Origin of the sequence: Streptomyces sp. NPDC050161 (genome assembly GCF_044460025.1) — a bacterium.
Taxonomy (GTDB): Bacteria; Actinomycetota; Actinomycetes; order Streptomycetales; family Streptomycetaceae; genus Streptomyces.
Genome location: NZ_JBITJM010000012.1, coordinates 1 through 56,382 on the forward strand (window position 1 = coordinate 1; position 56,382 = coordinate 56,382).

Annotated in this window: 52 protein-coding genes and 2 pseudogenes (1 of these 54 only partly in view); 26 read left to right on the top strand and 28 right to left on the bottom strand. The window is 71.1% G+C overall.

The genetic code is table 11. The features are described 5' to 3' along the window. Window positions 1-668 precede the first annotated feature (668 nt). Window positions 669-1,673, top strand: a complete 1,005-nt coding sequence (trpS, locus tag ACIBK8_RS20230) for a tryptophan--tRNA ligase (RefSeq protein WP_399043194.1) — start codon at window positions 669-671, stop codon at window positions 1,671-1,673. Between the two features lie 73 nt (window positions 1,674-1,746). On the opposite strand, the gene proC is transcribed toward trpS, so the two are convergent. Then, a complete protein-coding gene (proC, locus tag ACIBK8_RS20235; RefSeq protein WP_399043195.1) occupies window positions 1,747-2,556 on the bottom strand; it encodes a pyrroline-5-carboxylate reductase in 810 nt (269 codons plus the stop codon). A 324-nt stretch (window positions 2,557-2,880) separates the two neighbouring features. On the opposite strand from proC, the gene ACIBK8_RS20240 reads away from it, so the two are divergent. From ACIBK8_RS20240 to ACIBK8_RS20250, 3 genes are all read left to right on the top strand, one after another. Further along, a complete protein-coding gene (locus tag ACIBK8_RS20240; protein WP_399043196.1) occupies window positions 2,881-3,333 on the top strand; it encodes a hypothetical protein in 453 nt (150 codons plus the stop codon). Window positions 3,334-3,693: 360 nt separating this feature from the next. Continuing rightward, a complete protein-coding gene (locus ACIBK8_RS20245; protein WP_399043197.1) occupies window positions 3,694-5,259 on the top strand; it encodes a SulP family inorganic anion transporter in 1,566 nt (521 codons plus the stop codon). Between the two features lie 187 nt (window positions 5,260-5,446). Beyond that, window positions 5,447-6,856, top strand: a complete 1,410-nt coding sequence (locus ACIBK8_RS20250) for a M1 family metallopeptidase (RefSeq protein ID WP_399043198.1) — start codon at window positions 5,447-5,449, stop codon at window positions 6,854-6,856. Between the two features lie 98 nt (window positions 6,857-6,954). Here the strand turns inward: ACIBK8_RS20250 and ACIBK8_RS20255 are convergent, their stop codons facing one another. The 3 genes from ACIBK8_RS20255 to ACIBK8_RS20265 form a co-directional block, all read right to left on the bottom strand. Continuing rightward, window positions 6,955-7,749, bottom strand: coding sequence for a class I SAM-dependent methyltransferase (locus tag ACIBK8_RS20255; RefSeq protein ID WP_399043199.1), 795 nt, complete (start codon window positions 7,747-7,749; stop codon window positions 6,955-6,957). A gap of 81 nt (window positions 7,750-7,830) precedes the next feature. Then, window positions 7,831-8,391 (bottom strand): hypothetical protein, encoded by a 561-nt coding sequence (locus ACIBK8_RS20260; protein ID WP_399043200.1) that lies wholly within the window; start codon window positions 8,389-8,391, stop codon window positions 7,831-7,833. A 39-nt stretch (window positions 8,392-8,430) separates the two neighbouring features. Beyond that, window positions 8,431-8,763 (bottom strand): SH3 domain-containing protein, encoded by a 333-nt coding sequence (locus tag ACIBK8_RS20265; RefSeq protein ID WP_399043201.1) that lies wholly within the window; start codon window positions 8,761-8,763, stop codon window positions 8,431-8,433. Between the two features lie 171 nt (window positions 8,764-8,934). Between ACIBK8_RS20265 and ACIBK8_RS20270 the strand changes: the two genes are divergently transcribed. Continuing rightward, window positions 8,935-11,412 carry a PQQ-binding-like beta-propeller repeat protein gene (locus ACIBK8_RS20270; RefSeq protein ID WP_399043202.1) on the top strand — a complete coding sequence of 826 codons (2,478 nt, stop codon included), beginning with the start codon at window positions 8,935-8,937 and terminating at the stop codon, window positions 11,410-11,412. A 172-nt stretch (window positions 11,413-11,584) separates the two neighbouring features. Here the strand turns inward: ACIBK8_RS20270 and ACIBK8_RS20275 are convergent, their stop codons facing one another. After that, window positions 11,585-11,794 carry a hypothetical protein gene (locus ACIBK8_RS20275; RefSeq protein WP_399043203.1) on the bottom strand — a complete coding sequence of 70 codons (210 nt, stop codon included), beginning with the start codon at window positions 11,792-11,794 and terminating at the stop codon, window positions 11,585-11,587. Between the two features lie 167 nt (window positions 11,795-11,961). Here ACIBK8_RS20275 and ACIBK8_RS20280 point away from each other — a divergent pair, with 167 nt between their 5' ends. The 6 genes from ACIBK8_RS20280 (at window position 11,962) to ACIBK8_RS20305 (ending at window position 17,052) form a co-directional block, all read left to right on the top strand. Next, window positions 11,962-12,813, top strand: a complete 852-nt coding sequence (locus tag ACIBK8_RS20280; protein ID WP_399043204.1) for a helix-turn-helix domain-containing protein — start codon at window positions 11,962-11,964, stop codon at window positions 12,811-12,813. Beyond that, window positions 12,789-13,007, top strand: coding sequence for a DUF397 domain-containing protein (locus tag ACIBK8_RS20285; protein WP_399043205.1), 219 nt, complete (start codon window positions 12,789-12,791; stop codon window positions 13,005-13,007). Before ACIBK8_RS20280 ends, ACIBK8_RS20285 begins: the two co-directional genes overlap by 25 nt. 70 nt (window positions 13,008-13,077) lie before the next feature. After that, window positions 13,078-13,647: a hypothetical protein gene (locus tag ACIBK8_RS20290; protein ID WP_399043206.1), complete on the top strand. Its 570-nt coding sequence runs from the start codon at window positions 13,078-13,080 to the stop codon at window positions 13,645-13,647. A gap of 367 nt (window positions 13,648-14,014) precedes the next feature. Next, entirely contained in the window at window positions 14,015-15,022 is a 1,008-nt protein-coding gene (locus ACIBK8_RS20295; protein ID WP_399043207.1) for a class I SAM-dependent methyltransferase, read from the top strand. Between the two features lie 63 nt (window positions 15,023-15,085). Then, on the top strand, window positions 15,086-16,075 hold the full coding sequence (locus ACIBK8_RS20300; protein WP_399043208.1) for a 2OG-Fe(II) oxygenase: 990 nt from the start codon (window positions 15,086-15,088) through the stop codon (window positions 16,073-16,075). Further along, entirely contained in the window at window positions 16,072-17,052 is a 981-nt protein-coding gene (locus tag ACIBK8_RS20305) for a DMT family transporter (protein ID WP_399043209.1), read from the top strand. Before ACIBK8_RS20300 ends, ACIBK8_RS20305 begins: the two co-directional genes overlap by 4 nt. Window positions 17,053-17,166: 114 nt before the next feature. On the opposite strand, the gene ACIBK8_RS20310 is transcribed toward ACIBK8_RS20305, so the two are convergent. The 4 genes from ACIBK8_RS20310 to ACIBK8_RS20325 form a co-directional block, all read right to left on the bottom strand. Then, window positions 17,167-18,069 (bottom strand): hypothetical protein, encoded by a 903-nt coding sequence (locus ACIBK8_RS20310; RefSeq protein ID WP_399043210.1) that lies wholly within the window; start codon window positions 18,067-18,069, stop codon window positions 17,167-17,169. A gap of 374 nt (window positions 18,070-18,443) precedes the next feature. After that, window positions 18,444-20,294, bottom strand: a complete 1,851-nt coding sequence (gene ilvD / locus ACIBK8_RS20315) for a dihydroxy-acid dehydratase (RefSeq protein ID WP_393686513.1) — start codon at window positions 20,292-20,294, stop codon at window positions 18,444-18,446. 206 nt (window positions 20,295-20,500) lie between these two features. After that, the gene (locus ACIBK8_RS20320; RefSeq protein WP_393686709.1) at window positions 20,501-21,313 is read right to left on the bottom strand and encodes a sugar phosphate isomerase/epimerase family protein; all 813 of its coding nucleotides are present in this window, start codon (window positions 21,311-21,313) and stop codon (window positions 20,501-20,503) included. Between the two features lie 38 nt (window positions 21,314-21,351). Continuing rightward, window positions 21,352-22,284, bottom strand: a complete 933-nt coding sequence (locus ACIBK8_RS20325) for a Ppx/GppA family phosphatase (protein ID WP_399043211.1) — start codon at window positions 22,282-22,284, stop codon at window positions 21,352-21,354. 57 nt (window positions 22,285-22,341) lie between these two features. Here ACIBK8_RS20325 and ACIBK8_RS20330 point away from each other — a divergent pair, with 57 nt between their 5' ends. Then, window positions 22,342-23,199: a hypothetical protein gene (locus tag ACIBK8_RS20330; RefSeq protein ID WP_399043212.1), complete on the top strand. Its 858-nt coding sequence runs from the start codon at window positions 22,342-22,344 to the stop codon at window positions 23,197-23,199. A 30-nt stretch (window positions 23,200-23,229) separates the two neighbouring features. Here the strand turns inward: ACIBK8_RS20330 and ACIBK8_RS20335 are convergent, their stop codons facing one another. Beyond that, complete coding sequence (locus ACIBK8_RS20335) at window positions 23,230-24,894, bottom strand: sigma-70 family RNA polymerase sigma factor (protein WP_399043213.1); 1,665 nt, start codon at window positions 24,892-24,894, stop codon at window positions 23,230-23,232. Window positions 24,895-25,102: 208 nt separating this feature from the next. On the opposite strand from ACIBK8_RS20335, the gene radA reads away from it, so the two are divergent. Both radA and disA read left to right on the top strand, forming a co-directional pair. Further along, window positions 25,103-26,530: a DNA repair protein RadA gene (gene radA, locus ACIBK8_RS20340; RefSeq protein ID WP_393686517.1), complete on the top strand. Its 1,428-nt coding sequence runs from the start codon at window positions 25,103-25,105 to the stop codon at window positions 26,528-26,530. Between the two features lie 124 nt (window positions 26,531-26,654). Beyond that, window positions 26,655-27,779, top strand: coding sequence for a DNA integrity scanning diadenylate cyclase DisA (disA, locus tag ACIBK8_RS20345; RefSeq protein ID WP_227049993.1), 1,125 nt, complete (start codon window positions 26,655-26,657; stop codon window positions 27,777-27,779). A 107-nt stretch (window positions 27,780-27,886) separates the two neighbouring features. Here disA and ACIBK8_RS20350 read toward each other — a convergent pair whose 3' ends face one another. Both ACIBK8_RS20350 and ACIBK8_RS20355 read right to left on the bottom strand, forming a co-directional pair. Beyond that, complete coding sequence (locus ACIBK8_RS20350) at window positions 27,887-28,879, bottom strand: NAD-dependent epimerase/dehydratase family protein (RefSeq protein WP_399043214.1); 993 nt, start codon at window positions 28,877-28,879, stop codon at window positions 27,887-27,889. 104 nt (window positions 28,880-28,983) lie between these two features. Next, window positions 28,984-29,802 carry a hypothetical protein gene (locus ACIBK8_RS20355; RefSeq protein WP_399043215.1) on the bottom strand — a complete coding sequence of 273 codons (819 nt, stop codon included), beginning with the start codon at window positions 29,800-29,802 and terminating at the stop codon, window positions 28,984-28,986. A gap of 286 nt (window positions 29,803-30,088) precedes the next feature. On the opposite strand from ACIBK8_RS20355, the gene ACIBK8_RS20360 reads away from it, so the two are divergent. Then, window positions 30,089-30,697, top strand: a complete 609-nt coding sequence (locus ACIBK8_RS20360) for a phosphatase PAP2 family protein (protein WP_399043216.1) — start codon at window positions 30,089-30,091, stop codon at window positions 30,695-30,697. A gap of 60 nt (window positions 30,698-30,757) precedes the next feature. On the opposite strand, the gene ACIBK8_RS20365 is transcribed toward ACIBK8_RS20360, so the two are convergent. Then, complete coding sequence (locus ACIBK8_RS20365; protein ID WP_399043217.1) at window positions 30,758-31,315, bottom strand: pyridoxamine 5'-phosphate oxidase family protein; 558 nt, start codon at window positions 31,313-31,315, stop codon at window positions 30,758-30,760. Between the two features lie 219 nt (window positions 31,316-31,534). Here ACIBK8_RS20365 and ACIBK8_RS20370 point away from each other — a divergent pair, with 219 nt between their 5' ends. The 5 genes from ACIBK8_RS20370 (at window position 31,535) to cseC (ending at window position 36,264) form a co-directional block, all read left to right on the top strand. Next, a complete protein-coding gene (locus ACIBK8_RS20370) occupies window positions 31,535-32,494 on the top strand; it encodes an A/G-specific adenine glycosylase (protein ID WP_399043218.1) in 960 nt (319 codons plus the stop codon). A gap of 296 nt (window positions 32,495-32,790) precedes the next feature. Then, window positions 32,791-33,405, top strand: a complete 615-nt coding sequence (locus ACIBK8_RS20375; RefSeq protein ID WP_393686523.1) for a SigE family RNA polymerase sigma factor — start codon at window positions 32,791-32,793, stop codon at window positions 33,403-33,405. Between the two features lie 160 nt (window positions 33,406-33,565). Beyond that, on the top strand, window positions 33,566-34,234 hold the full coding sequence (locus ACIBK8_RS20380) for a hypothetical protein (protein WP_399043219.1): 669 nt from the start codon (window positions 33,566-33,568) through the stop codon (window positions 34,232-34,234). Window positions 34,235-34,243: 9 nt separating this feature from the next. Next, a complete protein-coding gene (gene cseB, locus ACIBK8_RS20385) occupies window positions 34,244-34,954 on the top strand; it encodes a two-component system response regulator CseB (RefSeq protein WP_399043220.1) in 711 nt (236 codons plus the stop codon). Between the two features lie 8 nt (window positions 34,955-34,962). Next, on the top strand, window positions 34,963-36,264 hold the full coding sequence (gene cseC, locus ACIBK8_RS20390) for a two-component system sensor histidine kinase CseC (RefSeq protein WP_399043221.1): 1,302 nt from the start codon (window positions 34,963-34,965) through the stop codon (window positions 36,262-36,264). Here cseC and ACIBK8_RS20395 read toward each other — a convergent pair. After that, on the bottom strand, window positions 36,242-37,264 hold the full coding sequence (locus ACIBK8_RS20395) for a DUF4190 domain-containing protein (RefSeq protein ID WP_399043222.1): 1,023 nt from the start codon (window positions 37,262-37,264) through the stop codon (window positions 36,242-36,244). The two genes, cseC and ACIBK8_RS20395, sit on opposite strands and share 23 nt — an antisense overlap. A 135-nt stretch (window positions 37,265-37,399) precedes the next feature. Next, window positions 37,400-37,867, bottom strand: a complete 468-nt coding sequence (locus tag ACIBK8_RS20400) for a VOC family protein (protein ID WP_399043223.1) — start codon at window positions 37,865-37,867, stop codon at window positions 37,400-37,402. A 219-nt stretch (window positions 37,868-38,086) separates the two neighbouring features. Here ACIBK8_RS20400 and ACIBK8_RS20405 point away from each other — a divergent pair, with 219 nt between their 5' ends. Together ACIBK8_RS20405 and ACIBK8_RS20410 are read left to right on the top strand one after the other, a co-directional pair. Continuing rightward, entirely contained in the window at window positions 38,087-38,947 is an 861-nt protein-coding gene (locus tag ACIBK8_RS20405) for a helix-turn-helix transcriptional regulator (protein WP_227050004.1), read from the top strand. Beyond that, a complete protein-coding gene (locus ACIBK8_RS20410) occupies window positions 38,919-39,137 on the top strand; it encodes a DUF397 domain-containing protein (protein WP_227050005.1) in 219 nt (72 codons plus the stop codon). Before ACIBK8_RS20405 ends, ACIBK8_RS20410 begins: the two co-directional genes overlap by 29 nt. 75 nt (window positions 39,138-39,212) lie before the next feature. Here ACIBK8_RS20410 and ACIBK8_RS20415 read toward each other — a convergent pair whose 3' ends face one another. Further along, the gene (locus tag ACIBK8_RS20415; RefSeq protein ID WP_399043224.1) at window positions 39,213-40,817 is read right to left on the bottom strand and encodes an MDR family MFS transporter; all 1,605 of its coding nucleotides are present in this window, start codon (window positions 40,815-40,817) and stop codon (window positions 39,213-39,215) included. A 135-nt stretch (window positions 40,818-40,952) separates the two neighbouring features. Here ACIBK8_RS20415 and ACIBK8_RS20420 point away from each other — a divergent pair, with 135 nt between their 5' ends. Next, a complete protein-coding gene (locus ACIBK8_RS20420; protein ID WP_399043225.1) occupies window positions 40,953-41,567 on the top strand; it encodes a TetR/AcrR family transcriptional regulator in 615 nt (204 codons plus the stop codon). On the opposite strand, the gene ACIBK8_RS20425 is transcribed toward ACIBK8_RS20420, so the two are convergent. Together ACIBK8_RS20425 and ACIBK8_RS20430 are read right to left on the bottom strand one after the other, a co-directional pair. After that, entirely contained in the window at window positions 41,549-42,241 is a 693-nt protein-coding gene (locus tag ACIBK8_RS20425) for a M23 family metallopeptidase (protein ID WP_399043226.1), read from the bottom strand. The two genes, ACIBK8_RS20420 and ACIBK8_RS20425, sit on opposite strands and share 19 nt — an antisense overlap. An 838-nt stretch (window positions 42,242-43,079) precedes the next feature. Then, window positions 43,080-45,608, bottom strand: coding sequence for an ATP-dependent Clp protease ATP-binding subunit (locus ACIBK8_RS20430; protein ID WP_393686533.1), 2,529 nt, complete (start codon window positions 45,606-45,608; stop codon window positions 43,080-43,082). Between the two features lie 514 nt (window positions 45,609-46,122). Here ACIBK8_RS20430 and ACIBK8_RS20435 point away from each other — a divergent pair. Then, window positions 46,123-46,326: pseudogene (locus ACIBK8_RS20435) on the top strand (hypothetical protein); the annotation flags it as partial. Window positions 46,327-46,428: 102 nt separating this feature from the next. Beyond that, window positions 46,429-46,872, top strand: a pseudogene (locus tag ACIBK8_RS20440) (SCO3374 family protein); the annotation flags it as partial. On the opposite strand, the gene ACIBK8_RS20445 reads toward ACIBK8_RS20440, so the two are convergent. From ACIBK8_RS20445 to ACIBK8_RS20490, 10 genes are all read right to left on the bottom strand, one after another. Beyond that, window positions 46,803-47,138: an Lsr2 family protein gene (locus tag ACIBK8_RS20445; protein WP_393686534.1), complete on the bottom strand. Its 336-nt coding sequence runs from the start codon at window positions 47,136-47,138 to the stop codon at window positions 46,803-46,805. The pseudogene ACIBK8_RS20440 and the gene ACIBK8_RS20445 sit on opposite strands and share 70 nt — an antisense overlap. Before the next feature lie 156 nt (window positions 47,139-47,294). Further along, window positions 47,295-47,813 (bottom strand): amino-acid N-acetyltransferase, encoded by a 519-nt coding sequence (locus tag ACIBK8_RS20450; protein ID WP_393686535.1) that lies wholly within the window; start codon window positions 47,811-47,813, stop codon window positions 47,295-47,297. Window positions 47,814-47,822: 9 nt separating this feature from the next. After that, on the bottom strand, window positions 47,823-48,359 hold the full coding sequence (locus tag ACIBK8_RS20455; RefSeq protein ID WP_399043389.1) for a BlaI/MecI/CopY family transcriptional regulator: 537 nt from the start codon (window positions 48,357-48,359) through the stop codon (window positions 47,823-47,825). 177 nt (window positions 48,360-48,536) lie between these two features. Continuing rightward, window positions 48,537-48,713, bottom strand: a complete 177-nt coding sequence (locus ACIBK8_RS20460; RefSeq protein ID WP_399043227.1) for a hypothetical protein — start codon at window positions 48,711-48,713, stop codon at window positions 48,537-48,539. A 45-nt stretch (window positions 48,714-48,758) separates the two neighbouring features. Continuing rightward, window positions 48,759-49,376 carry a hypothetical protein gene (locus ACIBK8_RS20465; protein WP_399043228.1) on the bottom strand — a complete coding sequence of 206 codons (618 nt, stop codon included), beginning with the start codon at window positions 49,374-49,376 and terminating at the stop codon, window positions 48,759-48,761. Between the two features lie 204 nt (window positions 49,377-49,580). Next, the gene (locus ACIBK8_RS20470; RefSeq protein WP_393686538.1) at window positions 49,581-50,378 is read right to left on the bottom strand and encodes a type III pantothenate kinase; all 798 of its coding nucleotides are present in this window, start codon (window positions 50,376-50,378) and stop codon (window positions 49,581-49,583) included. 5 nt (window positions 50,379-50,383) lie between these two features. Continuing rightward, window positions 50,384-51,481: a carboxylating nicotinate-nucleotide diphosphorylase gene (nadC, locus tag ACIBK8_RS20475; protein WP_399043229.1), complete on the bottom strand. Its 1,098-nt coding sequence runs from the start codon at window positions 51,479-51,481 to the stop codon at window positions 50,384-50,386. Further along, window positions 51,478-53,316, bottom strand: a complete 1,839-nt coding sequence (locus ACIBK8_RS20480; RefSeq protein WP_399043230.1) for an L-aspartate oxidase — start codon at window positions 53,314-53,316, stop codon at window positions 51,478-51,480. The genes nadC and ACIBK8_RS20480 overlap by 4 nt, the downstream gene beginning before the upstream one ends. Further along, window positions 53,313-54,428, bottom strand: a complete 1,116-nt coding sequence (panC, locus tag ACIBK8_RS20485; protein ID WP_399043231.1) for a pantoate--beta-alanine ligase — start codon at window positions 54,426-54,428, stop codon at window positions 53,313-53,315. The genes ACIBK8_RS20480 and panC overlap by 4 nt, the downstream gene beginning before the upstream one ends. Continuing rightward, window positions 54,425-55,510, bottom strand: a complete 1,086-nt coding sequence (locus ACIBK8_RS20490) for a Rossmann-like and DUF2520 domain-containing protein (RefSeq protein WP_399043232.1) — start codon at window positions 55,508-55,510, stop codon at window positions 54,425-54,427. Before ACIBK8_RS20490 ends, panC begins: the two co-directional genes overlap by 4 nt. 258 nt (window positions 55,511-55,768) lie before the next feature. On the opposite strand from ACIBK8_RS20490, the gene ACIBK8_RS20495 reads away from it, so the two are divergent. Continuing rightward, window positions 55,769-56,382: the 5' portion of a threonine aldolase family protein gene (locus tag ACIBK8_RS20495; protein WP_399043233.1), read on the top strand. 607 nt of this gene lie beyond the right edge of the window; only the first 614 of its 1,221 coding nucleotides appear in the window; it begins with the start codon at window positions 55,769-55,771; the stop codon falls past the right edge of the window.

Sequence of the window (56,382 nt, forward strand, 5' to 3'; positions counted from 1 at the left end):
TCCGACTCTATCAGATCCTCGCGGTCCTGATTTTCGCCGGTGCGATCCGGCCTTTCGGCCTTTTCGCGTTTCCAACCTTACCAGATCCGTTTCCACATCCGGCCCCCTGTTGGATCGGGGTTGGCCTTCCGGCTTTCGCTTTCCGGCCTTTCCGACTCTATCAGATCCGATTCTCGCCGTTGCCGGTCCGAATTCGTTTCCGATTCCCCGTCGGATGGGGTCTTGCTGCGCCTTTCGGCGTGGTCACTACTTTAGCGGAATTCCTCGGTGACTCATAATCGAGCCACGGTCCGAATTTCGGCATGCCGAAATTGTTCCCGGTGAGGAGTCGTGCAGTAGTGGTGTGCCGCGAAGCGGCGGATGGCTGCCGTGGGGCCGGTTGGCTCCGTGGCAACTTGGAGAACACTACACGAGCCCCTGAGGTGCTTCAAACCCGTGCCGGGCAAGGGATTCGCCGGTACGTTGGCCCCATGAATCCGCATGCGCACGGACAGCAGTGGTGGCCCGCCTGACGGCGGCCGACCACCAGCGCATGCACGACCACGGCCGCCGCTTCGGCGGCCGTTCGCGTATCTCCATCCCGCAGCCGGCCGGCGAGGTCCGGCGGTCCCTGAGCACGGCTCCCGCAGTGACGGGCGCGCGGTGCGTAGGCACCGGAAAGGGACGAGATGGCGAGGAAGCGGTTTTTCAGCGGTGTGCAGCCGTCGGGGCATCTGACGCTGGGGAACTATCTGGGGGCGGTGCGCCACTGGGCCGATGAGGACCAGCACCGTGCGGACGCCCTGTTCTGTGTGGTGGACCTGCACGCGCTGACCGTCGAGCACGATCCGGCGCGGGTGCGGCGGCTGAGCCGGCAGGCGGCGACGCTGTTGCTGGCGTCGGGGCTGGATCCGCAGCGGTGCACGGTGTTCGTACAGAGCCATGTCGACGAGCACGTGCGGCTGTCGTACCTGATGGAGTGCACGGCGTCGGACGGTGAGCTGCGGCGGATGCGGCGGTACGAGGAGAGGACCGCGGGCGCGCGGGCGCGCGAGGGAGGGGTGCGGCTGTCCTTGCTGACGTGTCCGGCGTTGAGGGCGGCCGACGTGCTGGCGTACGGGACGGATGAGGTGCCGGTCGGGGAGGGCCAGGCGCAGCAGCTGGAGCTGACGCGGGAGCTGGCGGTGCGGTTCAACCGGCGTTACGGGCCGACGTTCGTGGTGCCGAAGGGCACCCGTTCCACGGTGGCCTCGCGGGTGAGGGACCTGCGGGAGCCGGCGTGGGAGATGGGGGCGTCGCAGGCCGGGGCCGCGGGGAGCGTTTTTCTGCTGGACGAGGCGGAGACGGTCCGCAGGAAGGTACTGCGGGCGGTGACCGATGGCCGTCCGGATGTCGCGTACGACCGGGTGGAGCGGCCCGGGGTGGCGAATCTGCTGGATGTGCTGGCGGCCTGTTCGGGAGGTGAGCCGGAGGCGCTGGCGGGTGCGTACGACGCGTGCGGGGCGTTGAAGGAGGACGCGGCCGATGCGGTGGTGGAGCTGTTGCGTCCGGTGCGGGAGCGGCATGCGGAGCTGGCGGCCGATCCCGGGTATGTCGATGCGGTGCTGCGGGCGGGTGCGGCGCGGGCCAGGGAGCTGGCGCGGCCACGGGTGGATGCGGCGTATCGGGCGGTGGGGTTGCTGCCTGCGGTGTGAAAGCAGTGGGGAGAGGGGGAGGTGGGAGGGGGCGCGTCCGCTCCCACCCCCTTCTTTCTTTATTGGCTGTGGGTCAGCCGTTGCCGTTGGCCAGTTCGCGGCTGCGGTCGCGGGCGGCTTCCAGGGCGGCGAGCATGGCGGCGCGGACGCCGTGGTTCTCCAGTTCGCGGATGGCGTTGATGGTGGTGCCGGCCGGGGACGTGACGTTCTCCCGGAGCTTGACCGGGTGTTCGCCGCTGTCGCGGAGCATCACGGCGGCGCCGACCGCGGCCTGCACGATGAGGTCGTGGGCCTTGTCGCGGGGCAGTCCGAGCAGGATGCCGGCGTCGGTCATCGCTTCGACGAGGAAGTAGAAGTAGGCAGGTCCCGAGCCGGAGAGCGCGGTGGCCGCGTCCTGCTGGGTCTCCGGTACCCGCAGGGTCTTGCCGACGCCGGAGAAGATCTCCTCGGCGCGGGTGAGGTGGTCGCCGGTGGCGTGGGTGCCGGCCGAGATGACGGACATCGCCTCGTCCACGAGGGCGGGGGTGTTGGTCATGACCCGGACGACCGGGGTGCCGGCGGCCAGCCGTTCCTCGAAGAAGGCGGTGGGGATGCCTGCCGCGCCGCTGATGACCAGGCGGTCGGCGGGGACGTGCGGCGCCAGCTCGTCGAGGAGGGCGCCCATGTCCTGCGGCTTGACGGTGAGGATCAGGGTGTCGGCGGCCTTGGCGGCCTCCGCGTTGCTGACCGCTTCGACGCCGTAACGGGAGTGCAGTTGTGCGGCGCGCTCGGGGCGGCGCGCGGTGACCAGCAGGTCGCCGGGTGCCCAGCCGCCTCGGATCATGCCGCTGAGCAGGGCTTCGCCGATTTTGCCGGTGCCGAGTACTGCGACCTTCTGGGCCATCGTTCGGGTCCGCCTTTCCGCTGCGCTGGGCTTTCCCGGCCATCCTCGCATCGTGCGGGCGGCGGGTGCGGGGGTGTCCGGTGGGCGGAGGGGCGGCGGAGGGGCGGCGCGTCCGCCCGTGGCGTTCGTCAGGCCGTACGGCGTCGGGGTGGGGGCGTGCGGAGGTGTGCGTTGCGCTCCGGGTGAGCGCCGGAGTGATCGGAGCTGATCATTCTCGCCCGATAACTCCGCGTTCACAGGACGGTTACACAACGGATTGCTTTCCAAGGCGATCGCTTGGACACAATGGAACAAGCTGTCCAACCACGCCGGAGGGGGGCGACGATGGTGACGTTCACAGCCGGCGCCCGCACGCCCGCCGAGAAGCGCCGCGACCGCACGGCGGCGCTGGTCCGGCTGCTGCTGGTGGCCATCGCCTTCCTCCTGTCCGTGCCCGCGGCGCCACCCGGTACGTACGGCGCATCCGCCGCGCGTCCCGTGGCGCCCGTCGCCGCGAACCTGCCCGGCCCGTCCGGCATTTCGGCTCCGCGCACCTCAGCGGTCGCCCACGACGCCGAGGAGGAGGAGTCGGTGGGCGAGCGCATCCAGCCGCGCCGCAGCGGCCGGTCCGTGGCCGCGCCGTCCGCACCGACGCCGCACTCCGTTCCGCTGCCGTCGTCCGCCCCGGTCCGTACGGCGGGCGGCCTCGCGCTGACGGCTCCGCTGACCGCGCGGCATGCCGTGCCCTTGACCAGGTCCGGCGAACTCCCGGTCCAGCACGGCGTGTTCCGCTGCTGAGCGGGCCCCGGGCCCGCGTCGTCACCTCCTTGCGTCACCTCCTTGCGTCAGCCCCTTGCCGTGACCCTCGTGCCGTAGGCGCGACGTCATAGGCACAGGTCCCTGACGTCGTAGACGCAGGTGTCACGCCGTCCCGTCGTGGGCGTCACGCCGTCCCTTCCGCGGGCCATCCCCGTCCCAACGGCGTCCCGGGCATTCCAGCTGTCCCGTCCCACGGGCCGTTCCAGGCGCTCGTGCCAGGGAGTTCGTCCCGGTCCGTTCCAGGTGGCCGTTCCCGCACCGTTCCAGGCGTTCGAGGCGCGCCGATGGCGCCGTGTCCGCGACGTCCTGTCCTCACCCGTTCTCTCAGGAGGCATCCGCATGCAACGCATTCCTGTCATCCGCTCCCTACCAACGCTGCGCGCCGACTTCACCGCGTCGCTCGTCGTCTTTCTCGTCGCCGTCCCGCTGTGCGTCGGTGTGGCCGTCGCCTCCGGCGTCCCGGCCGAACTGGGTCTGGTCACCGGCATCGTCGGCGGCCTGCTGACCGGCCTTCTTCCCGGCAGCAGCCTTCAGGTCAGCGGGCCGGCGGCCGGGCTGACCGTGCTCGTGTACGAGGCCGTGCAGGAGTACGGCCTGAGGGCGCTGGGCGCGCTGGTGCTGGCGGCCGGTGTGCTCCAACTGGCCATGGGCGCCCTGCGTCTCGGCCGGTGGTTCCGGGCCATTTCCGTCGCCGTGGTCCAGGGCATGCTGGCGGGCATCGGCCTGGTGCTGATCGCGGGCCAGTTGTACGCGCTGACCGACGCCAAGGCGCCAGGCAGCGGACTCGCCAACCTGGCCGGGCTGCCCCGGCTGGCCGTCGCGACCGCCGGTTCCGATGCGGCGCTCACCGCGTGCGCCGTGGGGGCGGGCACCATCGCCGTCCTGGTGCTCTGGCCGCGCTGGCGGCCGGCCGCCCGGCTGCTGCCCGCCCCGCTGGCCGCGGTGGCGCTGGCGACGACGGCGGTCTTCGTCCTCGATCTGCCGGTGGCCAGGGTCGAGGTACGCGGCCTGTTCGACGCCGTGCAGCCGCCGGGCGGCGCAGACTTCGCGCGGCTCGTGGAACCGGGTGTCGCCCTGGGCGTCCTGGGGACCGTGCTCGCCTTCACGCTGATCGCTTCGGCCGAGTCGCTGTTCAGCGCGGCGGCGGTGGACCGGCTGCACGACGGGCCGGGCACCGACTACGACAAGGAGCTGATGGCGCAGGGCGCGGGCAACGCGGTGTGCGGGGTACTGGGCGCGCTGCCGATGACCGCGGTGATCGTGCGCAGCGCGGCGAATGTGCAGGCCGGGGCGCGGACGAAGCTGTCGCGTGTGCTGCACGGCGGGTGGATTCTGGTGTTCGCCGCGGCGTTCCCCGCGGCGCTGGGCGTCGTCCCGCTCGCGGCGCTGGCCGGCGTACTGGTGCACGCGGGCTGGAAGCTGATCCCGGTCAGGTCGTTCGGTCCGTTGTGGCGTGCGCACCGGGGCGAGGCCGTGGTGCTGGCCGCGACCGCGGTGGCGATCGTGGTCACCAACATGTTCGAGGGGGTGCTGCTGGGGCTCCTGATGGCCGTCGCCAAGTCGGCGTGGGAGACCTCGCACGTCCAGCTGGAGATCACCGACCCGGAGCGTTCCCGGCCCAGGGCGTACCGGGACGGGGCCACCGGGCTGCGGCCGATCCGGGTACGGGCCGTCGGCCATGCGACGTTCCTGCGGCTGCCCAAGGTGCTGGACGAACTGGAGGCGCTGCCCCGGGACAGGGAGATCACGCTCGACCTGTCCGGGCTGCGCCACCTCGACCACGCCTGCGCGGCGGCGCTCGGCGCCTGGGCCGAGGAACGCCGCCCGGCCGGGGCCGATACCGCGCCCCCGGCGTCGGCCCCCGCTCCCGCCCCGGCCCCGGCCGACGAAGGACCGCCCGCCTGACGCGCCCTCTCTCCCTGTTGTCCCCCAAAGGAAGGAAGTGATGTTGCGGCGGCATTGACCGTAGGGTCGTGAGGCTCGTGACCACCGACGGCACGAGCGGTGGGTGCGACCGCCAACAACGCCACCGCCCGCCCGCGCCGTCCCGGCCCACCGGCCGACCGGCCGTCCGCCCGACCCTAGGAGTCCTGTGAACCGCCGGCCCCTCCGCTACTGCGGTGCGACCGCAGTCCTGTCCGTCGCCCTGCTGCTGTCCTCCTGTACGAGCGGGACGGTGGCCGTCAAGGGAACGGCGGGCGCGGGCGGGGTCGGCGACCCGCTGTTCCCCGCGCTCGGCAACGGCGGCTACCAGGTCAGCCATTACGGACTCGACCTCGACTACGACGTGCCGAAGCAGCACCTCGACGCGACCGCGAAGATCACCGCCCATGCGTCCAAGGACCTCAGCTCCTTCAAGCTCGACCTCCAGGGCCTGAAGGTCTCCGGCGTCCGCGTGGACGGCGAGGACGCCGACTTCAGCCGCAAGGGACACAAGCTGACGGTCCGGCCCGCGCAGGCGCTCAAGAAGGGCGCCGAGTTCCGTACGACCGTCGAATACAGCGGCGTACCGCGCGAGTTGGAGGATCCGGACGGCGACACCGACGGCTGGGTGAAGACCTCGGACGGCGCGTTCGTGTCCGGCCAGCCCGCCGGGGCCATGACGTGGTTCCCCGGCAACAACCACCCGTCGGACAAGGCCGCCTACGACTTCCGGATCACCGTGCCCGAGCGCTACACCGCGATCGCCAACGGGGAGCTGCGGTCGAAGAAGACCGCCAAGGGGCGCGCGACGTACAGCTGGCACTCGGCCGAGCCGATGGCGACGTACCTCGCCACCGCCACCATCGGCACGTTCGACGTCCACCAGTCCCGCACATCCGACGGGCTGCCGCTGTACGTCGCGGTGGACCCGAAGGAGGCGAAGGCCAGCGAGAAGGCGCTGGAGCAGCTGCCCGCCATCCTGGAATGGACCGGCAAGCTGTTCGGCGACTACCCCTTCTCATCGGCCGGCGCGATCGTCGACCACACGCCGCCGCGGATCGACTGGATAGCGCTGGAGTCGCAGACCAAGCCGGTCTACGCGGGCACGCCGGACGCCGAGACGGTGGTGCACGAGACGGCGCACCAATGGTTCGGCGACTCGGTGACGCCGAAGACCTGGGAGGACACCTGGCTCAACGAGTCGTTCGCGACCTACGCCGAGTGGCTGTGGGAGGAGCACGAGGGCGGTCGCACGCCCCAGGAGCGCTTCGACGAGCTGGCCGAAACGGACGAGGACGACGATCTCTGGGAGTTCCCGCCCGGCGACCCCCAATACGCGGAGAACGTGACGGCGACGCCGATATACGACCGCGGCGCGATGGTCCTCCAGCAGCTGCGCAACGCCGTCGGCGACAAGACGTTCTTCGGCATCCTCAAGTCCTGGCCCGCCAAGTACCGGCATTCCAACGCCGACACGGATGACTTCATCGACTTCTGCCAGGAGCGCACGGACGAGGACCTGACCGACCTCTTCGACGACTGGCTGTACGGGGAGGGCCAGCCGGACTGGGAGTACTGAGCCGGGGCGGGCCGGGCCGCTTCCCGGCGGGGCCGGCCCCGGCGGCCGGATCGGTCCCCCGGCAAAGGCCGCACGCCGCGCCGCTCCGCGCGTCCCGGTCAGTCCGCCGACGGCCGCAGGGCGACCGTGAGGTACACCGCGTACGCCTCCTCCACGACGCCGTCGGGGAAGACCTCAAGCAGCGCGGCGCGTTCGTCCGCCAGCACGGGGGCGCTCGCGGCGGGGCCGATCGTGGCGAAGTAGGAGCGGCTGCCGAGCATGGCGAGGTGGGTCTCGACGGGGATCCGGCGGGTCCAGTGCACGGTCCGCAGGACGGGCCGCAGGCCGAGGCCGAGGCGGCGGATCAGGTCGGGGGCGCGGCGTACCACGTCGTGGCGGTGGTAGCCGGGCAGCCGGCGGGCGAGCCGGTCCTCCTGTTCGGCGGCCCAGGGGACGTCCGGGTCGGGGACGTTCCACCACAGGGCCAGGGCGCCGCCGGGCCGCAGCACCCGCAGGGCCTCGGGGACGGAGCGCGCCGGGTCGGTCCAGTGCCAGGACTGCGCGTAGCAGACGAAGTCGAGGCCGGCGCCGTCGGCGAGGGGCAGCGCGTCGCCGAGCCCGCGGATCAGCGGGACGCCGGGGTGCGCGGACCGCAGCTCGGCGGCCATCGCCGCCCCCGGCTCCACCGCCGTCACTTGGGCGCCGCGCGCGGCCAGCAGGCCCGTCGAAATGCCGGTCCCGGCGCCGACGTCCAGCACCCGCGCCCCGGAGAGCGGCCGTCCCGCCAGCTCGTCGACCGCGTCGAAGAGCTGCGGCGGATACCCGGGCCTGGCCGCCGCGTACTGGGCGGCGACGGCGTCGAACGACCTGGCGAACGCCGCCGTATCGGGCGCCCGGCGGTTCCCGGACGGCATCGGGCTTCGGCGCGGTGAGGAAGAGGGCACCGGCCAAGCCTGCCCCGCCGGCCGCCCCGCGTACAGAGGGCCGGGCCCCCGCTACCGCCGCTTCTTCCCCTTCGGCTTGGGCTTCTTGGCGGCCGGATTGCCGGTGCGGGAGGTGCGGCGGCGTTCGTAGCGCTCGCGGGCCGCGGCGTATTCGGCGCGGCGGAGTTTTTCGCCGGGTGCCTCGATCAGGCTGCGGCAGAAGTAGGCGAGCAGCGAGCCGATGAAGCCGATGAGCAGCAGGCTCTGGGCGGATTTGTCGGCGGCGCTGTCCGACGCGGGCGCGGGGCGGCGGACGTACCCCTCCCAGGTGCGGCGGAACGCCAGCGCGCTGCAGACCGCGAAGCCGACGACGACCAGGAGGCTGACGAACGGGCCGACGTCCCCGAACTCAAGCCCCTGGAAGGCGAAGCGGAGGATGAGCGCGCCGACCGCCGCGAGGAGCAGCGAGCCGACCGCGACTCCGGCCCTGCGCAGGGCGTAGCCGCGGTCGTGGCGGACCCAGCTGGTGCCGAAGAAGCGGATCTCCTCCGGTTCGGGCCCGCCACGTTCCTGGCCGCCGCGCTCGGTGGCGTCCCGCTCGGGGCCGCCCGGTGGCGTCTGCTCGTCGCTCATGCCACCGATTATCCCCGGCGGCAACGGCTCGGGCCGGGCTCAGGCCATGCAGCGCTGCGCGACGAACCCGTCACTGCCCGTCCTGACGTAGCTGTCGGAGATGTACTGCCCCGGCCCGATGTTGTCCCAGATGTTCGAGGTGCCGTACGGGCCGACGACCCACTGCCCGTACCGCTGGCAGAGGATCCGGACGTGCGCGCCGTCCGGCAGGTGTCCGACGACCGGCGTGTTGGTGCCCGCGCCCTCGCGGATGTTCACGCGGTAGCCGGGTGCGAGAGGGTACGTGGCCCGCTCGGCGGCCAGGGTGCCGACGGTGGCCTCGCCGTCGGCCGGCTCCGCGGCGCGGTTGAGCTGGTCCTGTGTGCTGCTCATGTGTTCTCCCCCGTGGAAAACGCGCACCCCATCGGTGCGCTGTTGCGCGCCGCCCGAGCCGGGCCGCGCGTCCTGCAACGCGCACGCTAGCAAGCCTCGTTCGTCTCGCACGTGTCATCGACTAGGCTCCGCGCGTCGCACCTGCGACCGAATCTCACGGGGGTGGAATCGATGGGGCCGCTGCGTGATCTCGGTCTCGACCCGGAAGCGGAACGTCCGGAATACGCCGGGCAGTACCGCCTGGAGGCGCGTCTCGGGGCCGGCGGCATGGGCGTGGTCCATCTCGCGCGCTCCTCGTCCGGGCTGCTGCTCGCAGTCAAGGTCATCCATGCCGAATTCGCCCAAGACCCGGAATTCCGGGGGCGGTTCCGGCAGGAGGTGGCCGCCGCGCGACGCGTCAGCGGCGCCTTCACCGCGCCCGTCGTGGACGCCGACCCGGACGCGGGGCGCCCCTGGATGGCGACCCTCCACATCCCCGGACCCACCCTCTCCGACCACGTGAAGCGGAACGGCCCGCTGGCCCTCGGCGAGGTCCGCAGGCTGGCGTCGGGACTGGCCGAGGCACTGCGCGACATCCACCGCGCCGGGGTCGTGCACCGCGATCTGAAGCCGGGGAACGTCCTGCTGGCCGCCGACGGCCCGAAGGTCATCGACTTCGGCATCTCGCGCCCGTCCGACAGCGAGATGCGCACCGAGACGGGCAAGCTGATCGGCACCCCGCCGTTCATGGCGCCCGAGCAGTTCCAGCGCCCGCGCGAGGTGGGCCCGCAAGCGGACGTCTTCGCGCTCGGCTCGGTCCTGGTGCACGCCGCCACCGGCAGCGGCCCCTTCGACTCGGAGAGCCCGTACCTGGTGGCGTACCAGGTGGTGCACGACGAGGCCGATCTGGCCGGTGTGCCCGACGAGTTGGCGCCGCTGATCGCCGCCTGCCTGGCCAAGGACCCGGCCCACCGGCCGACACCGGACGCCCTGATGGACCTGCTGCGGACGGACCTGCCCACACCGGCGCACACCGACCTGCCGGACGAACCGCGGGACACCCCCGGGGAGAACCCACGAAACGCCTGGGCCCCGTACGCCGCGCTCCCGGAGGCCGCCCCAGGGCCTGCCCCAGGGACCGTCCCGGAGGCCACCCCCGACGGCTTCCCTGACCGCTTCCCCGACGGCTTCCCTGACGCCGTCCCCCACGCCATCCCCGAAGCCGCCCCGGAGCCGCGGATTCCGGGCCAACGCCGCCCGGTACGCGTCGAATCCGCCCCGCCTCCCATCCCCGCCGACGCCACCCACGTACGCGCCCGCAGCCCACTCACCACCCCACCACCGGCCGCCCCCGCGAACCGCGCCGACGACGACAGTCCCCCCTCCACCACCGACCACCCCCGCTCCGTCTCCCCCTCCCCCACCACCAAACGCCGCCGTCGCCGCCGCGCCTGGCCGGTCTGGGCCGCCGCCGCCCTGATCGTGGCCGGCGCCGGCACCTTCGCCGGAGTACGCGCCCTGTCCGGCGGCGACCCGACGCAGCCGACCCGCCCGCCACGCGCCGCGGACGAGTTCAGGCCCTGGCGGACCACCCTGGTCCACCGCCCGGCCGGCTACCGCGCCGAAATGCCCGCCTGCGCCCCCGGAGCCGCCCACGGCGACGGCCCCGACGCCCTCTTCTGCGTCCAGCCAGGACTGCTCGCCGCCCGCGTCGACGCCGACACCGGCACGGTCCGCTGGCGCCGCACCGGACCCCGACGCGGCCCCCAGGACGCACCGCCCACCCCGCCGGTCCTCTCCGGCGGCCTGCTCTACGTGACCTCCCCCGACGGCACCCGCATCGACGCCATCGACCCGTCACCCGACGGCCACGGCGCCACCCGCTGGAGCAAGGACCTGACCGGATACAAAGGCGGCTCGGCCGTCGTCGGGAACGTCCTGCTGCTGACCGCCGACGACGGCACCGTCACCGCCCTGGACAGCGCCAGCCACCGCCGGCTCTGGCGCAAGCCCTTCCCCGGCCACACCCTGCCGTCCTTCAAGACGTACGGCGCCCCCACCCTCGCGTATGCCGCCGAGCCCTCCACCGACGGCTCCACCACCCGCGTCACCGCCATCGACCCGCGACACGGCACGGTCCGCTGGCACACCCGCCTCACCGGCTCCCTCACCCCCGTAGGCACCGGCACGTCCGGCACCCTCTATCTCACCGCCGCCGACCCGAAGTTCACCTTCCGCACCACGGCCGTCGTCCGCTACGACCCGAAACGCGGACGCAGCGAACGGCTGCCGCTGGCCGCACCGCTCGACGGCGTGACGGCCACCGTGCACGGCGAGACCGCGTACCTGCTCGCGGAGGGCGGCGCGCTCCAGGCCGTCGGGGAACGGCGCTGGGACGTCGAGACGTCGGTCGCCCGCGGCTCGTCCCCGGTCGCAACGGCGGACAACCGTCTCTACCTGACCTCAGCCGACGGCCGCCTCCTCGCCGTCGACACCCGCACCGGCGGCCTCACCGGACAGACCCGGGCCCGCCTGACGGCCGCCCGCCACAACGGCTTCCTGGAGTCACTCCCCGCCCCGGTCCCCGACCCACTCCGAGGCCGCGTCTACGCCGCCGCCCCCGACGGCACGGTCTTCGGCACCTCCACCAAGGACCCCTCCACCTGGTGACAACCGGGCCTTCGCACCCGCACGCCCCCCACATGACACGGACACACGCACACCTCCCGCCGCACCCCGGGCACCACCCGGACAGGCCCCAACTCCCCCTTCTCACACGCCCCATGAGTACCGATGTGACACGCGGGCGAGACGTACGGCGCGAGCGCGTACGGCCGCGCGGTCACCGCGCCGTCGCCCGCTTGATCACAGCGATCAGCCGCGACGCCGTGTCCAGATTGCACCGCCCCAACTCCACCAGGACACCGGCCCGTTCGTAACCGTACGAAGCCGCCTCCACCCCCAACGACGGCAACACGATTCCCGCCTCTTTGAGCGCCCCCGCCAACTCTTCGCAGGCCACCTCGGCCTCCGCGATCTTGTCCGTCGCCATGGCATCGCTCCCTGTCCGCCGTTCCGCTGACTTGGCCGCCACGCTTCAACTACCGTGCGTGTTGCGGGCATTACGAGAATGCACCTGGAAATGGGCGCGAATGCGGCTTGCGAGACGTTCTTCGTGGCCTACCCCGCTACTTCCATACCTTCTACGAGGAGGTCGCCATGCCACCGAGGCGAGCGGTCACCGGCCGAAGCCAGGAGCCACGCAAACGGTTCGCGGAGGAGCTGCGCTTACTGCGCGTACAGAAGGGGGACAGCCTGCGCCAGCTCGGTGAGGCACTGGGCTGGGACGCGTCACTGTTCGGAAAGATGGAGGGCGGCCAGACGATCGGCAGCCCGGAGGTCGTCGAGGCACTGGACCAGTACTACGGGACGCCGGGGTTGCTGCTGGCTCTTTGGGAGTTGGCGGCGGGAGATCCTACGCAGTTCCGGGAACAGTACCGGCGGTACATGACCTTGGAATCCGAGGCTACGGGGATCCAGCAGTACTCACCCAGCGTGTTGCCGGGCCTGCTCCAAACACGTGCGTACGCACGGCGGTTGCTGCTCCTGGGAAGCCTGACTCCAGGCCCTCAGCTCGATCAGCAGGTGGATGCCCGGATGAACCGCCGCGAGGCGCTGTCCGGAGCTACGGCACCGCAGTTTCGAGCGATCATCGACGAGGCGGCTATCCGCCGCCCGTTGCTCGACCACGAGGAATGGCGCGAGCAGCTGAAACACCTCAACGAGATGGCCGAGCATTCCAACGCGACGCTTCAGGTACTGCCGCTGGCCGCTGGGCCCTGCGAGTTGATCAACACGGATACAGCGCTGTTGCGTCTGCCCGAGGGCCGGACCGTCGCATGGGTGGAGACCGGATACGACGGGCAGTTGGTCGAGGAGAACGCCGGGGTCGAGCGACTTCAGTTCGGATACGATCGGCTGCGCGACCACGCCATGTCCCCGCGCGAGTCCGCCGCGTTCATCCTGCGCCTCCTGGAGGAAGTCCCATGTCCGTCCGCCGACTTGACCTGAGCGCCGTCCAGTGGCGTAAGTCCAGCTACAGCAACCAAGAGGGCGGCAACTGCATCGAGGTCTCCGACGACTTCCCCGCCACGGTCCCCGTCCGCGACTCCAAGAACCCTCACGGCCCCGCCCTCCTCTTCCCCGCGGCGGCCTGGAACTCGTTCGTCGACACCGTCAAGGACAACGGCCTGCCCGGCAACTGACGCGCGCCGCGTAACGCCCGACTGGACACTCCCGGCCGGGCGTTGCCCATGGGCACTGGAAGGTGACGAAATGACCTCGTGGCCCAAAGGCGTGCGCAGCGTCGTGAAAACGGGTGCGAGCCGGGAGATCGTCGCCGCGTACCCCTACCGCAACGCCTGCCCGACGAGCGTGTGGGGCCGCCTCATTGACGTCGCCGAACGCGACCTCACGTTCGCCGGCTACACCAACTACTTCATCTGGCAGGAACACCAGAAGATCGCCGACCGCCTGCGGGCGAAAGCGGCGTCCGGTGCCGCCGTGCGCTTCCTCGTCGGCGACCCGGAATCGCGGGTCACCAAGGACCGCGAAGAGGTGGAGGGTGTCCCGCTGACGGTCGGAACCCGTATCCGGATCACCCTGGACGCCCTGTCGCGGCTCCAGGACGAGCCCGGCGTATCCGCGCGCCACTCCGACGCGCACATCGCCCTGAGCGTCTTCACCTTCGACGACGACATGCTGGTGACGCCCCACCTGTCCAGCCTGCTGGGGCACGAGTCCCCCATGCTGCACCTGCGACGCCTCGGCCCGGACGGGCTGTTCGACCGGTTCGCCGGGCATGTGGACGCCCTGTGGAAGGGCGGGCGGCCGGTCGAGTTCTGAGGTTCCGGGCGCCGGGAGCGGACGAAATGATCTCGTGGCCCACGGGCATCACCGTCGGGGCCCGGGATTGCGGTCGGCCCCGGTGCCGCGGTCGAGCCCCTCCACTTCAGCTGACTTCAATTCCATTCGTGAGCTTCAGGCCCGCGCTCCCCTGCCCTGGTCAGAGCCGATCAGGGAGTAGCCGAAGCGGCCCCTGGCCCGCTTATCGCGGTGGCTGGAACCGGACGGTCGGCGTTTCGAACAACGGTTCAATGGTAAACCGAACGCGTACCCGGTCCGCCCATTCTTCGGTGAGGGAATTGTGACGCGCTCAGAAATCACCCACACAACGGAGTCCGATCCGCACGGTGAGGCGTACAAGGCTGCGGTGGATCACTACACATCGAAGTCCAGAAGGGATCCGGTCAAGCGATTATGGGAAGAACCCGTCACCCGCTCCATACTCGCCGAGGCGCTTGATCATATCGGGCCGCGCGAGCCGGTCAGGATCATGGACGTGGGATGCGGAACGGGTGAGGGCCTGCGTCTGCTGTCCTCCTTGGATGAGACCAAGGGCCGGGCTTTGTCCTATTGTGGCCTGGACATGGACCGACGGCTGCTGGAAATAGCACGGACGGAATTCGCTGACCACGACGCAGCGGACTTCATTTATGGTGACATGCGCGGCGGAATCCCGGACTCGCCCTACGAGTTGTACCTGTCCTGCGGAGTCCCGTACTCGCACCTCGCGCCGGAGGAGCTTCCTCCCGTACTCGCGGGAGTATTCCGCAGCATCAAGCGCAACCGGACCAGGTCCACCGTGGTCGTCGACGTACTCGGGCGCTACTCCCTGGAATGGATGCCCCGGTGGGGCGAGGCACGCTGGGACTACCGTATGAGTTTCTTCAGGAGCGACCAGAGTGCCGGCGCCTCCCCCATGACGTTCTGGAGCCCGGCGGACCTCCTTGAATGCATCGGCCAGGCGTGCCGGGAGGCCGAATTCCCCTTCGGGGAAGTGAATTTCCGGGACCGTTCCATCATGGTCGGCCGGCACACCGAGACCGGGGAGTTCAATCCCGCACTCGCTCCCTACCGTGCCCTGGTCAACCGGCTGGAAGCAGGAACGGGCGACGTCATCGCTGATGACCTGCGGTTCCCCGACACGATCTCCGCGGCGGCGCCGGAGCCCGTCGCCATGTTCTACCGGCAACTGCGGGAGCGCTGGAACGCCGTCATCGAAAAACGGCATCACCGTCATTCCCCTCCCACTGTCTCCGCTGCTGCCGGGCGTTACCTGGCCAGGGAGCTTCGCGAGCTGGAGCACCAGCTGTCTCCGGGACTGGGGGTCGGCCATTCGCTGACGGCAATCATTCACTTCGACCCGTACGACGACTGAAGAGGCCGAGGCGGCCAGCAGAAAGGCATATTCATGACTGCCACCCGACGGGGCCATGAGGCAGTGGACACCATCAACATGGGATTCAACCGCGTACGCCGATCCATGCGGAAATGGGAGTGGAAAACCGCACAGCTCTCGCCTGCCGACGACGAGCTGTGGACTCCGCAGTACGTGAGCTGCGCCCGCGACAACGCGGTGAAGCGGCTCACCATGCGGGACTTCGGCTATACCTCGGTGGCCAAGCACAACGCACCGCCCAGCGAGGAGACCATCGCCTACTCCGGTGCCCATCAAGTCCTCACCGCGGAAGGCATCGCGGCCTTCCGCCGGGTGTGTGAGAAGCTCGCGGACCGGGCGCCCAACGACGATTACATCGTCAGCAAACGCGTACGCAATGTCATGTCGCTGTCCCGTTTCATCCGCGACATGGCCGGCGATCCGCAATTCCTCGGAAGGCTGTCGGCGATCGCCGGTGCCCCGCTGGTGCCGCACCCGCTCGTCAGCCCCGCGATCTGCGTGAACTACTTCGACAACCGCCGTATCGAACTGAAATCGCGTCAGGAATCCCAGGTCGCGCGGTGGCACTACGACGGAATGACCTACGTCTTCGTCATGCAGCTCACGGACAGCAGTGAGTTCGAGGGCGGAGATCTCATGATCCATCAAGGCGGACGCCAGGAGTTCGAGCGCAATCAAGCACAGGTCACGGCCCAGGAACTCGACCACCCGAAGGTCTTCAGGGCACCGTTCTCCCGCCCCGGAGACACCGTGTACACCCGAGGCAGCGCACTCTGGCACGCGGTGCGGCCGGTGACGTCGGGACGGCGGATCAGCGTCGTCCTCTCCCTTTTCTCGCCGATGCACCCGGCGGACGCCAACACCTTTTGGCACGTCGCGGCCGAGGACGGACTTCTCGACACCCTTTCCAGCTTTTCCCAATTGCGACGGGCGCAGTACGACACCCTGGGCTACTGCCGCCGCAACGACATAGACCTGATGCGCGTGTTCTCGGAAGCGGCCGGCTTCCGAGAACTGGTCGCACCGCGGTGAGGGGATACGCCGGGCCGCTGCGCGCGGCGGCGTTGGTGGTGACGTGGAGTTCAGGCTTCATCGGCGCCCGCCTGGGCACCGACGCCGCCGGCACCCTACCCATCCTGATGTGGCGTTTTGTGCTGGTCGCGGCGCTGCTGGTCCCGTGGTGGTGCCTGACCCGCTACCGCAGGCTCAGCTGGCGGGAGATCGGAATCCAGTCGCTGGTGGGGCTGTTGGCGCAGAGCGTGTACCTGCTCAGCTCCTTCGGCGCGATCGAGTTGGGGGTGCCGCCCGGGACCACGTCACTGGTCGAGGGCCTGCAACCCCTGTTCGCAGCCGCCCTGGTGGGCCCGTTGCTCGGTGAACTGGTCACCCGCCGGCAGTGGTGGGGGCTGAGCATCGGGCTCATCGGGGTGGTCCTCGTCATCGGCGAAGGGCTCCAGCTCGGCGGCGACCGGCCGCTGTGGGCGTACGCGATCCCCTTCGCCGGCATGGTGGCGCTCACGGCGGCGACCATCATCCAGCGCAGAAGCGGCCTCGCCACCCCGCTGGCCGACGCCCTGACCATTCAGAGTTGTGCCAGCGCCGTCTTCTTCGTACTGCTCGGCCTGGCCTCCGGACAGACCTCCGTTCCCCTCACCGGCAGCTTCTGGTTCGCGCTCGGCTGGGTGGTCGTGCTCTCCACCCTCGGCGGGTACGGGTTCTACTGGCTCAACCTCAAGCACAGCGACGTGAGCCGGGTCAACAGCCTGATCTACCTCACACCCCCGACGGTGACGCTCTGGGCCTACCTCATGTTCGGCGATTCCATCGGGCTCCTGGCCGGCCTCGGGTTCGTCATCTGCGCGGTGGCGGTGGTGCTCGTCCATCTGCCGAACCGCCGCCCCGTACGAGCCCGACAGGAGCCCGCGTCATCAACTGACCTTGTGGCGCCGGATGCTTGCGACGACCGGGATGACGGCACTCACCGCGTCACGCCCCCTCGGTGCGGGTGAGCGGCCCTGCCGGGGTGCCCGGAGCCCCGTACCCGGTGTGCGCCGTTCGACCAGCACCGTACGAAGGTGACCGGCCCACCCGAACACCGGCGCCTTCGGCGGAACCCGGTTTCGTCACGGGCATTCCACCCCGTTCAGCATGCGTTTGATGATGGCGCAGACCATCTCCTCGACGGATCCGGGATCAAGGGGATCGCCCTTGTCCCCCTTTTCGCCTTTGTCGCCGCGCGGGCCGGGGTCGCCCTTGGGTCCGGGGTCGCCCCGCTCGCCTCGTGGGCCGGGCTCACCCGCGTCGCCCCGCTCACCCGCTTCGCCGTCTCGGCCGGAGCATCCGGGCTCACCGCGCTCGCCCTGTGCGCCCGGCTCTCCCCGGGGGCCGGGCGCACCCTCATCACCCTTTTCGCCCCGCTCGCCTTTGCAGCCTGGTTCGCCCCGCTCCCCCTTGTCGCCTTTCTGGCCTCGTTGCCCCGGGTCGCCCTTGTCGCCCCGCTCGCCTTTCTCGCCGTCCCGGCCCGGATCCCCTCGCCCTCCTTTCTCCCCCTTGCTTCCCCTTTCCCCTTGATCGCCCTTCTCCCCGCGTAACCCGGGATCACCCCGCTCGCCTTTCTCGCCCCGCTCACCCTCGTCACCCGGATCTCCTTTTCTTCCGCGCGGCCCGGTTTCCCCCTTCTCGCCGCGGCACCCCGGAATCCCTCTGGGGGGATCTTTGATGGCGATGCAAACCGTGACGGTGACGCAGTCGCATTCCGTCCCTTTCCTGAGCATCAGGTCGGTCTCGCATAAGGGGGCCTGCGGAGACACGTCGAAGTCCCCCACCCAGTAGCACGTTCCGGAAATAGGCATGAGACTGTGCCAGATACCTGAACCGCCGGTGACGGCTGCGGTGCTGTATTCGACTTCTCCGCCGCCTGCCGGCCTGGGCCAGTAGACGATAATCTTGGTGCTCACACCGGGATACAGCGACTCCCCGAAGAAAACGAGGAGGGAAGAGTTCTGGTGATCGACAGGCGTGGCCATGTCTTCTCCTTGAGGCTGGCACTGGAGGGGGCGGGCGGGGCGCATGGCAGTGCTCCCGCGCTTGATTCGAGGGAGCAGAAGCCAGAGAAATCGGGCACGCCGACGTCACGTGGACGAATTCCGTGCGGCCGAGCTGGTGCATCCCCGGAAAACGAAACCTGGTACCGGATGGGGCGCCGACGTCAAAAACGCTGCGCATCGTACTCATTCGGCTCTATACCCACACAGCCGTCGACTATTTATCGATGTGCCGGGAGCATATGGTTTTAACCCAGTGGAGTGAATCGTAGGGTGATGTACAAAAGCCCGCCCGGCCCCGGAAACGGCAAGAGGCCCCCGTCACCCGACGGGGGCCTCCACTCGTTCCCCGGGTCTCAGCCCAGCTTGCTCACATCGCGCACCGCGCCCTTGTCCGCGCTGGTGGCCATGGCGGCGTAGGCGCGCAGGGCCTGGGAGACCTTGCGTTCGCGCTGCTTGGGGGCGTAGACGCCGCCCAGGGCGAGCCGGCGGGACTCCAACTCGACGTCGCTGACGAGGAGTTCGATCGAGCGGTTGGGGATGTCGATGCGGATGCGGTCGCCGTCCTCGACGAGGGCGATGGTGCCGCCGGATGCCGCCTCCGGCGAGGCGTGGCCGATGGAGAGACCGGACGTGCCGCCGGAGAAGCGGCCGTCGGTGACCAGCGCGCACGCCTTGCCCAGGCCGCGGCCCTTGAGGAAGGACGTCGGGTAGAGCATCTCCTGCATGCCGGGGCCGCCCTTGGGGCCCTCGTAGCGGATGACGACGACGTCGCCCTCCTTGACCTGCTTGGCGAGGATCTTGTCGACGGCCTCTTCCTGCGACTCGCAGACCACGGCCGGGCCCTCGAAGGTCCAGATCGACTCGTCGACACCCGCGGTCTTCACGACGCAGCCGTCCTCGGCGATGTTGCCCTTGAGGACCGCCAGACCGCCGTCGGCGGAGTACGCGTGCGCCAGGTCGCGGATGCAGCCGCCGGCCGCGTCCACATCGAGCGAGTCCCAGCGCTCGGACTGCGAGAAGGCGGTCGCCGAGCGCTTGCAGCCGGGGGCCGCGTGCCACAGTTCGACGGCCTCGGCCGAGGGCGAACCGCCGCGCACGTCCCAGGTCTTGAGCCATTCGGCCATGGAGTCGCTGTGCACGGTGTGCACGTCCTCGTTGAGCATCCCGGCGCGGTACAGCTCGCCGAGGATGGCGGGGATGCCGCCCGCCCGGTGCACGTCCTCCATGTAGTACGTGCCGCCCGGCGCGACGTTCGGGGCGACCTTCGCCAGGCAGGGCACCCGCCGGGAGACCGCGTTGATGTCGTCCAGGTCGAAGTCGAGTCCGGCTTCCTGGGCGGCGGCGAGCAGGTGCAGGATCGTGTTGGTCGAGCCGCCCATGGCGATGTCCAGGGCCATGGCGTTCTCGAAGGCGGCGCGGGAGCCGATGGTGCGCGGCAGGACGGTCGTGTCGTCCTGCTCGTAGTGCCGCTTGGTGATCTCGACGACGGTGCGTCCGGCGTTCTCGTACAGCGCCTTGCGGGCGGTGTGGGTGGCCAGCACGGAGCCGTTGCCTGGGAGGGAGAGGCCGATGGCCTCCGTCAGGCAGTTCATGGAGTTGGCGGTGAACATGCCGGAACAGGAGCCGCAGGTCGGGCAGGCGTTGTCCTCGATACGGAGGATGTCCTCGTCCGAGATGTTCTCGTTGACCGCGTCGGAGATCGCGTTGATCAGGTCGAGCTTGCGGACGGTGCCGTCGACGAGGGTGGCCTTGCCCGCCTCCATCGGGCCGCCGGAGACGAAGACGGTCGGGATGTTCAGGCGCATCGCGGCCATCAGCATGCCCGGGGTGATCTTGTCGCAGTTGGAGATGCAGATCAGCGCGTCCGCGCAGTGCGCCTCGACCATGTACTCGACGGAGTCGGCGATCAGGTCACGGGAGGGCAGGCTGTAGAGCATCCCGCCATGGCCCATGGCGATGCCGTCGTCGACCGCGATGGTGTTGAACTCGCGGGCGATGCCGCCTGCCGCGTGGATCGCTTCGGAGACGATCCGGCCGACGGGCTGGAGGTGGGTGTGGCCCGGCACGAACTCCGTGAAGCTGTTGGCGACGGCGATGATCGGCTTGCCGAAGTCCTCGCGCGCTACGCCGCTGGCCTGCATAAGGGCTCGGGCGCCTGCCATGTTGCGGCCATGGGTAACGGTGCGGGACCTCAGATCGGGCACGATGGTCACTCCCTCGGGATTCGTCCGAACGACCGCCGCGTCCGCCGCCGGACCGTGCCGGGGCGGGCGGCGTCATATAGCAGCCGTCCTCTATCAGCTGAACCCGAGATTACGCTCCCGATCCGCGATCCGGACAGCGCCTCCGCAATGTGAGACGGATGACCGGAGTGCGGACGGCCCGCCACCCGCCGGTGACGGGCCCCGGCTCACGACCCCGGCACCCACGTGGGCGAGGCGAGATGGAGCCGGGTGAAGGCCAGCGCCTCGGCGAGATCCGCCTCGCGCTCGGCCGCCGACATCGCGCGCCGGGTGTTGACCTCGATCACCACGTGCCCGTCGAAGCCGCTGGTGGCCAACCGTTCCAGCAGGTCGGCGCAGGGCTGGCTGCCGCGGCCAGGCACCAGGTGCTCGTCCTTGTTGGAGCCGTCGCCGTCGGCGAGGTGGATGTGGGCCAGCCGGTCGCCCATCCGGTCCACCATCGCCAGCGCGTCACTGCGCGAAGTGGCGGTGTGCGAGAGATCGACGGTGAAGTGCCGGTAGTCGTCCTGCGTCGGATCCCAGTCCGGTGCGTACGCCAGCATCTCGCGGTCGCGGTAGCGCCAGGGGTACATGTTCTCCACGGCGAACTTCACGTCCGTCTCGCCCTCCATGCGCCACACCCCGCGCACGAAGTCCCGCGCGTAGCCGCGCTGCCAGCGGAACGGCGGGTGCACCACGACCGTGGAAGCCCCCAGCTTCTCCGCGGCGTTCTTCGCGCGCTGGAGCTTGACCCACGGGTCGGTCGACCACACCCGCTGGGTGATCAGCAGACACGGCGCGTGCACGGCGAGCACCGGCACACCGTGGTAGTCGGAGAGCCTGCGCAGCGCGTCGATGTCCTGACTGACCGGGTCGGTCCACACCATGACCTCGACGCCGTCGTAGCCCAGGCGGGCGGCGATCTCGAAGGCCGTCGCCGTCGACTCCGGGTAGACCGAAGCCGTGGACAGCGCGACCTTCGCATCCGGGATGCGCACCACTGGCTCTGTCACGAGGGACAGCGTACGGGCCGCTTTGCTCAGCCCGGGGGCAGGTGGTCGAGCCGGCGCAGGATGACGCCCTCGCGCAGCGCCCACGGGCAGATCTCCAGCGACTCCACGCCGAAGAGGTCCATCGCCGCCTCCGCCACCAGCGCCCCCGCCAGCAGCTGCGGCGCCCTGCCCTCGGACACCCCGGGCAGCCCGGACCGCTCCTGCACGGGCATCGCCGCCAGCTTCGGCACCCACTCCTCCAGCTTCTTGCGCTCCAGCTCCCGCAGGACGTAGAGCCCGTCGCCCGAGCGGGCGGCACCGGCGATCCTGGCCAGCTGCCGGAAGGTCTTGGAGGTGCCGACGACGTGATCGGGGGCGCCGTAGCGGGTGAAATCGCTCACCACCTTCGCGATCTCGGCGCGCACCCGGCGCCGCAGCGCCCGTATGGCGTCCGCGCCGGGCGGATCGCCCGGCAGTGCGCCGCTGGTCAGCCGGCCGGCGCCGAGCGGCAGCGACACCGCCGCGTCCGGCTCCTCGTCCAGGCCGTACGCGATCTCCAGGGAGCCGCCGCCGATGTCCAGGACCAGCAGCCGGCCCGCCGACCAGCCGAACCAGCGCCGGGCGGCGAGAAAGGTGAGCCGCGCCTCGTCCTCACCGGAGAGCACCCGCAGCTCGACACCGGTCTCCTGGGCGACCCGGCGCAGCACGTCCTCGCCGTTGGCGGCCTCGCGGACCGCGGAGGTGGCGAACGGCAGCACGTCCTCGACGCCCTTGTCCTCGGCGACCTCGATCGCCTCGTGGAGGGTGGCGATCAGCTTGTCCACCCCCGCGTCGCTGATCGCGCCGTCCGCGTCCAGCAGTTCGGCGAGCCGCAGCTCCGCCTTGTGCGAGTACGCGGGCAGCGGACGCGCGCCCGGGTGCGCGTCGACCACCAGGAGATGGACCGTATTCGAACCCACATCGAGGACACCGAGTCTCATACGGGGAAACCTACTGCGGTGGCAGGAGGAGGAGTCACGCCGCCTTACGCTGGAGACGTGGCTAAGACGAAAAAGGCGAAGCGCGATAAATCCCTGAAGAAGGACGCAAAGCGGCAGGCCGGCGAAGCGGCGGCGCAGGGGGCCACGGCCGACGAGGTCGGCCTCGACTTCGCCCGTGCCTGGGTCACCTTCCCCGACCCGTCCGACGACGAGCAGCTCTTCCGCTGCGACCTGACCTGGCTGACCTCCCGCTGGACGTGCATCTTCGGCAGCGGCTGCCAGGGCATCGCGGCGGGACGGGCCGACGACGGCTGCTGCACGCTCGGCGCGCACTTCTCCGACGAGGAGGACGAGGAGCGGGTCGCCAAGAGTGTGGCCCGTCTCACGCCGGAGCTGTGGCAGTTCCACGACGTCGGCACCGAGTCCGGCTGGATCGAGGAGGACGAGGACGGCGACCGGCAGACCCGGCGCTGGAACGGCTCGTGCATCTTCCAGAACCGGCCCGGCTTCGCCGCGGGCGCCGGCTGCTCGCTGCACATCCTCGCGCTGCGCGAGGGCCGCGAGCCGCTGGAGACCAAGCCGGACGTCTGCTGGCAGCTGCCGGTGCGGCGCACGTACGACTGGATCGACCGGCCCGACGACACCCGGATCCTCCAGGTGACGATCGGCGAGTACGACCGGCGCGGCTGGGGCCCCGGCGGCCATGACCTGCACTGGTGGTGCACGTCCGCCACCTCGGCGCACGGCGCGGGCGACCCGGTCTACGTCTCCTACAAGCCCGAACTCACCGAGCTGATGGGCAAGAAGGCGTACGCCAAGCTCGTCGAACTGTGCGAGGAGCGGCTGGCGGCGACGCTGCCGATGGCGCCGCACCCGGCGGATCCGCCGGTGGCCCCGAAGCCCCCGAAGGACTGACGGGCCGGCCGCGTCCCGGCCGGCCGCAGGTCAGCGCGGTGCCTCCCCGGTGGCAGGCAGGGTCGAAGGGCTGCCGGGACCGGGGCCGTGCGGGGCCGTGCCGCTCGGCTCGGGTGCCGGCTCGGCCTGCGCCGGCGCCGTGTCACTCCGGCCGGGGCCCGGGTCCTTCGCGCCGTGCCCCTCGATCGTGACGGCGGCGCCGCCGGGGCCCAGCACGACCCGGTTCCGCCAGTGGCCCGCGGGCTCCTGGTCGTGATCGACGGAGACCGTGACCTTCACCGTCTGCCCCGGCTTCAACTCACCGGCCGTACGGCTGATGTGGAGCCACGACGCCGCGGTGGCGGCCGTCCAGCGCACCGGAGCGCCGCCGGATGCGCTGAGGGTGATGACGGTGGTCCCGCCGCTCGGCTGCGCGGCGACGGTCAGCCGGCCGGGACCGCCACCGGGCGGCGGCGGGGAGCCGCCCTCGCCTGCCACCTCGACCGAGACGTCGGGGGTCCTGCCGCCGGCCAGGAACCTCGGCTGCGGCGTCCTGCTGGCGTTGCCCGCGTTCTCGTACGGGCGGCCGTCGAGCCGGGAGGTGTCCACGTCGCGGGCGGTCACCGACTGCGAGGGATCCGACTCGCCGGTCATCGGGGCGCTGCGGTAGGCGGCCCACAGGGCGAGCACCGGCGCGGCCAGGACCGTGGCGACGATGGTGGTCGTCATGGCACGGCTGCGCAGTCGGCGGCGGCGGGCCGCGCGGTCGGTGGGGCCGACCGGGAATCCCGCCCGGTCGTAGCGAGGAGAACCGTTTGGCCAACCGCTGCGGCCCGCGCGCCTGCCGCCTGCCGCGGTCCCGGCGCCCGCCACCCCCTCGGCACGCGCCGACCGGCTGCGCCTGGCCGCGGCCAGCGCGCCGAACACGGCCTCCCGCGGCGCCTCGACCAGCGGCAGGGCACCCTGGGCCGCGGGCGCGGTGCCGGGCCAGGGGCCCGCGGCGGTGGCCCGCTCCGCGGTACGCCGGCACTCGGCGCACTCGTCGACGTGCCGCACCAACTCCCGCCGCAGCGCGGCCCCGAGCAGCATCTGGGAGTCGCCCGCCGGCCGCGCCACGTCGGGGCAGCGACCGCGTTCGACGACGGCCAGCGCGGCCCGGGTCCGCTCGACCTCGCAGGAGGCGGCGGCCAGCAGGGCGTGGGTGGCGGCGGGTTCGGTGCCGAGTACCGCGGCGACCTCGTCGGCCTCCAGGCGGTGGCGTACCGAGAGCTCCAGCGCCTCGCGCTGCTCGGGTGTGGTGCCCGCGGCCTCGGGCCAGGCCAGGACGGCCAGCTCGCGCCGCTCCGCCTCGGGGTCCGCGTCGGCGTCCGGCGCGGCGGACTCGGCGAGCCGTCGCAGGCAGGCCCAGCGGGCGAGCGCGTAGAGCCAGGGACGGTAGAGCGGCGGTCCCGGCCGCTTGCCCTGCTGCCGCTCGGCGAGCGCGAGGGTCTCGCCGAGCACGGCGCTCGCCGCGTCGTGCGCGCACAGGACGGACAGGCAATACGTGAACAGCCCGTCCAGATACGGCTCGTAGGGGCGTTGGGGGGTGTCGTGACGGGTGTGGCGATCGGGGCTTGAGTGGTGGTCGTCGCGGGCTGGGCCACCTGGGTGGCGCTGGGCGGTGCCGCGCGACCGGGGTGCGCCGGTGGTGTGCGTGGGGTGCTCGGGCCTGCTCATCACCCGGCGACGGTAGGCGGATGATGCAGCGGTGCTCCCTCTCCGGGCACACATTTGACCCTTACGAGTGACCATCTCACTCAAAAGGGGACAGGAACCACTCGTTCCGCCCATGCCGCCCGCGCGGCAGGCGCGCCCCGGGCCCGCCGCGGGCCACCCGGTCGGCGCAGCGGCCGTCGTTGTCACACCCCACGGTTACGGTGGCCGCATGGCAACCCGTAAAACGTCGGCCAAGGAGCGCCCCTCCTATCGCTGCACCGAGTGCGGCTGGACCACCGCGAAGTGGCTCGGCCGCTGTCCTGAATGCCAGGCGTGGGGCACGGTCGAGGAGACCGGCGGCTCCCCGGCGGTGCGGACGACCGCTCCCGGCAGGGTCACCACCGCCGCGGTGCCCATCGGCCAGGTCGACGGGCGGCGGGCCACCGCGCGCTCCACCGGCGTGCCCGAGCTGGACCGCGTGCTCGGCGGCGGTCTCGTCCCCGGCGCCGTGGCGCTGCTGGCCGGCGAGCCTGGTGTCGGCAAGTCCACCCTCCTCCTGGACGTCGCCGCCAAGGCCGCGTCCGGCGACCACCCCACGCTCTACGTCACGGGCGAGGAGTCCGCGAGCCAGGTCCGGCTGCGCGCCGACCGCATCGGGGCGATCGACGACCACCTCTACCTCGCCGCCGAGACCGACCTCTCCGCCGTACTCGGGCACCTGGACAGCGTCAAGCCCTCGCTGCTCGTCCTGGACTCCGTGCAGACCGTCGCCTCCCCGGAGATCGACGGCGCGCCCGGCGGCATGGCCCAGGTCCGCGAGGTCGCCGGCGCCCTCATCCGGGCGTCCAAGGAGCGCGGCATGGCCACCCTCCTGGTCGGCCACGTCACCAAGGACGGCGCCATCGCGGGGCCGCGCCTGCTGGAGCATCTCGTCGACGTGGTCCTCCAGTTCGAGGGCGACCGGCACGCCAGGCTGCGCCTCGTCCGCGGCGTCAAGAACCGCTACGGCACCACCGACGAGGTCGGCTGCTTCGAGCTGCACGACGAGGGCATCACCGGCCTCGCCGACCCTTCGGGCCTCTTCCTGACGCGCCGTGCCGAGCCCGTGCCGGGTACCTGTCTGACCGTCACCCTGGAGGGCCGCCGCCCGCTGGTCGCCGAGGTCCAGGCGCTCACCGTCGATTCGCAGATCCCCTCGCCGCGGCGTACGACGTCCGGCCTGGAGACCTCCCGGGTGTCGATGATGCTCGCCGTCCTGGAACAGCGCGGCCGGATCAGCGCCCTGGGCAAGCGCGACATCTACAGCGCCACGGTCGGCGGGGTGAAGCTCACCGAACCGGCCGCCGACCTCGCGGTGGCGCTCGCCCTGGCCAGCGCGGCCAGCGACACCCCGCTGCCGAAGAACCTCGTCGCCATCGGCGAGGTCGGCCTGGCCGGCGAGGTCAGGCGGGTGACCGGCGTGCAGCGCAGGCTCTCCGAAGCCGCCCGCCTCGGCTTCACGCACGCGCTGGTCCCGTCCGATCCCGGCCGGATCCCGGACGGCATGCGGGTCCTGGAGGTCGCCGATGTCGGCGAGGCACTGCGCGTGCTGCCCAAGCGGGCGCGGCGAGCGGCCCCGCAGGAAGAGCCCCCGCAGGAGAGGGAGGTCCGCCGGTAGACTTTGCCCTGGTCTCGCCCAACGCCGCAGTCTTGCCGTCGGCACACGTACGCTCCCTGGTACGTCCGCCGCAGCAGGGGCCGGGCGGCCTGCGGACCGACAGACCTTGCGACGGAGGAGTGCAGTGGCAGCCAACGACCGGGCATCGTCTCCCGGCAGGTCCGGCGGGAGCTCCGGCACCGACGCCCTGATGCGCGCCTCGCTGAGCGCGGTCGCTCCCGGTACCGCCCTGCGCGACGGCCTGGAGCGGATTCTGCGCGGCAACACCGGCGGGCTGATCGTGCTGGGCTTCGACAAGACCGTCGAGTCGATGTGTACCGGCGGCTTCGTGCTGGACGTCGAGTTCACCGCGACCCGGCTGCGGGAGCTGTGCAAGCTGGACGGCGCGCTGGTGCTCGACAAGGACATCAGCAAGATTCTGCGGGCCGGTGTGCAGCTGGTGCCGGACGCCTCCATCCCCACCGAGGAGACCGGCACCCGGCACCGCACCGCCCAGCGCGTCTCGATCCAGGCCCGCTTCCCCGTCGTCTCGGTCAGCCAGTCGATGCGGCTGATCGCCCTGTACGTCGACGGCGAGCGCCGCGTCCTGGAGGAGTCGGCCGCGATCCTCTCCCGCGCGAACCAGGCGCTGGCGACCCTGGAGCGCTACAAGCTCCGCCTGGACGAGGTCGCCGGCACCCTCTCCGCTCTGGAGATCGAGGACTTGGTGACGGTGCGGGACGTCTCCGCCGTGGCCCAGCGCCTGGAGATGGTCCGCCGGATCGCCACCGAAATCGCCGAGTACGTCGTCGAACTGGGCACCGACGGCCGCCTGCTGACGCTCCAGCTGGACGAGCTGATCGCCGGTGTCGAGCCCGAGCGCGAGCTGGTCGTCCGCGACTACGTCCCCGAGCCGACCGCCAAGCGCTCCCGCACCGTCGCCGAAGCCCTCGCCGAGCTGGACGCGCTCAGCCACACCGAGCTTCTCGAACTCCCCATCGTGGCCCGCGCGTTGGGCTACAGCGGCTCCCCCGAGACGCTGGACTCGGCGGTCTCGCCGCGCGGCTTCCGGCTGCTGGCGAAGGTCCCCCGGCTGCCCGGCGCCGTCATCGACCGCCTCGTCGACCACTTCGGCGGCCTCCAGAAGCTGCTGGCGGCGAGCGTCGACGACCTCCAGGCGGTGGACGGCGTCGGCGAGGCCCGCGCCCGCTCGGTCCGCGAGGGCCTGTCCCGCCTCGCCGAGTCGTCGATCCTCGAACGCTACGTCTGAGACGGACACCCGGGCGAAACGTTCCGGGGCGGGTACGGGGCGCCGCCCCAACAGGCCCCGCCCGCCCCACCGTTCAGCCCGTCACACCGTTCAGCCCGTCACCCCCGTCACCCCTTCTCCCGGAACGCCGCCTCCTTCTCCGGCGGCAGGCCGACCGGCGGCCGGCCAGGACGCTGCGGCGCCACCCCGCCGAGCGACCGCAGCCACTCCCAGGTGTCCGCCACCGTCTCCCCCACGGGCCGGCACCGCAGCCCCGTGGCCAGCGCCTTCGACACGTCCCCGCGGTGCAGCGTGTCGTGCGCCTCGCCCGGCGGCAGCCAGACCGGCAGCTCCGTCCAGGGCTGGATCCCGGCGGCCCGCACCGCGTCCGGCGCCGCCCAGCGCAGCTCCGCGTCCGCGCCTGTCACCCGCACGCAGTGGTCGAGCAGTTCGCCCATCGTGGTGTGCCCCGGCGCGCTGACCAGGTTGTACGGGCCGCCCGCGATGCCGTCCCCGATGCCATCGAGCAGCCATTCCGCGAGGTCGCGGGCGTCGATGTACTGGAGGGGCAGCTCGCGGGGCCCTGGCGCGAGCACCGGGCCGCCGCGCGCGATCCGGTTCAGCCACCACGGCAGCCGCCCGATGTTCTCGTACGGGCCGAGTATCAGCCCCGCGCGGGCCAGCACCGCCCGGTCGCCGAAGGCTTCGGCGGCGGCGATCTCGGCGCCCCGCTTGGCCTGCGCGTAGTCGTCCGCCGTGGTGGCGTCGGACGAGCCAGGCACCAGCGGCCCGCTCTCGTCGAGTCCCGCGGCGCACGGGAACGGGTGCACGGACCTGCTGGAGACGTAGACGTAGCGGCCCGCCCGGTCCGCCAGCAGCCGCGCCGCGTCCCTGACCGCGACCGGCGCGCCGCTCCAGGTGTCGACGACGGCGTCCCACTCGCCCGCCGCGAGGCCCGCGAGGCCCGCCGCCGTGCTCCGGTCACCGTGCAGCGCCGTCGCGCCCGGTGGCGGCGCGTGGTGCCCGCGGTGGAACACCGTCACCTGCCAACCCCTGGCCAGCGCCGCCTCGGTGACCGCGCGGCCGACGAACTCCGTTCCGCCCAGCATCAGTAGTCTCATGCCGCGACTGTGCCGCACGGCCCGCGGCCCGCGGGGCCCTGCACGCTGTGGGCGGATCCCCTACGAGCGGAACAACCGGAGGAGGCCGCTCCGGACGGGCCCGTTCAGTCCTTGGCGAGCACGAACGACGTACGGGCCGCCGCGAGCCCCGGCACCTTCGCCTCGATCTGGTACTTGCCCGCAGGAACGGCCGTCGCGCTCGACGTCGCGCAGTTCGGGTGGCTCACCTTGCGGTCCCACGTGACGGTGCGCTGGAGCGAGCCGTGCGCCGGGATCTTCACCGGCGCGGCGGTGGAGCCCGCGGGGCAGTCGTCGGATGCCCACACCGGGTCGTCGCCCGCGGTGTCGGTGATCGTGAGCACCGCGGCCTTGCCGCCGAGGTCCACCTTGCAGTCGGCGCCCGCGGTGTTCTTGACCGTCAGCTCGAACTTCGGCTTCTCGCCGGGCCGGTAGGAGTCCTTGACGCTGTGCAGTGCCAACTCCGTGCCGCCGTCCGCGCAGTTCGCGAGGGAGCCGCCGGCCGCCACCGCGCCGCCGCCCGTGCCCTCGCCGATCGGCGTGCCACCGGAACCGCCGGAACCCGCGCCCGCGCCGCCACCGGAACCGCCGCTGCCGCCCGCACCCGAGCCGCCGCCCGACCCCGAACCGCCGCCGTCACCGCCGCCGCTGCCCGACTCGTCGCGCCCGCCCGGCTTTTGACTGATCGCCGGTCCTGTCGACGAGGGACCTGGCGTGATGGACGTCGCGGGCCCCGAGCCGTCGTGGCCCTTGCTCTCGGCGTTGGTTCTGCCGCTGTCCCCGCCCAAGTTGAGGAGCCACACCACCAGGAGGGCGAGCAGCGCGAAGATGCCCAGCGCAACGGCCCTCCGCCGCCAGTAGATGGAGGAGGGGAGCGGCCCGATCGGATTGCGCAGTGATCCCACGCGGAAACTCTACGAGAGAACCCCGGGCACACCGGCCAGTACCCGCCGCACAGAACGGCAACTTTTCCCATGATCGGCCCGGATCCGGGTCCGCGGACCCGATTCCCACCCGATTCCCGGCTCCGCCCCCGCCTCTCCCACCCCTTCCGCCCCGCCGCCACACACCTCCGGGCGGCCACCACCCCGGCACGGAACGTCACCCGATCCCCACCCGGTGTTCGCCGGAACGCCCTCCGGACGTCGTTCAGGTGCGATCAGGCCCCGGCATTACGTACCGTCGTCCCTCATGAACAGCACCGATCTCTATCGCGACGTCACCGACTTCGCGCATGGCACCCCTGGATGGGTCCATTCCTTCGCCGACGCCGGCACCGAAGGCGGGATTCTGCTCCTGATGGCGCTGGCCATCCTGGGATGGTGGCGGTCCCGTCGGCACGACCCGCGCGCCGTCGCCCTCGCCATACTGGTGCCGGTCGGCACCGTCGTCGCGTACGTCCTGAGCGAGATCGTCAAGGGCATGGTGGAGGAGGAGCGTCCCTGCCGTGCGGTGGCACACGCGGCGGCCTCCATCGCGACGTGCCCGGCCGAGGGCGACTGGTCCTTCCCCAGCAACCACTCGGTGATCGCCGCCTCCCTGGCCGTCGGCATCGCCATCGCCTGGCGGGCCGCGATCTGGCTCGCGGTGCCGGTGGCCCTGCTGACCGGCTTCTCCCGGGTCTTCGTCGGCGTCCACTACCCGCACGACGTGGCCGTCGGCCTCGCCTTCGGCGCGGTGCTCGCCGCCCTGACCATCCTGCTGCTCAGGCGGCCGATGACGGCGCTGGTGCTGCGGCTGCGCTCCGGGCCGCTGCGCCCGCTGGTCGAGGCGCAGCGGGGCTCGCACGCGGCGGTGTAGCGCGGATCCGTCACGCGCCCGCCGGCGGAACGGGCCGCGTGACACCGCGCAGGGGGTTTTCTACGGAGTGGCGGTCGCCGGCCGCCACTCCTCTTTGTGTCCGAAGCCCCGGCCGTTGTCGATCAGCCGCAGCCAGTCGGGGCGCAGCTCCCACAGCTCGGTCCGCTCCAGGGCCGCGCGCAGCCGCTCGTCCGCCGCGACGAACGGGAACCGCCCGGTGTACGCGGCCCAGCCGGCCGCCCTCTCGTCGCCCGCCAGCACACGGCAGCGGCCCCGCCCCTGGAGGCCGGTCAGCGCGGTCCACTCCTGGCCGTCCCGCTGCACCGTGAACGCCACCCGCGCACCGGGCTGCCGCAGCGCCCTGCCGTGCCGGGTCGTACCCGAGGTGACGAAGTACGCCACCGGGCCCGCCGTGTCGCCGCCCGCGGCGTAGAGCACCGCACACGCCTGCGGCCCGTCCGCGTCGCCGTACGCCAGCGTCAGCGTCGTGTGATCGGCCAGCGCCCGCAGAATCTCCTCCGGACAGCCACCGCTCCGGCCCGCGTCCTGCATCTCGCCCGCCCTGCCCATCTCGTCCATCCCGTCCATCTCCTCCGCCTCGCTCGCCTCGCCCGGCATCCCTGCCACTCCTCTCCCGCTTCGCCCCTGGTCGCATCCTCGCGCGCGGGCCGCGGCCGGCGCGCACCGGCTCCGTGCGGGACGGCGCGGGCCCGGCCGCGTACCGCCGGTAAGCGGCCACCCGTACGTACCGGACCGTCCCGCGTGCGGGTGGGCGCGCGACGGCGCGGCCCGGCGCGTTTCCCGGGCGCCGCCGCTCGTGTCACCATCGGCGGTGCCATGACTTCGACGCCTGTCTCCCCCGCTGCCACTGCCACCGCCGCCACTCCCGCGCCCGCCGCCGCACCGGCCGCGGACGCCACCGACGGGACCGGACTGCACGGCCCCGTCACCGCCTGGTTCGACGCCCATGCCCGTGATCTGCCCTGGCGCCGCCCCGAGGCCGGCGCCTGGGGCGTGATGGTCAGCGAGTTCATGCTCCAGCAGACACCCGTCAGCCGCGTGCTGCCGGTGTACGAGCAGTGGCTGGCCCGCTGGCCGCGCCCCGCCGACCTGGCCGCCGAGGCACCGGGCGAGGCCGTCCGCGCCTGGGGCCGGCTCGGCTACCCGCGGCGCGCCCTGCGCCTGCACGCCGCCGCATCGGCCATACAGGAGCGGCACGGCGGCGATGTGCCGCGCGAGCACGCCCAGTTGCTGGCGCTGCCCGGCGTCGGCGAGTACACCGCCGCGGCCGTCGCCTCCTTCGCGTACGGACAGCGGCACGCGGTCCTGGACACCAACGTGCGCCGGGTGTTCGCCCGCGCCGTGGCCGGCCGCCAGTACCCGCCGAACGCCACCACCGCCGCCGAACGCAAGCTCGCCCGCGCGCTGCTGCCCGACGACGAAGAGGTCGCGGCGAAGTGGGCGGCGGCCACGATGGAACTGGGTGCGCTGGTGTGCACGGCGCGCGGCCCTGAGTGCGCACGCTGCCCGATCGCCGCGCAGTGCGCCTGGCGGCTGGCCGGATCCCCGGCGCACGAGGGCCCGGCGCGCCGCACCCAGAGCTACGCGGGCACCGACCGCCAGGTGCGCGGCAAGCTGCTCGCCGTGCTGCGCGAGGCGGTCCACCCGGTGCCGCAGGTGATGCTCGACGCGGTGTGGGACGAACCGGTGCAGCGGGCCCGCGCTCTGGACGGACTCGTCGCCGACGGTCTGGTGGAACCGCTGCACGGTGGCCGTTACCGTTTGCCGCTGACGTAACGCGGCGCGCCTGCCCCTGAGGGGAACGAGGGACGCACCCGCGGGTGCGTCCCTCCGTCCGTCCCGCGGCCCGCTCCGAAGCCCCCGGACCCCCGGTTCGCCGAACGCCCCCCGGAAAACGGCCCGTCGGTCTTCCGGCGGGGGGTGTCGTCCCCCCGGAGGATGACGCCCCGGGCCCCGCCGTCCCTCCGGAGGAGGACCCTCGGCCCGCTGTTACACAACCGAGGGTTTTCCGTGCACTGCCTGTGGGGCCGACGCACATTACGCCGCAACACCCCCTCCGTAGCGTCCTTCTCGTGCTGGAGACGACCACCGGCACGGTCAACGTGGGGAAGCGCAAGCGGATCGGAGGCGTCGGGATGGCGACCAGCGGCGGCAAGGTACTGGACTTCGAAGAGTACGTACGGACGCGGCAGGAGGCCCTGCTCCGCAGCGCCCGGCGGCTGGTGCCCGACCCCGTCGACGCCCAGGACCTGCTGCAGACGGCCCTGGTCCGCACGTACGGCCGCTGGGACGGCATCGCCGACAAGTCGCTGGCCGACGCCTACCTCCGCCGCGTCATGATCAACACGCGGACGGAGTGGTGGCGGGCCCGCAAGCTGGAGGAGGTGCCCACCGAGCAGCTCCCCGACGCGAGCGTCGACGACGGCACCGAGCAGCGCGCCGACCGCGCCCTCCTGATGGACATCCTCGGCGTGCTCGCTCCCAAGCAGCGCAGCGTGGTCGTCCTGCGACACTGGGAGCAGATGAGCACCGAGGAGACCGCTGCCGCGCTCGGCATGTCGACCGGTACCGTCAAGAGCACGCTGCACCGCGCCCTGGCCCGGCTGCGTCAGGAACTGGCGAACCGCGACATCGACGCGCGGATGCTGGAGCGTGGCGAGCAGGAGCAGGAGCGGTGCGCGGCCTGACGGGCGGCGTACGGCGCCGCGCACGGCGCACCACACTGAGCAGCACACCGGCCACGGCATCCGACCGGGCGCCCGCCGGTGCCACCACAACAGCAACAGCGGCAGGATCAGCGGCTGTGCGAGCAGCACGGTGAGCAGGAGCGGATTGTCCAGGAACAGGTTGACCAGGGACAGGTTGACCAGAGGCGGCGCAGCCACAGCGGGGGTGGCCGCCGTCGGCCTGCTGCTGGCCGGCTGCAATCCCGGCGGCGGAGGCGTCCGCAGCGAGGGCTCGGCCGGGCCCACACCGGGCACGCCGCCCCGGGGCGCGGCGACCGCGTCCCCCAGCCCGTCCGCCACCGCCGGGTACAAGAAGGTCGACGCGGTCGGCCTGCTGAAGAAGGACCCGAAAGTCGGCGCGGACGTGAAGCGGACCCTCGCCAAACCTTGCGCCGCCGACGAGTATCCGGTCGAGGTGACCTATGCGTCGGTGACCGGCAGCAAGGTTCCCGACGTCATCGTGAACGTCATGACCTGCGCGGACTCCATGGGCATCGGCTCGTACGTCTACCGCAAGGACGACGATGCGCACGGCGGGACCGACGGGTATGACAACGTGTTCAGCAACGAACAGCCGTCGGTCTCCGCCGGGGTCAACAAGGGCGACCTGGAGATCTCGAAGCAGACCTACGGCAGTGGTGACAAGGTGTGCTGTCCGTCCGGCGAGGACGTGACGACCTACCGTTGGTCCCAGGACCGCTTCACCGAGTTCGCGCGGTCCCACACGGACTACAGCAAGACCGGCGTCGACGGCACCGAGCCCGAAGACGGCAACGCATCGGAGGGTTGAGACAACCGCATGGCCGACACCCATGTGCTCTTCGTCGAGGACGACGACGTCATCCGCGAGGCCACCCAACTCGCCCTGGAACGCGACGGGTTCGTGGTCACCGCGATGCCCGACGGGCTCGCGGGCCTGGAGGCGTTCCGCGCCGACCGGCCCGATATCGCGCTGCTGGATGTCATGGTGCCGGGGCTGGACGGCGTCAGCCTGTGCCGCCGGATCCGGGACGAGTCCACGGTGCCGGTGATCATGCTGTCGGCGCGCGCCGACTCCATCGACGTGGTGCTCGGCCTGGAAGCCGGCGCCGACGACTACGTCACCAAGCCGTTCGACGGTGCGGTGCTGGTCGCCCGGATCCGCGCCGTGCTGCGCCGCTTCGGGCACGCCAGCGGGCCGGACGGCGCGGGCGCCCGCACGGCCGACGCACCGGAGCCCGCCGAGGCGATACTGCGCTTCGGCGATCTTGAGGTGGACACCGAGGGCATGGAGGTCCGCAAAGACGGTGTGCCGGTCGCGCTGACGCCGACCGAGATGCGCCTGCTGCTGGAGTTCTCCGACGCGCCGGGCACGGTCCTCTCCCGCGACCGACTGCTTGAGCGGGTCTGGGACTACGGCTGGGGCGGTGACACCCGGGTCGTCGACGTCCACGTCCAGCGGCTGCGCGGCAAGATCGGCCAGGACCGCATCGAGACGGTCCGCGGCTTCGGCTACAAGCTGAGAGGCTGACGGGCCCGGTGGTCAGGCTGGCCCTGCGCACGGGCCTGAGGTGGAAGCTCAGCGCCGCCATCGCGCTCGTCGGAGCGCTGGTCGCGATCGCGCTGAGCATCGTCGTGCACAACGCCGCCCGGGTCTCGATGCTCGACAACAGCCGGGACGTCCAGGTCGACCGTCTCGACATCGTCCAGCGGATGTTCGAGTCGACCGGCCGGCTGCAGTTCGGCGCGAAGATCGACGATCCCGCGCTGCCGCCCGAGCTGCGCAAGGAAGTCACCGGCTACAAGCGCGCCACCTACCTCCAGGACACCGGGGACACCGCCCCCGAGGTCTGGGCCGCCGCCCCGCTCGGCAACGACCGGGTGCTGTCGATCCACAACCGTTTCCCCGACAGGTTCGCCGTACTCGACGACCTGGACCAGGCACTGCTCATCGGGTCGGTCGCGGTCGTGGTCGGCGGCTGCGCGCTGGGCGTACTGGTCGGCGGCCGGCTCTCCCAGCGGCTGCGCAAGGCGGCAGCCGCCGCCGGGAAGCTCGCCGACGGCGACACATCCGTCCGGATCCGCGACGAGGTCGGCGGCCGGATCCGGGACGAGACGGACGACCTGGCCTGGGCCGTCGACGCCATGTCCGACGCGCTCCAGAAGCGCATCGAGGCCGAGCGCCGGGTCACCGCCGACATCGCGCACGAGCTGCGCACCCCCGTCACCGGACTGCTCACCGCGGCCGAGCTGCTGCCGCCGGGACGCCCCACCGAACTCGTCAGGGACCGGGCGCAGGCGCTGCGCACCCTCGTCGAGGACGTCCTGGAAGTGGCCCGCCTCGACGGTCACGCGGAGCGCGCCGAGCTGCAGGACGTCGCCCTCGGCGAGTTCGTCCGCCGCCGGGTGCGGTCCCTGAACACCGACGTCGGCGTCGAGATCGTCCGCGACGCGGAGGTCACCACCGACCCGCGTCGCCTGGAACGCATCCTCGGCAACCTCATCGCCAACGCCACCCGGCACGGCAAGCCGCCGATCGAGGTGACCGTCGAAGGCCGGGTGCTGCGGGTACGCGACCACGGGACCGGTTTCCCCGAGGCGCTGCTGCGCGAGGGCCCGAGCCGCTTCCGCACCGGCAGCAGCGACCGCGCGGGCCGCGGCCACGGCCTGGGCCTGACCATCGCCGCAGGTCAGGCCCGCGTCCTAGGTGCCCGCCTGACCTTCCGCAACGCCGACGAGGCCGCCGAAGGATCGACCGGCGCCGTCTCCGTCCTGTGGCTGCCGGAGAACGCGCCGACGGCCACCGGCAGCTTCCCCGTCATCCACCTGCCGGACCGCTGACCTGCTGGGCCGGCGGCCCCGCGGGCTCCTCTCCGGCTCCCGTTCCACCGGCCCCCTTTCCGTCCCCCTTGCCCTTGCCCTTCCCGTTCAGGGAGCCGCTCCAGTAGGCGTCATCCCACCGGCCGGCGTCCGGGCTGAACTCGACCTCGGCCCTGTCGGCGGCATCGGCGGGCAGCGAGAAGGCGTACTTCCCGACGGCCTTCCTGCCGGGGAGGACGTAGCCGGTGATGACCTTCTGCCGCCCGCTTCCGTCGATCACCAGCGACGCCGAGGCTCCGTCGGCGTCGTTGACGTCGGGCAGCCCGGTCTCGACCGCGATCCGCTCGCTGCCGGCGTTGACGACCGTGACCGTCACCTCGATCGCCTTGTTGCCCTTGGCGTGACCATGGGCGTAGGCGTCCGGGGTGAACGGCTCCGGCTTGGCGACCGTGACCTTCAGACCGTCGTCGAAGGTGTACGACTGGCCGAAGGACAGATGCCGGGCCTTCTCCGCCGCTTCCTCGGACTCCGCCTCGGCCGACGCGGAGGCTTCCGCCTCCTTGATCGTCGTGCGCGCGTGGTCGACGGCCTTGTCCACCACGATGATGCTGAAGACGCCGCCCCCGACCGCGGCCAGCAGCCCGACCACACCCAGCACCACACCGGTCACGGCCATGCCCTTGTTCGTCGCCAGGCCCCTGCGCACCTGGCTCAGCCCGACGAAGCCGAATATCACGGCCAGCAGCGCCGGCAGCCAGGACATCCAGAACAGGAAGACGAACAGGCCGAGCACGGCACCGCAGATGCCGAGCACCAGGGCCGCGACGCCCATGCCGTTGCGCGGCTGCGGCGCCCACATCGGCGCCATCGGCATCGGGTACGGCTCCCGGTCGACAGGAGCCGCTCCGGGCGGCGGCGGGCTCCACGGGTTGTAGTCCCCCGCTCCCTGCTCACCAGGCTTCTGACCGTCAGGTATCTGACCGCCGGGCTTCTGGTCGTCGGGCGGAGTGGGCACGGTCATGCGCAGTCCTCGAATTAGGCCGAAAGAGACGAACTGGCGACATTACCAGGCACTTTTGCCCGTTCATTGCCTAATTTCGGACAGCTCCGCGCCCTCGACATCGGCCACGCCCACCGGCGGCCCGCGCGCCCCGCCTCAGCTCGCCTCCCCGTCCACGCACTCACCCCACTCCTTGTCCAGATCGAGCTGCTCGCTCGGCTGCGTCAGCGAGAACCAGTTGCCCGAGTCGTCGCGGAATATCGCCTCGATGCCGTACGGCCGTGCCTGCGGTTCCTGAAGGAACTCCACACCCCGGCCCTTGAGCGTGGCGTACTCGGCATACGCGTCATCGGTCGTCAGGACACCCGACCCCAGCAGCCCCTTGCGCACCAGCCCCTTCAACGCCTCGGCGGACTCCGCGTCCATACCCGCCCCGCCCGGCACCATCAGCGTCAGCTCCACCCCCGGCTGATCCTTGGCCCCCACCGTCAGCCAGCGCATGCCCTGCTCGCCGCCCATCCGCATGTCCGTACGGACTTCGAGCCCGAGCTTCTCGGTGTAGAACTCCTTGGCGCGATCCTGGTCGAGCACCCAGACGGTGCTGATCGCGAGACCTTTGATCATGACTCTCTCCTCCTGCCGTGCGTCACCGCTCGCCCGCCGCCCGTCGTGAGCGCGGTCACATCTCGATGCTGACATGCACCACTGACAACGGCCCGCCGCGTTGCGCATCCGCATCTGCGCTACGCATCGTGACGCATCTCTCACGCAGCGCTGCCGTGCGGCGTAACGTGGCCGGGAACGGGGTTGCAGCGGGCAACCCGCAATGAGTGGCGGTGAGTTGTGCCTCCTCGCAAGGACACCGACGCGTCGGTGAGCGTCCCGTGCTTCTACGGCGCCGAGTTGCGCTTCCAGCGGGAGCAAGCGGGCTTGACCCTGGAGCAGTTGGTGGAAGGCAGCTTCCGGGGCCTGTCCTTCCTCAGCCAGATCGAACGCGGCGAACGCGGCATGCCGAAGGATCTCGCCGTCCACGTCGACAAGAAGCTCGGCACGAACGGCTTCTTCGAGCGGCATTGCACGGCGGTGCAGAAGGCGCGGCTGGTCGGGCATCCGACCTACTTCGCGAGCATCCCAGAGCTGGAGAAATCCGCCGCGACGATTGAGGAGTGGGCCCCCTTCCTCGTGCCGGGGCTGCTCCAGACCAAGGCGTACGCCACGAAGATCGCGAAATCCGCAGCATGGTGGGTCTCTCCCGAGACCATCGAGAAACGCGTCCGTGCGCGGATGGCGCGTGCCGAGTTCTGGAAGCAACCCGACCGGGCCACGTTCTGGGCGGTACTGGACGAGTCGTTGGTTCGCCGACCGCTGCTCACGCCGAAGGAGATGGCCGAGCAGCTTGAACACATCGCCCAAGTGATGCGGTCCAGCAAGGGTGTTGTGCAGATCCTCCCTGAATCGGAGGGCGACCACACCCTCATGATGGGGCTGCTGAGGATCATGACTTTCCCGGACGCCCCACCACTCGTCTACATGGAGGGCGATCACAGCGGCCAAACCATCGACTATCCGCCGCTCGTGAGGGACTACCGAAGGTCGTACGATCTGCTTCGGGCCGCCGCGCTGTCCCCTACGGCGTCCCTGGCCCGGATCGAGAAGGCGGCAGAGGAGTTCCGAAATGGCAGTCACAACACTCGACTTGAGTGACGTCCACTGGCGCAAGAGCAGCTACAGCAACGCTGAAGGCGGCGAATGCCTGGAGGTCCGCGACGACCTCCCCGGCCTCGTCCCCGTCCGCGACAGCAAGGCCCCGCACGGCCCGGCGCTCGTCTTCCCGGCGGCCGGCTGGTCCACGTTCATCTCGGCCGTCAAGGACGGTGGCCTGTCCGGCAGTTGACCGGAGTCCCGCAGCGCACGGAAAAGCGGCCCCCGAATACCGGGGGCCGCTTCCGTACCGAGAACGGTCGACGGGTCAGACGGTCTCTGCCACCGCAGCCCGCGCCGCCGGAGCGTCCCCACCCTCCTTGTTCCCGGTCGTCGTGGGGCCGCCGCGCAGCGGAATCTCCTTGAGGTACCAGGCCGCGACGAAGCCGATGATGCTGACCGCGGCGCCCCACAGGAAGACGTGGTGCGTGCCGGTGGCGACCGCGTGCGTGTAGGCGTCACGGACCGCGGCCGGCAGCTGCGCCAGGCCCTTCGGGTCGAGCTGCGCGGCGCCACCGGACGGCAACTTGCCGCCGGCCGAACCGAGCCGCTCGCTCATCGTGTTCTGCACCTGCTTCGTGAAGATCGCGCCGAAGATCGCGACGCCGAAGGAGCCGCCGATCGTCCGGAAGAGGGTCGCGGAGGACGAGCCGACGCCCATGTCCTTCATCTCGACGCTGTTCTGCGCGATCAGCATCGTGGTCTGCATCAGGAAGCCCATGCCGGCGCCGAGCACCGCCATGTAGAGGCCCGAGGTGAAGCGGGTGGTGTCGGTGTCCATCAGGGACAGCAGCGCCAGACCCACGGTGATCAGGCCGCCGCCGACCACCACGAAGACCTTGTACTTGCCGGTCGACGTGGTGACCCGGCCCGCGAACAGCGACACCGCCATCATCGCCAGCAGCATCGGAAGCAGCAGCAGGCCGGAGTTGGTGGCCGACGCGCCCTGCACGGTCTGCTGGAACAGCGGCAGGAAGGTCATCGACCCGAACATCACGAAGCCGACGAGGAAGCCGATGAGGGTGACCAGCGAGAAGTTGCCGTTACGGAAGATGTGCAGCGGCAGCACCGGCTCCGCGACCTTCATCTCCACGACGAGGAACAGCCCGATCGCGACGACGCCGAGCGCACCGAGCCCGATGATCACCGGCGACAGCCAGTCGTACTCGGTCCCGCCCCAGGTGGTGATGAGCACCAGCGAGGTGATGCCGACGGTGAGCAGGAGAGCGCCGACGTAGTCGATCCGGGTCTCCGCGCGCTTCTTCGGCAGGTGCAGCACGGCGGTCACCATGACCAGCGCGATGGCACCCAGCGGAAGGTTGATGTAGAAGCTCCAGCGCCAGCCGAGGTGGTCGGTGATGGTGCCGCCGACCAGCGGCCCGCCGATCATCGCGACGGCCATGACGCCGGCCATCATGCCCTGGTACTTGCCGCGCTCACGCGGCGGAATCAGGTCGCCGATGATCGCCATCACGCCGACCATCAGACCGCCCGCGCCCAGGCCCTGAACGGCGCGGAAACCGATCAACTGCCCCATGTCCTGGGCCATTCCGGACAGCGCGGAGCCGATCAGGAACAGGACGATGGACGACAGGAAGACGCCCTTGCGTCCGTACATGTCGCCCAGCTTGCCCCAGATCGGGGTGGAGGCCGCGGTGGCGAGGGTGTACGCGGTGACCACCCAGGACAGGTGCTCAAGACCGCCCAGTTCGCCGACGATGGTCGGCATCGCGGTGCCGACGATCATGTTGTCCAGCATCGCGAGCAACATCGCGATCATCAGCGCGAACAGCACCACCCGCACGCTGGCGGACTGTTTGCCGCCCGGTGCCGCTGCCGGTCCGTCCCCCGCTGGGGTCGCTTTCTGCGACATCCCCACATCACTCCCACTTACTTGCCGCCCGGCTAGTTCAGTACAGTGAGGAAAGGTAAGCCGCCAACTAGCCGGGCGTCAAGTAAGTTAATTCCGCGCGCCCGCCCAGCCACCCCCACTACGCAGGAGAGCACCGTGAGCACACCGCAGGCGCGCAGGAGCAACACCCGCCAGCGCATCCAGGACGTCGCTCTGGAACTGTTCTCCGAACACGGCTACGAGAAGACGTCGCTCCGGGAGATCGCCGAGAAGCTGGACGTCACCAAGGCGGCGCTCTACTACCACTTCAAGACCAAGGAAGACATCGTCATCGGCCTCTTCCAGGACCTCGCGGCGCCGATCGACGAGCTGGTGACCTGGGCCGAGGGTCAGCCGCGCACCCTGGAGACCAAGACCGAGGTGATCCGCCGCTACAGCGAGTCGCTGCGCAGCGCGGAACCCCTGTTCCGCTTCATGCAGGAAAATCAGGCGGCCGTACGGGATCTGAGCGTCGGCGAGACCTTCAAGCAGCGGGTGCTCTCACTCTTCGCGCTGCTCAAGGAGCCGGACGCGGAGATGATCGACCAGGTGCGGTGCCTGACGGCGCTCTTCTCGATGCACGCGGGCATGTTCGCCATGCAGAACGTCAAGGGCGACCCCGAGGAGAAGCGCAAGGCCATCCTCGAGGTCGCCACAGAACTGGTCACGGCGGCCAACCCGCCGAGCCGCCGGCCAGCCCGGCCGGACTCAGCTCAGACGGAGTCGCCGTGAGCCCGCAGGAATCCGGTCGGCTCGATGCCCGACCCGTAGTTGGGGCCGGTGCGGACCTCGAAGTGCAGGTGGGGACCGGTCGAGTTACCGGTGCTGCCGGACAGACCGATCTGCTTGCCGGTCGAGACCTGCTGACCGACCTGGACCTGGATCTGTGACAGGTGCGCGTACTGGGTGTACGTGCCGTCGTCGTGCTTGATCACGATGGCGTTGCCGTACGCGGGGCCGTCGCCGCCGCCGTTCGGGCCCGCCTTGACGACGGTGCCGTGGTGGACGGCCTTGACCGGGGTGCCGCTCGGCACGACGAAGTCCTGACCACTGTGGTTGTTCGTCCAGTGGCTGCCGGCGATGCCGAAGGGCTGGCCCATCGTGTACTTGTCGACCGGCTTGACCCAGGCGTTGGCCTTCTCCGCGGCGGCCTTCGCGGCGGCCTTCTTGTTCGCCGCCGCCTTCGCCTCGGCCTGCTTGGCGGTCTGCACCGCCTTCACCTGGGCGTTGGCCTGCGCGGTGACCGTGGAGCTGACGTTCGACGTGAGGCTCGTGAGGCCGGAGTCCGCGGCGTTGGCCACACCCGCGCCGAGGGCGACGGTGGCGCCGAGACCGGCCGCGACCACGAAGGTGCGGGACCGGAGAGCGGACTTCTTGGAATTGCGGAACGCGGTGAACTTCGACATGCGGGTTGTACCTCCGAAAAGGAACGGGAAGGGAATGCGATCCGGCTGCGGACCGGCATCGCCATCCCTTGGTAACCCGCCATCGCCGCCCCGCCAAGACCCCTTTCTACTACCCCGAGCCGTATCAGAAGCCGGGGAATTGACCCCACGCACTCCCCTCACCCGCCCCCGACCAACCCACCGAAACCTCCCATCCCGAACCCGGACAGACACCCCCCATACCACCACCCAACAGGCAATATCCCCACACACGCCACGCCGACCCGACACCCCACCCCCCACCTGCCACACGCCCTCCACCCCCCAGAGCAAAAGGTCCCGCACCCCCCTCCAGCAATTCCCCTAATGCATCTAGTAGGCCCTTATCGGCCTGTGCGACAAGTCACCGACACATAAGATCCAAAGCCTTTCCGCGGGCCTTTGGAGTGTCCGTTTCGGGACCAAGGGCCTTTGTGACGGGGGTTACTCGGGCTTTGTGGCCTGGGTTACTCACGGCCCGAAAAATGCCCGAATTGCCGGGAAATCGCTCCTGTTGTTTCCGTCTCACGCCCCCGGAGAGGCCCCGGATCCGCCACGGGGCCATCGGGTCACCTGACCGACCCCACGGCCTGGATGGACGCCCTGAGGGCACACCCAAGGCCACTGGGCAGCGCCATGGCCCGCCTACGGACCAGGAGGCCCCTGAACCAGGGACCGTGACCGACAGGGCGCCCCCGCAGCCGCCCCCGGCCGGGGCGCCCCTCTCACACAGATACGGCACCGCCCCGGACCGAAGAACGGTTCCGGGGCAGTGCCGTATCTGTGCGCGGTGCGCGGGCGCCGGTGGGCGCCCTCGCGGTTACGCGTCCTTGCTGAGGTTCGTCGAACCCGAACCGCCGGCCGTGGACTCGATCGGCGGGGCGTCGGGCAGTGCCGACTTCTCCTCGCCGCGGAAGGTGAACTTGGCGTTCTCCCCCTCGCCCTCGATGTCGACGACCACGATGTGGCCCGGACGCAGCTCGCTGAAGAGGATCTTCTCCGAGAGGGCGTCCTCGATCTCGCGCTGGATCGTGCGGCGCAGCGGACGGGCGCCGAGCACCGGGTCGTACCCGCGCTTGGCGAGCAGCGACTTGGCCTCGCCGCTCAGCTCGATGCCCATGTCGCGGTCCTTGAGCCGCTCGTCCACCTTGGCCAGCATGAGGTCGACGATCTGGATGATGTCTTCCTCGGTCAGCTGGTGGAAGACGACGGTGTCGTCGACACGGTTGAGGAACTCGGGGCGGAAGTGCTGCTTGAGCTCTTCGTTGACCTTGTTCTTCATCCGCTCGTAGCTGGACTTGCTGTCGCCCTGGGCCGCGAAGCCGAGGTTGAAGCCCTTGGAGATGTCCCGGGTGCCGAGGTTGGTCGTCATGATGATGACCGTGTTCTTGAAGTCCACGACCCGGCCCTGGGAGTCGGTCAGTCGACCGTCCTCCAGGATCTGCAGCAGCGAGTTGAAGATGTCCGGGTGGGCCTTCTCGACCTCGTCGAAGAGCACGACGGAGAACGGCTTGCGGCGCACCTTCTCGGTGAGCTGGCCGCCCTCTTCGTAGCCGACGTAGCCGGGAGGCGAACCGAACAGCCGCGAGACCGTGTGCTTCTCGCTGAACTCCGACATGTCGAGGGAGATCAGCGCGTCCTCGTCGCCGAACAGGAACTCCGCCAGCGTCTTGGACAGCTCGGTCTTACCGACACCGGAAGGGCCGGCGAAGATGAACGAACCACCGGGACGCTTGGGGTCCTTGAGGCCGGCCCGGGTACGGCGGATGGCCTGCGAGAGCGCCTTGATGGCGTCCTTCTGGCCGATGACGCGCTTGTGCAGCTCGTCTTCCATCCGCAGCAGCCGCGAGGACTCCTCCTCGGTGAGCTTGAAGACCGGGATGCCGGTGGCCGTCGCCAGAACCTCGGCGATCAGCTCCTCGTCCACCTCGGCGACGACGTCCATGTCGCCGGCCTTCCACTCCTTCTCCCGCTTCGCCTTCGCGGCCAGGAGCTGCTTCTCCTTGTCGCGCAGACCCGCGGCCATCTCGAAGTCCTGCGAGTCGATCGCGGACTCCTTCTCCCGGCGCACGTCGGCGATCTTCTCGTCGAACTCGCGCAGGTCCGGCGGTGCGGTCATCCGGCGGATGCGCATCCGCGAGCCGGCCTCGTCGATGAGGTCGATCGCCTTGTCCGGCAGGAACCGGTCCGAGATGTAACGGTCGGCGAGGGTGGCGGCGGCGACCAGCGCGGAGTCCGTGATGGACACCCGGTGGTGCGCCTCGTAGCGGTCCCGCAGGCCCTTGAGGATCTCGATGGTGTGCGGCAGCGACGGCTCCGCGACCTGGATCGGCTGGAAGCGGCGCTCAAGGGCCGCGTCCTTCTCCAGGTGCTTGCGGTACTCGTCGAGCGTGGTGGCGCCGATGGTCTGCAGCTCGCCTCGGGCCAGCATGGGCTTGAGGATGCTCGCGGCGTCGATCGCGCCCTCGGCGGCGCCCGCACCCACCAGGGTGTGGAGCTCGTCGATGAACAGGATGATGTCGCCGCGGGTGCGGATCTCCTTGAGGACCTTCTTCAGGCGCTCCTCGAAGTCACCGCGGTAGCGGGAGCCGGCGACCAGGGCACCGAGGTCGAGGGTGTAGAGGTGCTTGTCCTTGAGGGTCTCGGGCACCTCGCCCTTGACGATGGCCTGCGCCAGGCCCTCGACGACCGCCGTCTTGCCGACGCCGGGCTCGCCGATGAGGACCGGGTTGTTCTTGGTACGGCGGGACAGCACCTGCATGACCCGCTCGATTTCCTTCTCGCGCCCGATGACCGGGTCGAGCTTGGTCTCGCGAGCGGCCTGCGTGAGGTTGCGGCCGAACTGGTCCAGGACGAGCGAGGTCGAGGGGGTGCCCTCGGCCGGGCCGCCTGCGGTGGCGGCTTCCTTGCCCTGGTATCCGGAGAGCAGCTGGATGACCTGCTGCCGCACCCGGTTCAGATCGGCGCCCAGCTTCACGAGGACCTGGGCTGCGACGCCCTCGCCCTCGCGGATCAGGCCGAGCAGGATGTGCTCCGTACCGATGTAATTGTGGCCGAGCTGAAGGGCCTCGCGGAGCGAAAGCTCCAGCACCTTCTTGGCACGGGGGGTGAAGGGAATGTGGCCGGACGGAGCCTGCTGGCCCTGCCCGATGATCTCCTCCACCTGCTGGCGGACCGCCTCGAGCGAAATCCCGAGGCTCTCCAGGGCCTTAGCGGCGACACCCTCACCCTCATGGATCAGGCCCAGGAGAATGTGCTCGGTGCCGATGTAGTTGTGGTTGAGCATCCGGGCTTCTTCCTGAGCCAGGACGACAACCCGCCGCGCGCGGTCGGTGAACCTCTCGAACATCGTAAATCGCTCCTCAGAGCGGTCGGGCAGATGAGGGGGCGGTCCCCTCCCTGTCCTTCCGCATGCTAGTCCCGCAGGGCGGGACAGCTCATTCCAACTGCCGACACCCGTACGCGGCTCACCCCACTCTCGTAGGGAAGTCACCTGCCCCGAACAGCCGACAACTGCTCCAACCCGATGGTGCGAGACGATGTTCCCGCAGGCCAGGCATATACGCCCACCACCACTACGCCCGTGGCGAACGCTGCCCGTTCCGACGCGCCTGCCCCGCCGCCCGCCGTGAAGCCGGGCGGCGCGCATTCTGCGCCGTCACACCGTCTTTTCCCATGGTGAATGTCTTACCCGCTGCCACTGACACTCCATGCGACAACGGCCCGGTCCATCCGCTACGGGCGAACAACTCTGACCGGATCCGTCCCGCCGAATACCCCCGCACACCCGGCTCACCAGGCACGTCGCGTATCGAGGCGTCAACCCAGCGTAACTTCCCGGTTTTTCGGGAGTTGCACCGGGCATGGCTCACGCGCTCCCGCGTCCCCGTCCGCCCCGCGCCGCCGTACGCCGGTGGTACGAGGAGGAGCTGGGCTGGCCGACCACCGGTACGGAGCCGGTGGAGCTGCTCACGGGGCTGCGTTTCGACGTCCTGGAGATGCCGGCGGAGGCGGGTCACGCCGTTCTGCGACGGCTGCGGCGCACCGGCCCTGTGGCGCTCGTCGGCGGCACTCCGTCTCCCTGTGCGCCGCACGGAGCGGCCCTTGTGGAGGACGGTCACCGCGGCTGCGCCCCTGCCGTGAGCGACGGGATTCTCCCTGCCGATCGGCCGAAAATCCTCATGCTCGTGGCTGCCGGTGGCGCCGAGGAACTGCCCGGAATCCTGGAATGGCTGGAGTGGGGGGCGCTCGCGCCCGATCTCACGGCGCGGGGCGCCGGAGGGCGGATGCCCGCTCCGTCATTCCCGAGTTCCGGACCGTCGTCGTACGGATTCGGCTCGCGGGAGGCCGCGGGATGGGTGCGGCCTCCCGAACCGGGATACGAGACCGAGAATTCCCTGCCCACCACGGGGTTCGGGGCAGGTTTCGGGGACGGTGGTGACGCCCCCGATCTCGTACGGCTCGTGAGCGCGGCGGCGACGGAATGCCACCGGGCCCGGTTGCTGCGTGCTCGTAATGACCAAACCGATCGCGCCGGTGGCGATCAGCCGTTGGCCTTCTCGTATGCCTCGCGAATGTCGGCGGGCACACGGCCGCGGTCATTGACGTTGTAGCCGTTGTCCTTGGCCCACGCGCGCACCTTCGCGGTGTCCTGGCTGCCGCCGGAAGCCGCACGGGCCTTGCCGCGGCCGGAAGAAGAACGACCACCGGTACGACGGCCGGCCTTCACGAAGTCGCCAAGCGCGGTGCGCAGCTTGTCGGCGTTGGCGGTGGTGAGGTCGATCTCGTAGGACTTGCCATCGAGAGAGAACGTCACGGTCTCGTCGGCCTCGCCGCCGTCGAGGTCGTCGACAAGAAGAACCTGAACCTTCTGTGCCACCGGGTTTCCCTTTCATCGAATGTGGATTACGACGGAAAGCAAACCGCTTTTCCCGGAAAAACACAAACCCCTGGGTAGGGTTCACTTGCCCGCCGACAGGGGAACGCATCGCCCGGTAGGCATGAGATAGGGGCGCGATTCGGACATAGAACGCTGTCAGAGGTGCAGAAGCATGCGGCTGTTACCCAGGGTGTTGGGCTTCACTCGTTCGAGTCCCAGGAACTCGGCAACGCCCTCGTCATAGGAACGCAGCAGCTCGCTGTAGACATCACCGTCCACGGGAGTCTCACCGATCTCCACGAACCCATGCTTGACGAAGAAGTCGACTTCGAAGGTGAGACAGAAAATGCGGCGCACTCCGAGCCAGCGCGCGGTGCTCAGCAGCTTGGCGAGGACTTGGTGGCCGACGCCGGCGCCCTTGAGCTGGGGATCCACCGCCAGTGTGCGCACCTCGGCGAGGTCTTCCCACATGACGTGGAGTGCGCCGCAGCCCACCACCTCGGCGTCTTCGTCGCGCTCGGCGACCCAGAACTCCTGGATGTCTTCGTAAAGGGTGACGGTGGCTTTGTCGAGCAGGATCCCGTCGCGGGAGTAGGAGTCGATGAGGTGGCGGACGGCCGGTACATCGCTGGTCCTGGCGCGGCGTACGGTGAGCCCTATTGAATGCGGAGGCATGCCGGGACGCTATCGCCCCTTGCCGCCTGGGGCCGCTCCGGGTTCATCGCCTTCCCCTGAAGCCGCTGCGTCCGCATCGTGCGCCTCCTGGGCACCGGTGGTGCGTCCGGTGTCCGGGGCGGGTTCCGTGCCCTGCCGGGGAGTGTCATCCGGTGCGGCGGCGCGTTCCGCGGCTTCCGTGAGTTCGGCCGGATCTTCCGGGTCACCGGGTTCGTCCGGTTCATCGGCCTGCACCATTCGTACGGCGTCCCGGAGTGCATGGCGCTGTTCCGGCGACATCATGCCGAAGAAGGCGACGAGAGCAGCCGCCTGGTTGTCACTGGTCGACCATGCTTCGTTCATCAGTGCGGCCGAGTAAGCGGCGCGAGTGGAGACCGCTTCATATCGATAGGCGCGGCCTTCTGCTTCGCGGCGCACCCAGCCCTTCTGATGAAGGTTGTCCAATACGGTCATGACCGTCGTGTAGGCGATCGACCGTTCCTTCTGCAGATCTTCCAGGACTTCTCGAACGGTGACCGGGCGGTTCCACTCCCAGACCCGCGTCATGACCGCGTCTTCCAGATCACCCAATGGTCTCGGCACACCTGAAGAATAGTGGGAGATGTCTCGAATGCCGGTTCATCTCGGGTGCGTTTACGCAGGAAAACGACGTACGGCCCGGGATACCCGTCCCGGGCCGTACGTGGTGTGCGAGCGGCGGGCGCCCGCGGAAATGCGCTGGATTCAGGCGCCGTGCACGGTGGGTTCCTGACGGGCCGACTCGGTGCGGCTGAGCACGTCGGCCGCGGCGTCTTCCTTCGCCTTGTTCTCGCCGCCCTGGCTCTTGATGATGACGACGATCAAAGCGGTGAACGCCACGGCCATCACTACCGGCGGGAACAGCGCTGCGACGTAATCCATGGCGTTGGCCTCCTTGGGGCGAGAGGATTCCAGAGTACGCAGCGCTCAGGCGGTGCGGGCCGCGGGGGGCGGCGCGGGCTTGCGCCGCGGCGGGAAGACCTCACCGGGTGTGGGGATCGGGCGGTCGGGCCGCGGCGCCTTGCGATCGCCGGGCCGCGGTGTGGGGCGCGGGGCCGGCCGGGGCGGCTCGTCGGCGCTGCGGGCGGCCGGCAGGACCCGCAGCCGGGCACGTACGGACAGTTCGGCGAGCTGCTCGCAGCGGCTCAGCAGGGCCGCCCTGCGGTCGCGCTCGGCCGGTCCTGCGGGCTGTCCGGCCAGCGCGCGCAGGGCCGCGAGGTCGTCGGGGCCCGGTACGCAGTCGGCGGACAGCGCTTCCTGGAGCCGTGCGAGGTAGCCGGCGGCGGAGCCGGGCAGGGTTTCGCGGTAGCGGGCGAGGTCGGCGAGCAGGAAGGCGCGCAGCCGGCCGCCTTCGCGGACCGCTTCGTCCACCGCTTCGTCCAGCCGGAGGTACTCCTGGAGGCCCGTCTCCCCGTCCGGGCCGAAGGGGCCGAGCGGGGCGGTGGGGGACGTCGACCGGATGGCATGGGCGAGGGCGCGACGGAGCACACGCAACTCGTCGGCGCTGAACGCCATGCCGCCGCGGGATCCGTATGGCATAGGCATGCGGCGGACTTTACGACCAATTAGGACAAAAGCCATTCAATTGCGAGCGGCGGCGCGGCCACGGGCGAGGCCGTGGCGGGCGCCACGCGGCCCCGGCGGGCGGCCGGGGCCGGATTCCCGGGGCCGCGGGCCCGCGGGGGCTCCGTGGGCCCTTTGCGGGCTCTCCCGGCGGCCGTCGGGGCCATCCGTCCGCGCGCCGGGCGCTCAGGGCCGGGCGACGTTGCGCTCGTAGACCAGGCGCAGGCCGATCAGGGTGAGCCAGGGCTCGTGCTCGTCGATCACCGACGACTCGCCCAGCACCATCGGCGCCAGCCCGCCGGTGGCGATCACGGTCACCTCGTCGGGGTCGTCGGACAGTTCCCGCGCCATGCGCTGGACGACGCCGTCGACCTGGCCTGCGAAGCCGTAGAGGATGCCGGACTGCATCGCCTCTACGGTGTTCTTGCCGATGACGCTGCGCGGCCTGGCCAGTTCGATCTTGCGGAGCTGGGCGCCCTTGACGCCGAGTGCCTCCACGGAGATCTCGATGCCGGGCGCGATGACGCCGCCAACGTACTCGCCGCGGGCGCTCACCGCGTCGAAGGTGGTGGCGGTGCCGAAATCGACGACGACGGCGGGCCCGCCGAACAGCTCGACGGCCGCCAGCGCGTTGATGATCCGGTCCGCGCCGACCTCCTTCGGGTTGTCCATGAGGATCGGCACGCCCGTCTTGACGCCGGGCTCCACCAGGACGGCAGGGACGTCCCCGTAGTAGCGGCGGGTGACCTCGCGCAGCTCGTGCAGGACGGAGGGGACGGTGGAGCAGATGGCGATGCCCTCGATGCCGTCACCCAGTTCGTCGCCGAGCAGCGGGTGCATGCCCATCAGACCGTGCAGCAGGACGGCGAGTTCGTCGGCGGTGCGGCGGGCGTCGGTGGAGATCCGCCAGTGCTCGACGATCTCCTCGCCGTCGAAGAGCCCGAGGACGGTGTGGGTGTTGCCCACATCAATGGTCAGCAGCATGGCGGTCAGTGGTCCTCGCGCTGGTCGCCGGTCACGTCGTGGCCCGCGACCGGCCCGCCGTCCGCGTCATCGGCGTCGCCCTCGCGCAGGTCGAGGCCGATGTCGAGCACCGGGGACGAGTGTGTGAGCGCGCCCACCGCCAGGTAGTCGACGCCGGTCTCCCCGTACACCCGGGCGTTGTCCAGGGTGAGGCGTCCTGAGGACTCCAGGATCGCGCGGCCCGCCACCAGGGCGACGGCTTCCACGGTCTGCGCCGGGGTGAAGTTGTCCAGCAGGATGAGGTCGGCGCCCTCGGCGAGGATCGGGGGGATCTGGTCGATCCGGTCGACCTCGACCTCGATCGCCACCCCGGGGAACTCGGACCGTACGGCGGTGAACGCCTCGGCCACGCCGCCGGCCGCGACGACGTGGTTGTCCTTGATCAGCGCGGCGTCCGACAGCGACATCCGGTGGTTGACGCCGCCGCCGCAGCGCACCGCGAACTTCTCCAGGGCGCGCAGTCCCGGCGTGGTCTTGCGGGTGTCCCTGACCTTGGCCTTGGTGCCTTCCAGGGCGTCCGCCCAGGCGCGGGTCGCGGTGGCGATGCCGGACAGCCTGCCCAGGATGTTGAGCGCGCTGCGCTCGGCGGTGAGCAGGTCGCGGGTGCGGGTGGTGACGCTGAGCAGCTTGGTGCCCGCCGCGACGCGGTCGCCGTCCTCGACGTGCCGTTCGACGGCGAACTCCTCGGTGCAGACGATGGAGAGCACCGCCTCGGCGATCCGCAGCCCGGCGACCGTCCCGGCCTGGCGGGCGGTGAAGTCACCGGTGGCCACCGCGTCTTCGGGGACCGTCGCGACGCTGGTGATGTCCACACCCTGGTCGAGGTCCTCCTCGATGGCGAGGTGCGCGATGTCCTCCACCTGGACGGGGTCGAGGCCCGCCGTCACCAGGAGGGCGGCCAGGTCCGGGTCGAGTCCGCAGCTGAGCGGGTCGAGTTCGTACCCGCCGTCGTCGGGCCCGCCGCAGCCGCAGGCATCGCCGCAGCCACCGCCGGGGGCGTCAGCGGCTGCGGCGTCGCGCCCGCCGATCTGGAGGAGGGGGAGGTCGTCGGGGGTGCTGCTCACGGGGTGCGCTCCGAATCGGGGAGGGAAGTAACGGGTGCTGCGGGACGGTTGGTGTCCTTCTCGGGGACCGTGGGCGGGAAACCTGCCGTCCCGGTGGTGCGGACGGCCAGGGCACGGTCCGCATCCAGGGTGATGCGGAAGTGGCGGCTCCAGGATGTGTCGTCCCGGTCCGGGTGGTCCTCACGCCAGTGGCATCCGCGCGTCTCCTCACGGCGCTGCGCGGCGGCGACCAACACCCGGGCGACACACAGCAGGTTGGTCGTCTCCCACGCCTCGACACCGGGCTCGGGTGCCTTGGGCGCCGGCGCCGGCGCAGTGGCGGCTTCCGGCGCGGCCGGGCGGGCCGTGGCCTCGCGGTGGAGGCGGTCGAGCTGCGCGGCGGCCCGCGCGAGACTGTCGGCGCTGCGCAGCACTCCGGCGCCCGCGGTCATGATCCGCTGCACCTCGATACGCGCCTCGGGGGCGAGCAGCGGCAGCGGGGCGCCCGGGGCGGGCTTCGCGTCCACGCGTCCCGTCCCGTCGCTCCCGATGGCGTCGGCGCCTCCGGTGGCATCACCGCTCCCGGTGATGTCGGCCGCGATGCGTTCGGCGAAGACCAGGCCCTCCAGAAGGGAGTTGGAGGCGAGCCGGTTGGCCCCGTGGACGCCGGTGCAGGCGACCTCACCGCAGGCGTAGAGGCCCGGCACCGTCGTCCGGCCGTGGAGGTCGGTGCGGACGCCGCCGGAGGCGTAGTGGGCGGCCGGGGCGACCGGGACGGGCTCCGTGACGGGGTCGATGTCATGGCTGCGGCAGGCCGCGAGGATGGTCGGGAAGCGGCTCTCCCACATGTCCGCGCCGAAGTGCCTGGCGTCCAAGTACATGTGCTCGGCGCCCTGTTCGGCCGCCCTGCGCATGATCTCCTTGGCGACGATGTCGCGCGGCGCCAGTTCGGCGAGTTCGTGCCTGCCGACCATGAAGCGGGTGCCGTCGGCGTCGACAAGGTGGGCGCCCTCGCCCCGTACCGCCTCGGAGATCAGCGGCTGCTGGCCCTCGGCGTCGGCGCCCAGGTAGAGGACCGTCGGGTGGAACTGGACGAACTCCAGGTCGGACACCTCGGCTCCGGCGCGCAGCGCGAGCGCGACACCGTCACCGGTGGAGACCGCCGGGTTCGTGGTCGCCGAGAAGACCTGGCCCATGCCGCCGGTGGCGAGGACGACGGCCGGGGCGTGCACGGCGCCGACGCCGTCGTGCTGCCCCTCCCCCATCACGTGCAGGGTGACGCCGGACGCACGGCCCCTGGCGTCGGTCAGCAGATCGAGGACGAGGGCGTTCTCGACGGTACGCAGTCCGGCGGCGCGCACCGCCGCGACGAGCGCGCGGGAGATCTCCGCTCCGGTGGCGTCGCCGCCCGCGTGCGCGATGCGGCGGCGGTGGTGGCCGCCCTCCCGGGTGAGCGCGATGTCGTCGCTGTCCGGGGCGGTGTCGAAGCGTGCGCCCGCGGCGATCAGCCGGTGCACCGCGGCGGGGCCCTCGGTCACCAGGGTGCGGACGGCCGCTTCGTCGCAGAGACCGGCGCCCGCCACCAGGGTGTCGGCCAGATGCTGCTCCGGGGTGTCACCCTCGCCGAGCGCCGCGGCGATCCCGCCCTGGGCCCAGCGGGTGGAACCGTCGTCCAGGCGGGCCTTGGTGACGACCACCGTCCGGTGTCCGGCCGCGGCGCACCGGAGGGCGGCGGTCAGCCCGGCGACACCGGACCCCACGACCACCACGTCCGCCTCGATGGCCCACCCCGGGGCGGGGGCCTGAAGGCGTATGCCGGTCGGGCCGGGCTCGTTTCCTGTTCCGGTGGCGGTCATCGGGGCGCTCCGAGGGGGCCTTGAGGAATGGAGGGAGAAGGAGGAGCTGTGGGGCGGGGAGTGCCCTCCGGGGCGGCAGGGCAGGGCTGTTGGCCACCGAAGGTGAGACGGATGTTGTCGATGAGGCGTGTGGTGCCCACGGTGGCGGCGAGGGCGAGCACTGCCTCACCCTCGTAGCCGTCGGTGACCTCGGTGAAGTCGGACGGGTCGACCAGCGCCACGTAGTCGACCGCGAGCGGCGGATCGAGGACGGCGGCGTCCGCCAGGACCGCGCGGGCGGCGGCGCGCGCCACGGACGGGCCGCGCGCCGCCTCGGCCGCTGCCTGCGCGACGGCGTGCGCGTCCGCGGCGGCCCGGTCCTCGCCCAGAGCCGCCAGCGCTTCGGAACGCCGTTGCGCGCGCTGCCCGGCGGAGCCGGCGCGTTCCCGCAGCGCCTCCTGGGCGGCGGTACGGTCACGGGCCGCGAAGAGCGCGGCGGACAGCGCGAGCGCGGTCCTGCGCTCCGGCGTGGAGAGGTAGCGGTTACGGCTGGAGAGGGCGAGACCGTCCGCCTCCCGGACCGTCGGAACGCCGGCGATCTCCACGGGGAAGTTGAGATCGGCGGCCATCCTCGTGATGACCGCGAGCTGCTGGGCGTCCTTCTCGCCGAAGAACGCGACGTCAGGGCCGGTGAGGTGCAGCAACTTGGCGACCACCGTCAGCACTCCGTCGAAGTGCCCCGGGCGGCTGGCGCCCTCCAGGACCGCACCCATGGGCCCCGCGACGATCCGCACCTGGGGCTCGCCGCCCGGGTAGACCTCGTCGGCGGAAGGGGCGAAGACGACATCGGCACCGGCCTCACCGGCCAGCACCACATCGGCGTCGAGGGTGCGCGGATAGCGGTCCAGATCCTCGCCCGCGCCGAACTGGAGCGGGTTGACGAAGACGGTGACGACGACCTGCCCCTGGGGGCCGACCCGCTCCCGTGCGGCCCGCATCAGGGTGGCGTGGCCCTCGTGCAGCGCCCCCATGGTCATCACGACGGCACGCCCGCCACCGGAGCGCGCCAGACCGCGCAACTCGGCGGCGGTGTGCACCAGTTGGGGGCACGGCTGCCGGCTCGGGGCGGTCATCGGGTGTCGCCTCCGTGGGGGCCCTGGCCGGGGCCTTCGTCGGGGTCGTCGGGACCGGGGCCTTCGTCGGGGCGGTCGGGGCCGTCGTCGGACGGCCGGTTTTCGGACGGCCCGCCCTCGGGGTCCTCGTCCGCGGACGGCCGCCCCTGGGAAGCCGGGCTCCCGGACGCCTCCCCCGTGGCGACGTCGGCGAGCACACCGAGGAGGTCCTCGGCCAGCTCCGGCTTGAGGAGGCCGTGGGCCAGCGCCCGGTCCGCCGTCGTACGGGCCATCGCCAGGTAGCCGGCGACGCTCTGCGGGGCGTGCCGGCGCAGTTCGGTGACGTGGGCGGCGACGGTGCCCGCGTCGCCGCGCGCGACCGGCCCGGTCAGGGCGGCGTCACCGGAGCGCAGCGCATTGTCGAGGGCGGCGCCGAGCAGCGGGCCGAGCATCCGGTCCGGGGCATCGACCCCGGCGGTGCGCAGCAGCTCCAACGACTGGGCGACGAGCGTGACCAGGTGATTCGCGCCGATGGCGAGCGCCGCGTGGTAGAGCGGACGAGCCGATTCCGCGATCCACTCGGGTTCCCCGCCCATCTCGATGACCAGCGCCTCGGCCGCCATCCGCAACTCATCGGGCGAGGTGACGCCGAAGGAACAGCCGGCCAGCCGCTGGACGTCCACCGGCGTGCCCGTGAACGTCATCACCGGGTGCAGGGCCAGCGGCAGGGCACCGGCCCGGGTGGCCGGATCCAGCACGGCGGTTCCGTAGCGGCCGGACGTGTGCACCAGCAGCTGCCCCGGCCGCACCGCGCCGGTCGACGCGAGGCCCGTCACCAGATCGGCCAGGGCGTCGTCGGGAACCGTCAGAAGTACGAGGTCGGCGCGGGCCAGGACCTCGGCGGGCGGCACCAACGGCACGTCGGGCAGCAGCGCAGCCGCACGCCGCACGGAGGCGTCGGAGACTCCGGAGACGGCGACCGGGCGGTGTCCTGCGAGCTGTAGCGAAGCGGCGAGGGCGGGGCCGACGCGCCCCGCGCCGACAACTCCGACGGTCAGTCGGGCCGGGCGGTCGTGGGCCTCGATGGGCGGGATTGCATTCACGCGGCGGTGCCTTCCGTTCCAGTCCGCGGGGGGTACCGGACGATTCATCGCCATGCTACGCGAGTGCTTCCTGCGCACTTGAGGGTCTCGCGAAGGGTGAGACGCGCGTCTCGTCGGCCGCTCGGGCCGGGGCCGCGGCGGGCTCGTCGCAGCCGCTTCCGAGCTGTTTCCGAGAGTTATCCACAGGGCTCGCGGCGTCGTGCGCGGCTGCGTCATGATCTGGGCAACGACGCGGAGCGGAAGGTCAGGTGGGGGATCATGAGCCGGAGCGAGCGGGACACGGACCAGGACACGACGGCGCGGGACGACAGCGCCGAAACGCCGGACGGCAGCCCGGCGGAGAGCGAACGGGCACGGCGGCTGACGGCCTGGCACGGCGCGAAGCGGACACTCAGCGGCCCCCCGGTCGCCACGCTCCGCGAGCGCCTGCACCACCTGACCGCCGACGCCCCGGGCGCCTACGACCTCGACCGGTGGCCCGACATATACGGCAACGGCGACGGCATCGTCGGCGAACTGGAGCGCCGCACCGCCGACGCGCTGGGCACCGAAGCCGCCGCGTTCTTCCCCACGGGGACGATGGCGCAGCAAGTGGCACTGCGCTGCTGGGCGGGGCGCACGGGCAGCACGACCGTCGCCGGCCATCCGCTGTCCCACATGGAAGTCCATGAGCGCGATGCCTATGCGACGGTCAGCGGCCTGCGGATGGTGCACCCGACACACGCTCCGCGGCTGCCCACGGCCAAGGAGATATACGACCTCCAGGAGCCGTTCGGCACCCTGGCGCTGGAGCTGCCACTGCGGGACGCGGGCTTCGTCCTGCCCGACTGGGAGGAGCTGACGTCCACGATCGTCGCGGCCCGGGAGCGGGA

Bases quoted from the DNA above. Each gene is read 5' to 3' on its own strand.
- ACIBK8_RS20335 (WP_399043213.1), bottom strand. From the start codon at position 24,894: ATGAGCAGGCCCGAGCACCCCACGCACACCACCGGCGCACCCCGGTCG.
- ACIBK8_RS20310 (WP_399043210.1), bottom strand. From the start codon at position 18,069: ATGGCCACGCCTGTCGATCACCAGAACTCTTCCCTCCTCGTTTTCTTC.
- ACIBK8_RS20365 (WP_399043217.1), bottom strand. From the start codon at position 31,315: ATGCCGGGCGAGGCGAGCGAGGCGGAGGAGATGGACGGGATGGACGAG.
- ACIBK8_RS20255 (WP_399043199.1), bottom strand. From the start codon at position 7,749: ATGCCGTCCGGGAACCGCCGGGCGCCCGATACGGCGGCGTTCGCCAGG.
- ACIBK8_RS20265 (WP_399043201.1), bottom strand. From the start codon at position 8,763: ATGAGCAGCACACAGGACCAGCTCAACCGCGCCGCGGAGCCGGCCGAC.
- ACIBK8_RS20350 (WP_399043214.1), bottom strand. From the start codon at position 28,879: ATGAGACTACTGATGCTGGGCGGAACGGAGTTCGTCGGCCGCGCGGTC.
- ACIBK8_RS20260 (WP_399043200.1), bottom strand. From the start codon at position 8,391: ATGAGCGACGAGCAGACGCCACCGGGCGGCCCCGAGCGGGACGCCACC.
- ACIBK8_RS20450 (WP_393686535.1), bottom strand. From the start codon at position 47,813: ATGCCTCCGCATTCAATAGGGCTCACCGTACGCCGCGCCAGGACCAGC.
- ACIBK8_RS20430 (WP_393686533.1), bottom strand. From the start codon at position 45,608: ATGTTCGAGAGGTTCACCGACCGCGCGCGGCGGGTTGTCGTCCTGGCT.
- radA (WP_393686517.1), top strand. From the start codon at position 25,103: ATGGCAACCCGTAAAACGTCGGCCAAGGAGCGCCCCTCCTATCGCTGC.
- ACIBK8_RS20370 (WP_399043218.1), top strand. From the start codon at position 31,535: ATGACTTCGACGCCTGTCTCCCCCGCTGCCACTGCCACCGCCGCCACT.
- ACIBK8_RS20400 (WP_399043223.1), bottom strand. From the start codon at position 37,867: ATGATCAAAGGTCTCGCGATCAGCACCGTCTGGGTGCTCGACCAGGAT.
- ACIBK8_RS20465 (WP_399043228.1), bottom strand. From the start codon at position 49,376: ATGCCTATGCCATACGGATCCCGCGGCGGCATGGCGTTCAGCGCCGAC.
- ACIBK8_RS20410 (WP_227050005.1), top strand. From the start codon at position 38,919: ATGGCAGTCACAACACTCGACTTGAGTGACGTCCACTGGCGCAAGAGC.
- cseB (WP_399043220.1), top strand. From the start codon at position 34,244: ATGGCCGACACCCATGTGCTCTTCGTCGAGGACGACGACGTCATCCGC.
- ACIBK8_RS20395 (WP_399043222.1), bottom strand. From the start codon at position 37,264: ATGACCGTGCCCACTCCGCCCGACGACCAGAAGCCCGGCGGTCAGATA.
- ACIBK8_RS20270 (WP_399043202.1), top strand. From the start codon at position 8,935: ATGGGGCCGCTGCGTGATCTCGGTCTCGACCCGGAAGCGGAACGTCCG.
- ACIBK8_RS20455 (WP_399043389.1), bottom strand. From the start codon at position 48,359: ATGACGCGGGTCTGGGAGTGGAACCGCCCGGTCACCGTTCGAGAAGTC.
- ACIBK8_RS20415 (WP_399043224.1), bottom strand. From the start codon at position 40,817: ATGTCGCAGAAAGCGACCCCAGCGGGGGACGGACCGGCAGCGGCACCG.
- ACIBK8_RS20245 (WP_399043197.1), top strand. From the start codon at position 3,694: ATGCAACGCATTCCTGTCATCCGCTCCCTACCAACGCTGCGCGCCGAC.
- trpS (WP_399043194.1), top strand. From the start codon at position 669: ATGGCGAGGAAGCGGTTTTTCAGCGGTGTGCAGCCGTCGGGGCATCTG.
- ACIBK8_RS20460 (WP_399043227.1), bottom strand. From the start codon at position 48,713: ATGGATTACGTCGCAGCGCTGTTCCCGCCGGTAGTGATGGCCGTGGCG.
- ACIBK8_RS20325 (WP_399043211.1), bottom strand. From the start codon at position 22,284: ATGAGACTCGGTGTCCTCGATGTGGGTTCGAATACGGTCCATCTCCTG.
- ACIBK8_RS20290 (WP_399043206.1), top strand. From the start codon at position 13,078: ATGACCTCGTGGCCCAAAGGCGTGCGCAGCGTCGTGAAAACGGGTGCG.
- panC (WP_399043231.1), bottom strand. From the start codon at position 54,428: ATGACCGCCCCGAGCCGGCAGCCGTGCCCCCAACTGGTGCACACCGCC.
- ACIBK8_RS20280 (WP_399043204.1), top strand. From the start codon at position 11,962: ATGCCACCGAGGCGAGCGGTCACCGGCCGAAGCCAGGAGCCACGCAAA.
- ACIBK8_RS20240 (WP_399043196.1), top strand. From the start codon at position 2,881: ATGGTGACGTTCACAGCCGGCGCCCGCACGCCCGCCGAGAAGCGCCGC.
- ACIBK8_RS20480 (WP_399043230.1), bottom strand. From the start codon at position 53,316: ATGACCGCCACCGGAACAGGAAACGAGCCCGGCCCGACCGGCATACGC.
- proC (WP_399043195.1), bottom strand. From the start codon at position 2,556: ATGGCCCAGAAGGTCGCAGTACTCGGCACCGGCAAAATCGGCGAAGCC.
- ACIBK8_RS20285 (WP_399043205.1), top strand. From the start codon at position 12,789: ATGTCCGTCCGCCGACTTGACCTGAGCGCCGTCCAGTGGCGTAAGTCC.
- ACIBK8_RS20470 (WP_393686538.1), bottom strand. From the start codon at position 50,378: ATGCTGCTGACCATTGATGTGGGCAACACCCACACCGTCCTCGGGCTC.
- ACIBK8_RS20360 (WP_399043216.1), top strand. From the start codon at position 30,089: ATGAACAGCACCGATCTCTATCGCGACGTCACCGACTTCGCGCATGGC.
- ACIBK8_RS20275 (WP_399043203.1), bottom strand. From the start codon at position 11,794: ATGGCGACGGACAAGATCGCGGAGGCCGAGGTGGCCTGCGAAGAGTTG.
- ACIBK8_RS20425 (WP_399043226.1), bottom strand. From the start codon at position 42,241: ATGTCGAAGTTCACCGCGTTCCGCAATTCCAAGAAGTCCGCTCTCCGG.